This window comes from Actinoplanes sp. NPDC021490 (genome assembly GCF_055562135.1).
This window is the reverse complement of the sequence record NZ_JBVHFW010000014.1, coordinates 139350-193411: the sequence shown is the minus strand read 5'-3', so window position 1 is coordinate 193411 and position 54062 is coordinate 139350. Positions and strand designations below refer to the sequence as shown.

The window sequence follows — 54062 nt, the reverse complement described above, 5'->3', positions numbered from 1 at the left end:
GCGCGCACCGGGTCGTGGCGGTCGGGCACGCGCACATCGACTCGGCCTGGCTCTGGCCCACCCGCGAGACGATCCGCAAGTGCGCCCGTACGTTTTCGAACGTGCTCGCCCTGATGGACGAGTATCCCGATTTCGTCTTCGCGTGTTCGAGCGCGCAGCAGTACGCGTGGATGAAGGAGCACTATCCGGCGCTGTTCGAGCGCATCCGGGCCCGCGTCGCCGAGGGCCGGTTCGTGCCGGTGGGCGGCATGTGGGTCGAGTCGGACACCAACATGCCCGGTGGCGAGGCCCTGGTCCGGCAGTTCGTGCACGGCAAGGGCTTCTTCGCCCGCGAGTTCGGCGCCGAACCGGACGAGGTGTGGCTGCCCGACTCGTTCGGCTACACCGCCGCGCTGCCGCAGATCGCCCGGGCGGCCGGGTCGCACTCGTTCCTCACCCAGAAGATCTCGTGGAGCGAGACCAACCGGATGCCGCATCACACGTTCTGGTGGGAGGGCATCGACGGCAGCCGCGTTTTCACGCACTTCCCGCCGGTCGACACGTACAACTCCGACCTGTCCGGGGCCGAGCTGGCCCGGGCGCAGCGGCAGTACGCCGAGAACGGTTTGAGCGACGTTTCGCTGGTGCCGTTCGGGTTCGGCGACGGCGGCGGCGGCCCGACCCGCGAGATGCTCGAGGCAGCTGCCCGCACCCGCGATCTGGAGGGCTCGCCGAAGGTCTCGCTGGGCACGCCGCGGGAGTTCTTCGCCGACGCGCTGGCCGCGCATCCGTCCCCGGCCACCTGGTCCGGCGAGATGTATCTGGAGCTGCACCGGGGCACGTACACGACGCAGGCCCGCACCAAGCAGGGCAACCGCCGCAGCGAGCATCTGCTGCGCGAGGCCGAGCTGTGGTGGGCCACCGCGGCCCGGCGCGGGCTGGGCGCCTACCCGTACGAGGAACTGGACGCGGCCTGGCGCACGGTGCTGCTGCAGCAGTTCCACGACATCCTGCCCGGCTCGTCGATCGCCTGGGTGCATCAGGAGGCCGAGCGCAACTACGCGGTCGTCGGGGTCGCGCTGACCACGCTGATCCACCAGGCGCAGCTGCTGCTGGCCGGGCCGGGCGACCGCGACGTCGTCTTCAACGCCGCTCCGGTCGCGGCCGCGGGGGTGCCGCCTCTCGCCGCGGCCGTGGCGCCGGCGCCCGGCTGGGTGGCGCCGGTCGCCTCCCCGGAAGGCTGGGTGCTCGACAACGGCGTTGTACGGGCGGTCTTCGACCACGCCGGCCTGCTGGTGTCCCTCCGGTCGGAGGGTCGCGAGATCATCGCGGACGGGCAGGCGGCGGCGCTGCTGCAGGTGTTCCGCGACATCCCGAACCGGTGGGACGCCTGGGATCTCGACGCCCACTACCAGCGGCACGTCACCGAGTTGCGCGACGCCGACGCGGTCGACGCCGGCCCGCACTCGCTGGTCGTCCGCCGGTCCTACCGGGACTCGGGCTTCGTGCAGACGTTCCGGCTGGCCGAGGGCGCGACCCGGCTCGACATCGAGACCCGCGCCGACTGGCATGAGCGGCAGAAGCTGCTCAAGCTGGCCTTCCCGCTGGCCGTGCACGCCGACCGGGCCACCTCGGAGATCCAGTTCGGGCACGTGCACCGGCCCACCCACGCCAACACCTCGTGGGACAGCGCGCGCTTCGAGACGGTGGCGCACCGCTGGGTCCACGTGGGCGAGCCCGGCTTCGGGGTGGTCGTGGCCAACGACTCCACATACGGGCACGACATCACCCGCCGCTGGACCTCCTCCGGCGCGACCTACACCCAGGTGCGGCAGTCGTTGCTGCGGGCGCCGCGCTATCCCGACCCGCACGCCGACCAGGGCACCCACGTGCTGCGGTCGGCGCTCGGGCCGGCGCCCACCGTGCTCGAGGCGCTCGCGAGCGGCTATCAGATCAACCTTCCCGCCCGTACGGTCCCCGGCGGCTCCGCGGTGCCCCCGCTGATCACGGTGGACACGCCGTCGGTGGTCGTCGAGGCGGTCAAGCTGGCCGAGGACCGCTCGGGCGACCTGATCGTGCGCCTCTACGAGGCCCGCGGCGGCCGGGCGACGACCCGGGTCCAGGTGTCCGAGCCGTACGCCCGGGCCTGGACGACCGACCTCCTGGAACGGCCGCCGTCCGACCCCGCGGTGCAGAACTCCTCGTGGTCCGGCCCCGAGCCGATCGAGATCTCGTTCCGCCCGTTCGAGATCGTGACGCTGCGGGTGGCTCAGTAGCGCTGCGAGCCGGTGCCGAACAACGGCGACACCGGGTGCGCGCGGCCGTCGACGGTGGCGCCGGCGAAGGCCAGCATCGGGGCCAGGTCGCGGTTGTTGGCCGCCGGGAAGTTGAGGGTGGGAGTGGACACCGCGTCCAGTTGCCCGGTCAGGTCGGCGGGCAGCCGGACGTCGATCGCGTCGAGGTTGGCCCGGAGCTGGTCGAGGCGGCGGGCGCCGATCAGGATCGAGGTGACGCCGGGACGTCCGCCGAGCCAGGAGAGGGCGGCCGCGGCCGGAGTCACCCCCGCCGCCGCGGCGACCTCGTCCAGCGCGTCGATCACGGCATAGTCCGAATCGGACGGGCCGCCGACCATGGGAGCACGCCGGGTGTCGACCTCCTGCCGGTTCTTCCTCGAATACTTGCCCGACAGGAAACCGCTGCGCAGCGGGCTCCACGGCAGCACCCCGAGACCGTGCTCGGCCGCCATCGGCAGCAGTTCGCCCTCGGCCGTACGCTCGAGCAGCGAATACTCCGCCTGCAGGCCGATCGCGGGCGTCCAGCCCCGGAAGTGGGCGACGACCTGGGCCTCGGCCGCCTTCCAGGCGGGCAGGTCGGACAACCCGACGTACCGGATCTTGCCCGCCGTGACCAGGTCGTCCAGTGCGCGCAGGGTTTCCTCGACCGGCACGCCGCGGTCCCAGTTGTGCACCCAGAAGATGTCGAGGTAGTCGGTGCCCAGCCGCCGCAGCGACTCCTCGGCCTGCGCCGCGACCGCCTTGCGCCCGGCGCCGCCGCCGTTGGGGTCGCCCGGGAACAGGTTGCCGAAGAACTTGGTGCCGAGCACGATCCGGTCGCGCAGCCCCGGCCGCGCGGCCAGATAGTCACCGATGATCTTCTCGGAGTGGCCGTTGGTGTAGATGTTCGCGGTGTCGATGGAGTTGCCGCCACGCTCCAGATACTCGGTGATCATGGCTTCGGACTCGGCGACCGGGGCGCCCCAGCCGTTGTCCTCGCCGAAGGTCATGGCGCCGAGCGTGTACGGGCTGATCCGCAGGCCGGACCGGCCCAGCGTGACGAAATGATCGAGTGGCATGCCCAAGAGTCCACACCCGTACGGCTCCCGGCCGTGAGTCGGATCCTGGCGCGCGGTTGCCTGATCCTGCCAAAATGCGTACGTGCTCGATGAGGTGCGTGGCCTGGTGTCCCGGCACGCCGGCGGTCCGCTCCCGCCCGGGGTCAGCCTGCTGGAGTCGAACGAGCCCACCGAGCCGATGCCCGCCCTCTACGAGCCGTTCTTCGCCCTGGTCGTGCGGGGCGCGAAGCGTACGGTGCTCGGCGACCGGGTCTTCGACTACGCGAGCGGCGAATACCTGATCGCCTCGGTCGAGCTGCCGGTGCTGGGCCACGTGACCCGGGCGCCCTACCAGGTGTTCGGTCTGCGGCTGCGCCGTTCCCTGGTGGCCGAGCTGCTGCTCGACCTGCCGTCCGGGGTCCCCGCGCCCGGCATGGCGGCCGGGGTGGCCGGCCCCGAGCTGATCGACGCGGTCGCGCGGCTGCTGCGGCTGCTGGACCGCCCGGCCGACCTGCGCGTGCTCTGGCCCGGCCTGGAACGCGAGATCGTCTGGCGGCTGCTCACCGGCGACCAGGCCGCGGTGGTCCGGCAGCTGGGCCGGCCCGGCAGCAACGCCGCGCAGGTCGGCCGGGCCGTCCGCTGGATCCGCGAGCACCACGCCGACCTGTTCCGCATCGAGGACGTGGCCCGTGCGGCCGGCATGAGCGTGACCTCCCTGCACCGCCACTTCCGCGCGGTCACCACGATGACGCCGTTGCAGTACCAGAAGCAGATCCGCCTGCAGGAGGCCCGGGCCCGGCTGATGGCCGAGCCCGGCGACGTGGCCGCGGTGGGGTTCGCCGTGGGCTACGAGAGCGCGTCGCAGTTCAGCCGCGAGTATCGCCGCCTGTTCGGCCTGCCCCCGGGCCAGGACGCGGCCCGCCTGGCGTCGGCCTCCGCGGTCGGCTAGCTCGGCTCCCGCTGGAGCGACGGCGAGCTGTTCGAGCGCGGCCTGGACCAACTGCTGGCCGGCTGAAGCACGTTTTCGCCTCTATCAGTATTTAATATCGACTACCTTGAATGTGCATGCCCGGGACGAGTGGCCGGTGTCGCCCGTCGCCTAATTTGCGGGAATGGTCAACGAAGCACTCGCGCAGGAACTGATCGACATGACCGAGGAGGACCGGCGGCTGCAGCCCGGCGCGCTGGGTGAGGACCTCGGCGCCCAGCTGGCCCACCGCCGTGCCACCGTCCGCAACGGTGACCGTCTCGCCGAGATCCTCGATGAACACGGGTGGCCGACCGCGGAACTCGTCGGCCCGGAGGCGGCCCGGCGGGCGTGGCTCGTGGCGCAGCACGCCGACCGGCAACTGTCGCTGCAGCGGCGGGCGCTGGCCCTGATGACCGAGGCGGTGGACGCGGGACAGGCCGACGCCGCGCAGCTGGCCATGCTGCACGATCGCCTGCTGGTCAACGAGGGCCGGCTCCAGATCTACGGAACGCAGATCGCCGGGGTCGTCGACGGCGCTCCCGTCCCGTGGCCGTGCGAGAACCCGGAGCAGATGGATCAGCGACGTGCGGAGGTCGGCCTGGACCCGTACGCCGTCCACGTCGCCCGGCACGCACCGGCCTGATCGCTCCGGGGCACGGTCAGCCCGCGAGGAGGACGAAGATCAGGGCGAGCGCCGCGGGCAAGGCCTGGACGTACAGGATGCGCTTGCTCGCGGTGGCCGCGCCATAGATGCCGGCGATCGCGACGCAGACGAGGAAGAAGATTTTGGCCGAGGTCAAGTCGGCGATCAGGCCCCAGATCAGGCCCGAGGCCAGGAAGCCGTTGTAGAGACCCTGATTGGCGGCCAGGGTGCGTGTCTGCTCGGCGAACGACGGGGTCAGGCCGAAGGCCGCGCGGCCCCGCGGGGTGGTCCAGAGGAACATCTCGAGGACCAGGATGTAGACGTGGATGAGCGCGACCAGCGTCACCAGGATGTTCGCCACCACGATCATGGCGGAGCGTACACGGGGGTTGACAGTGGCTACCGTCACAGCGGATAACTAACGTACCAGTCCGTACATTAGCTATCCGGGAGTCATATCCATGCGCTGCGGCCTGATCGGCGCCGGCATCGGCACCTCCCTGTCCCCGGCGCTGCACGAGGCCGAGGGGCGCAGTCAGGGTCTCGACCTCACCTACGAACTGTTCGACACCGCCGACGCGGAAAGCCTGAAAGCCCTGCTCGACCAGGCCGAGAACGCCGGGTTCGCCGGCCTTAACATCACTCATCCGTTCAAGCAGCGGGTGATCGGACTGCTCGATCCGGACGGCCTGTCCGCGCAGGCCCGGGCGATCGGCGCGGTCAACACCGTGGTCTTCAGCGGCGGCCGGCGGCTGGGTCACAACACCGACGCGTACGGCTTCACCGAGGCCTACAAGAGCGGGATGTCCGGCCGGGTCGTCCAGCTCGGAGCGGGTGGCGCCGGCGCCGCGACCGCCTATGCCCAGCTCGAGATGGACACCATCGAGCACCTCACCGTGGTCGACCCCGACAAGAGCCGCCGGGACAAGCTGCTCAAACCCGGCACCCAGCCGGGCAAGCTCACCGTCGCCTCGCCGCACCAGCTCGCGGAAGCCATCAGAACCGCCGACGGCCTGGTCAACGCCACCCCCGTCGGCATGCGGCAACACCCCGGAATGCCGCTTCCCGCCGAGATGCTCCACCCCGGCCTGTGGGTCGTCGACATCGTCTACATGCCCGTCGAGACGCCGCTGCTCCGGGAGGCCCGCGACCGGGGCCTGCGGACGACCGGCGGCACGGCGATGTGCGCCTACCAGGCCGCGGCCGCCTTCGAACTGCTCACCGGGCACACCCCCGACACCGCCCGCATGCTGCGCCACCTCGATGCCGTCCTCGCCCGAAAGGGAGCCCCCCATGCATCCGTCCCCGACCACCGAGAAGACCGCTGAACTTCCCGAACCCCTGTCCCTGCGCCGGATGATCGGCCCCGGCGTGGTCGCCGTGGGCATCGGCATGGCCGCCGGCGAGATCATCCTGTGGCCCTACCTGACCGCGATCGGCGGTCTCGGCCTGCTGTGGCTGGCCTTCTGCACGCTCGCCGTCCAGTTCGTCATCAACATGGAGATCGAGCGCTACACCCTGGCCACCGGGCAGACCGTCGTGGCCGGCTTCTCCCGCTGGTGGAAGGGCTGGGGCATCATCATCTGCCTGGCCGGGGCCTTCCAGTACGTCTGGCCGGGCTGGGCCACGAGCGGTTCGACCGTCCTGACGTACCTGTTCGGCGGGGGTGACCCGGTCTGGATCACCGTCATCGGTCTGGTGCTCGTCGGCGCGCTGCTGTCGGTGTCCAAGGTGGTCTACACGACTGTCGAGCGGGTCGAGTGGGTCAAGGTCGGGCTGACCGTCTTCTTCCTGGCCGTCGTGGTCGTCTTCGTCATCTCGCTCACCACCTGGGGCGACGCCGCCAAGGCCACGGTCACCGAGTTCGGGCGGATCCCGGCGGGCATCACGTTCACGCTGATCCTGAGCGCGATCGGGGCGGCCGGCGCGGGCGGCGTACACAATCTGGTCCTGAGCAACTGGATCCGCGACAAGCGCTACGGCATGGGCGCGCACGTGCCGCGTCTGGTCTCGCCGATCACCGGTCAGGAGGAGGCCGCGGGCACGGACCGCTACACGTTCACCACCGACGAGGCCAACATGGCCCGCTGGCGGGTGTGGTGGAAGCGGGCCAACCTCGAGCACCTGGTCACGTTCGTGGCCGTCTGCTTCGTGACGATCAGCATCATGTGCCTGCTGGCGTACGAGACGCTGTTCGGCCGTGACGACGTCAAGAACGACACCTCGTTCCTGCGCATCGAGGCCGGCATCCTCTCCGACCTGGTCGGCGACTGGCTCAAGGTGCTGTTCCTGGCGGTCGCCGCGGTGTCGTTGTGGGCGGCGGCGATGGGCCTGCTCGACATCATCGGCCGCGTCGCCTCCGACTTCCTGCGCCGCAACTACCTGCAGACCTCGGCCCGCTGGACCGAGCCCCGGCTCTATCTGACCGTGGTGTGGGCCGAGATCGTGCTGGGCTCGGCGATCCTGCTGGCCGGCTTCACCCAGCCGCTGGGCCTGCTGATCGTGTCGACCTGCGCGGCCTCGGTGGTGACGCTGCTCTATTCGACCCTGCTGATCCGCCTCAACATCCGCGACCTTCCCACCCCCGTACGGCTGCGGGGCTGGCGCCTCGGCGGCATGCTCGTGGCCATCGGGTTCTACGGCTTCTTCGCCGTCGCCATGGTCGTCACGCAGCTGCAGCGACTGTGACCGTGAACGTCTCCTCCAGCGCGGCCGCGCTCATCGGCCGCCCGAACAGGTAACCCTGCGCGAACCGGTAGCCTGCCTCGTGCAGGCGGGCTGCCTGCGCCGGGGTCTCCACGCCCTCGGCGACGGCCTCGATGCCCAGGTCGTCGGTAAAGACGATCATGTTGCGGGTCACCGCGTCGGCCGTCCGCCCGGCGCGGTCGCCGCTGACGAACGACTTGTCGACCTTGAGGACGTCGACCGGGCAGTCGAGCAGCAGGCTGAGCGACGAGTGACCGGTGCCGAAGTCGTCCAGGGCGATGCGCAGACCCAGCGCCTTGAGCCGGTGCAGCTGGTCGAAGGCGGTGCCGGCGGCCAGCACGGCGGTCTCGGTCACCTCGAGCATCAGGCTCTCCGGGGCCAGGCCGCTGTCGCGCAGCACGCCCGCCACGAAGTCGACGAAGTGCGGGTCGGCCAGCTGCCGGGCCGAGACGTTGACGCTGATCCGGCGCGGCGCCCGGTCGCCCAGGCGGTTCCGCCAGTCCACGGCCTGCCGCACGGCCTCCTGCAGGACCCACCGGCCGAGCTCGGCGATCAGCCCGTTGTTCTCGGCGAGCGGGATGAAGGCGTCCGGTCCCAGCAGGCCACGGTCGGGGTGCTGCCAGCGCAGCAGCACCTCGGCCCCGGTCGGCGTGCCCCCGGGCAGCGAGACGATCGGCTGATACAGGGCCACGAGCTGGTTTCCCCGTACGGCGTCCCGCAGCTCGGCGGACAGTCGCGCGGCCTCGTCGGCGGCCCGGTCCATGGCCGCGTCGAACCAGTGCCACCGGTTGCCGCCCGCCGTCTTGGCCGCGTACATCGCGACATCCGCGCGCCGCAGCAGCTCGGCCGGGTCGTCGCCGGGCCGGGTGGTCGTGACGCCGACGCTGGCCGCGGAGAGCACCGTCTGGCCGTTCAGGTCGTACGGGGCGTTGACCGCCTCGATCAGCCGGTCCAGCAGCCGCTCGGCGTCGGCGGTTCCGGGGATCACCACGGTGAACTCGTCGCCGCCGAGCCGCGCGACGAAGGCCTGCTCGCCGGTCACCTCGGTCAGCCTGCGGCCGGCGGCCACGATGAGCTGGTCGCCGACGTGATGCCCGAGACGGTCGTTGACGGTCTTGAAATCGTCCAGGTCGATCATGGCTACGTGGAAGCCGGCCGGGCGGGTGCTCAGGTGCTGCTCGAGGTGGGCCCGGTTGGCCAGGCCGGTGAGGCTGTCGTGGGTGGCCTGGTGGCGCAACTGGTCCTGATAGCGGCCGAGCTTGTCGAAAAGCTGCTGGTTGTCGCGCACGGCCAGCACCTGGCGCACGACGACCAGGGCGGTCAGGGTCACGGCGACGATCTGCATGGTGGTCGTCTCGGCCGGGTCGGACGTGCCGGTCGAGAGCAGCAGGGTGTCGGTGACGGCCACGGCGGCGTACGGGAGCCAGCTGATCCGGTGCGAGGGCCGGCGCACGGGCGGAGTGCGCACGCCGTTGTGCCACTGCCGGGCGGCGGCGAGATTGATCGTCAGCGCCGCCACCGGCACTGCCATGATGCTGGTCGACAGGTAGGGCCGGTCGGCCAGGAACGGTGAGAAGCCGCCCAGGGCCGCGGCGACCGCGCAGCCGGCCGCGAGGACGCGGATCGCCTGCCGGTCGAGCCGCCCGGCGCCGGCGAAGCCGACCTTGACGAAGGTGGCCACCCCCACGAACGCCGCCAGCATGATGGCCAGCATCGGGCCCACGGATCCGGTCTGCGCGGTCCACTGCTCGTGGTTGCGCAGGGCCAGGTGCCACACGAGCGCGCCCACGGTGACCAGCACCATGCAGGCGTCCAGCCCGAAACGGATCCAGTCGGCCCGGCTGCGCTGCCACGACGGCAGGCGCAGCAACGCCCACATGACCGTGGCCAGCACGGCCAGATAGAGCGCGACGGTGACGGGGGAGAGCAGCTGCGAGGGTTCCGGGCCGCCGACCGCGTCGACCGTGTTGCCGATGGTGCCGCCGGTGAAGAAAACCGAGGCGATCGTCAGGTGCCGCCAGAAGCGCCGGGTGCCCGCGTCGAGCCGGGGGTCACGGGCCGCACGGGCGGCCACGGCGGCGGCCAGCAGGGCGCTCACCGGCAACGGCAGCCAGCCGATCACCGGGTACGCCCACACGTGCGCCAGCCCGGCGATCACCCACGCGAAGCTGAGCACGACGAGCGCCGCGCCCGCGAGTTCCGGTCCGTGCGATCGCCACCACCGAGACATCTTCTGGCCAACTCCGTCCTTGTCTTCAAGCTCCCTTCGGCTTCCGGCGCCGCGAGTTGAGAAAGGCGAGCCCTCGATATCCGGACAAAGGGGCGGATTGGCGGCTCCGCTATTGTCGACGCCATGGAACGGGTACGGGATGCCGAGCGCACCCGAGCCGAGATCATCGAGGTGGCGACCTCCGAGTTCGCCGATCAGGGGTACGCGGGAGCCCGCGTCGACGAGATCGCGGCCAAGACGCGCACCACCAAGCGCATGATCTATTACTACTTCGGGGGCAAAGAGGGGCTCTATCTCGCCGTCCTCGAGCAGGCGTACCAGCACATCCGGGCGCTGGAGCAGAAACTCGACGTCGAGCATCTCGAGCCGGTCGAGGCGCTGCGCAAGCTGGCCGAGCTCACCTTCGACCACCACGAGCAACACCAGGATTTCGTACGGCTGGTAGCGATCGAAAACATCCACTACGCCCAGCACCTGATCAAGTCCGGCGCCCGCGAGGGCCTGGCCTCGACCGCGCTGGACGTGCTGACCCGCATCATGGAGCGCGGCGTCAAAGCCGGCCTGTTCCGCGACGACGTCGACGCCCTCGACATCCACATGATCATCAGCTCGTTCTGCATCTTCCGCGGCGCCAACCGCTACACGTTCCGCGCCATCTTCGACCGCGACCTGCTCGACCCTCAGCTGCGCGACCACCAGCGCCAGATGATCGGCGACCTGGTCGTGGCCCACGTGACGGCCGCGCCCACCCGCCGGCCGTAGCGCCCCGGCTGCCATACTCCAGCGCTATGTCAGCCTTCGACGATCTCTTCGGCCGTCACGTCCTCACGGCCATGGCCAGGCAGTTCGCCCTAGCCGAGGTGATCGGCGAGCGCCCTTGGTCGGTCGACCTGAACGCCGGCGCGGTGACGTTCGGATCCGACCTGCGCTTCCCGATCCAGCTCCTCGGCAGCGAAAGCCACAGCGACGGCACCTGGCTGTGGGCCTGGGCCAACCACGCGAGCAACCTGCCGCCCGAACTGACCCACTTGTGCACCTGGATGCGCGACTACGGCCAGAACGCGGGCCTCCCCGAACTGACCGACCGCACATTCGGCCTCGACCGGGCCGACGGCCACCGCCTCGCGCTGATCGCCTCCGGCCTGACCGGCCGCCCGTACTACCGGGGCCCGTACGAGGGCGGTGCCCTGTTCTTCCACCTCGAGGGCATGCCGCCACAGGAAATCCAGCCCGAACGCGCCCTGACGGTGATCAGCCAGACCATTTCCGCGTTCCCGTTCGACCACCGCCCGGCCGTGACCGCCTTCTTCGAGCAGCAGGGCTGGCCTTTCGAGGCCGGCGTGGCTCACCACCCTTCCGGCGCCACTCTGACCGTCGAGTTCGACCGCGAGGGCCGCATAGCCCACCTGAACGGCACGATCCCCCCACGCCCCTGAGATCGCCGTTGGCCGCCATGCACCCACTGAGCGAGCCCGATCTTCCGCTTCCCGCCGGCGGGTGACCGCGCGAGCGTGTGCCTGGGCCCATGCTGGGTGCGGCGGTCCCCGTTCGGATTTGCGGCGCAAGCGTGCGCTTGCTTCGGGCGTCGCGTTTACGGGCCGAGCGTGTGCTTGCTTCCCGCGTCGCGTCCACGGGGTGAGCGTGTGCTTGCTTCGGGCGTCGCGTTTACGGGCCGAGCGTGTGCTTGCTTCGCGCATGGCGTCTACGGGGTGAGCGTGCGCTTGGTCCGCGCGTCGCGTCTACGGGGCGAGCGTGCGCTCGACCGTTTCGCGGAGCAACGCCCGGCGGCGATCGTGGTCGGCGGCGGGTTCGTCGACCGACGCTGCGTAGGCGTGGCTGGTCGGTGACCAGGCAGCGGCTATGGCCACCACCAGTGTGAGCAGGTCGGCCGGGTCGCCGGAACGCACCAGCCCCTTCTCCTGAGCGCGGGCCACCGACTCCAGCTTCGGGGTCAGATCGGTGTCGTCGAAGATCAGACCCACCGGACGCTGCTCGAGCCGCATCCACCCCATCAGCCGGGCAAACAGCGGTTGCCGCAGATTCTCGTCGTACATGGCGACGGCCCACCCGGCCAGGTCATCGGCGTCGAATCCGACCGCACTCGCCCCGCGCCGCCGCAGATCGTCCAGGACCGCGTCGAGCAGCCCTTCCTTGCTGCCGAAATACCCGTACAGCTGCGCCTTGTTGGTGCGCGCGGCCGCGGTGATCCGGTCGATCCGCGCCCCCGCGATGCCGAACTCCGCGAACTCCTCCGCGGCCGCGTCAAGAATGCGGCGAACGGTCGCGGCCCCCTTGGCCGTAGTCGGAAGCTCGGGCATGAGCTCACTATACAAACAGACGAGTTCGTTTGCTTTCCCGCCACGTCGAGACTAGCGTTCGCTAGACAGACCGAATAGTTTGTTTGGAGAGCGCCATGACCACCACGTACGCCTGGCAGAGCACCGGCAACTCGACCGCCCTGCAACGGGCCGCGATCGAACGCCGCGACCTCCGCCCCGACGACCTAGCCGTACGCGTCGACTTCTGCGGTGTCTGTCACAGCGACCTGCACGCGCTCCACGGCATGACCGGCAAGCCCACCGACGGCCTCGTGCCCGGCCACGAGTTCACCGGCACGGTCACCGCCGCCGGTCCGGAGGCGACCGGCTTCGCCGTGGGCGACCGCGTCGCCGTCGGCACGGTGGTCGACTCGTGCGGAGCGTGCCCGATGTGCCAGGCCGGCCAGGAGAACTTCTGCCTCCAGGGCCCGACCACCACCTACGGCGGCACCGACCGAGTCGACGGCACCACAACGCTCGGCGCCTACAGCCGCTCCTACGTCGTACGCGCCAAGTTCGCCTACCTCCTCCCGGCAACCCTCGACCCGGCCGCCGCCGCGCCGCTGATGTGCGCCGGCATCACCATGTGGGAGCCGCTGCGCGCCGCGGGCGTAGGCCCCGGCAGCCGCGTCGCCGTCGCCGGCTTGGGCGGCCTGGGCCACCTCGGAGTAAAACTGGCCTCCGCCCTCGGCGCTTCAGTCACCGTCCTGAGCCGAACCTCCGCCAAGGCCGACGACGCCCGCAAACTAGGCGCCACCGACTTCCTGCTCACCACCGACGACGAAAAGATGAAACAGGCCACCGGCTCGTTCAACCTGATCCTCGACACCATCGCCGCCCCGCACGACTTCTCGCCGTTGCTCCGCCTGCTCACTCTCGAAGGCACGCTGAGCGTCCTCGGCGCCCCCTTGGAAACCCCCGTACGCATCCTCGACCTCACCTTCGGCCGCAAAAACCTCACTTCATCAGGCACCGGCGGCACCAAGCAGACAGCCGAACTGCTCGCCTTCGCCGCCGAACACAACATCACCGCCGACATCGAACTGCTGCCCTCCACCCAGGTCGAGGAAGCCCTGACCCGCCTCGAGAAAGGCGACGTCCGCTACCGCTTCGTGCTCGACCTCTCCGACCTCGACTGATCGGCCAGACACGGAACCGGCCACGCATCCGTTGCCGTCCGCCGCCAAAGGCCCCGCCTCGCCAGACCCACTCCTGTTGTGCTCGAGCAGCTGCCCGCCGCCTCGCTGCGCCTGGCCCTGCCCACCGACGGATAAATCAGCACCGAGAGCGCAGTAGCCGGCTCGGGCGGAGCTGCAGGGGCAGCCGCCTGCATGCTCCGCTCGGTGCCGATTCCGCGAACTGTTGCCCGCCTGCCTGCTCGGTCCGCTGCCCCGGCGTTTCTCGGCCCTGCGCGCGGCTTGTCGGTCGGCGTGCCGATCGGCGTGCAGTCGGCGTGCCGGTCCTGCCCGTCCGTGGCGTGCGATTACCTGCCCGGTGAATCCCGATCCTGCTGGCCTCCCGTTCGTCGGTCCTGCGCCTGCCTTGGGGACGAGTGCCAGCCCGTTCCGCTTGTCGGGTCCCGCGCGCTGCCCGTCTGTCGTGCGCGGCATCCGCTTGTGGGGTCCTGCGCGCGGCTTGTCGGTCGTGCGCGGCATCCGCTTGTGGGGTCCTGCGCGCGGCTTGTCGGTCGTGCGTGGCATCTGCTTGTGGGGTCCCGCGCGGGTTGTCTGTCGTGCGTGGCACCCGCTTGTCGGGTCCCGCGCGCAGGCTGTGCGCGGCACCCTGCTTGTCGAGTCCTGCGCGCGGCTGTCTGTCGTGCGCGGCACCCGCTTGTGGAGTCCCGCGCAGCTTCTGTCGTGCGCGGCCTTGGCCTCGCGCCGGCTTGGCGTCAACGCGGGAACTGCCGGACCCATAGGCCAGGCGTCCGTCCGGCTGGGCCTTCGGGCCACCGCCGCGCTGTGCGCGCGGCCGTAGCGCCTCACACAGGTCCTCCCTCGGCGATCGAGGCCTAGCCGGTGTTCCGTCGACGATGATGCGCCGCACCACACGGGCACGATTTCTGGTGGCCGCCCGCGATGACCCTGCCCGCAGCTGCGCTCGGTAAAGACCTGGGTGCGTGATCATCCGGGCTTCCTCGTCGGCCCGGCTCGGTTGGTCCGCGCGTGGTAGCTGCCTCGCTGTCCTTCCTGTTCGTCGGTCGTGCGCGGCCGGGCGGTCCCTGGCGTTACGACTGGCCGGCTGCCCGCGGGTGGCGTTGCCCACGCCGCCCGCCTGGCCATGCCTCTATGGGAGAGGCGTGCCAATTCCTTGGAGCTGGTCGGACCCGGTCATGTGAGGGCTCCGGCGGCCGTGAGCTCGCGGCTTGCCAGCATCGGGAGGAGCAGGGCGGTGGGGGAGTCGGGCGGTGTGGTGTAGACGATCAAGTGCTGGTCGGGATCGTGCGGGGCGATGATGTGCTCGATGTCGAAGTGCAGGCGGCCCAGGTCGGGGTGCAGGATATGTTTCGTCGCCGAGGTGTAGTCGCCGACCTGTTGGTCCTGCCACCACTGGTCGATCTTGGGGTCGCTGCGCCGGAGGACGTCGATCTCGGCCAGCAGGCGCCCGTCGTGCGGGTGGGAGCCCGCTTCGCGTCGCATGCCGGCCACGGCGGCTCGGGCGAAGACCTCCCAATTGACGATGCGCTCCCGGGCCAGCGGGTCGCGGAAGAGATAGCGGACAAACGACTCGCCGACGGCGAACTCGCGGCCGAGCACGGCCGGCAGCAGGGCGCTGCGGGCCAGGACGGCGCTGCGCCGGCCCAGCAGCAGCACCGGCAGGTGAGCAAGCGCCGTCATCACCCGGAGCAGGCCCGGATCGGCGCGCTGGCGGGACGCGGAACCGTCTCGACCGCGAGCGGGCCGGGCGGGGGCGGCGAGGTCGCGGAGGTGGGCGCTCTCGATATCGTCGAGCTGCAGCGCGCGGGACAGCGCGGCCAGCACCTCGGGCGAGATGTTGGCCTGGCGGCCCTGCTCGATGCGCGTGTAGTAGTCGACGCTCAGGCCGGCGAGCATGGCCAGTTCCTCACGCCGCAGACCGGGTACGCGGCGCGGGCCGGGGAACGGTTGGACTCCCGCTTGAGTGGGCTGGAGGCGGTCGCGGCGGGAACGCAGGAACTCGGCGAAGGCGATGCGGTTGGCGGGCATGCGTCAGATATAGCGCGGTGGCGCGGCGGCAGGGTGGTCATGTCATGACCTGGTTGGCCGCTCCGTTCGGTCGTACAAATGTGCCCATGACTGATGCGACAGCAATCGTGACCGGTGCGACCAGCGGAATCGGGGAGGCGATCGCCCGCCGGCTGGCGGGCCGGGGCTATCACGTGGTGGTGGCCGGGCGTGATCGGAGCAGGGGCGACTCCATCGTGTCGGGCATCCGATCCGACGGCGGCAAGGCCGATTTCGTGCCCGCCGACCTGGACGCCTCCTATCCGGAGTTGCGCTCGTTTGCGGCTGCGGCCACTGAGACGCTGGGCGGCCGGGTCGACGTGCTGGTCAACAACGCCGGCATCTATCCGGTCAGCGAGACCGCCGCGCTGCCCGACTCCGACCTCGATGCGATGCTCGCCGTCAACGTCCGCGCCCCGCACGTGCTGGTGGGCGAGCTCGCGCCCGCCATGGTGGCCCGCGGCGAGGGGGTCATCGTCACGATCGGCTCGTGGATGGCGTCCGTGGGCAGCGCCTTCGGCGCTATGTACACGGCGACGAAGGCGGCCGACGAGCAGTTGACCCGATCGTGGGCGGCCGAGTTCGGGCCGAAAGGCATACGGGTCAATGCGGTTGCTCCCGGGGTGACGGCGACGCCCGGGAATGCGCATGCCCGTGAGGTCACGGAGTGGATGGCCGCGTCGACGCCGGCGAAGGTTCCGGTGCGGCCGGATGACATCGCGAACGCGGTTGCGTTCCTGGTCTCCGACGAGGCACGCATGATCCACGGCACCACGCTCTACGTTGACGGGGGGATCACCACGACACGGATCGCAGAAGGGTAGGACGCTTTCGGTATGCCCGAAAAAGATCGATGACCATCTTTGTATGGCTAGGGTCAGGGCCAGGAATCCCCCCGAACCCCCGCAGGAGGGCATCGATGCTTCTTCGACGGTTGGCGGCCGCGTTCATCGCGGTCGTCGCGCTCGCCGGCGTGCAGGTCGCCGGCGCCAACCCGGCACAGGCCGCGCCACGAGTGCTCTACTACGACGCCAGCCAGGCCCAGGAATTCGTATCCGTTGTCAACCAGGGTGCGCAGATCTGGAACAGCCGGGCTACGAACGTGCGGCTCGAGCCGGTGCCGGCCGGGCGCACGCCGAACATCCGGATCTACGCCGACAACGACTGGCCGCGCGCGCAGACGACCTCGCTCGGCAACGGGCGTGTCTGGATGGGCCGGCAGGCGGTCAACCAGGGCTACTACCCGCCGCGGATCGCCGCTCACGAGCTCGGGCACATCCTGGGGCTGCCCGACCGGCGCACGGGCTTGTGCACCGACCTGATGTCGGGCAGCAGCGCGCCGGTCTCGTGCACGAACTCGTATCCGAACTCGCGGGAGCTGGCCACGGTTGACGCCAACTTCCGTTCGTCGGCCGCGGTGACCCCGCGGACGTACGTGTGGCAGCCCGCTCTCGCCGGAGTGGCGGGCTAGACGGGGGCCGTGATGCCGGCGGGCGCAGCACGGGCCCGCCGGCATGACGGTGAACCGTGGCGAGCTGGGCGGCGCGGCGGTAGGGGCAGGCCGGGCGGCGCGGCGGTAGGGCAGGCCGGGCGGCGCGGCGGTACAGGCAGGCCGGGCGACGCGGCGGTACAGGCAGGCCGGGCGACGCGGCGGTAGGGCAGGCCGGACGTCGAGGCAGGCGGGCCTGGATGGGCGGCGGCTGGCTGTTGACGACTGGGCGGATGGCCGTGTTGGTCCGCCGGGGCTGGTCTCGCTCAGTGACGGGCGGAAAATGCCGATGATGGGGTATGCGCGGCCTGCGGAATTGGTGGCGTCCGGCAGTTGTGCCCCTGGGGGTGTGGCTGCTGCTTGTCGTCCTGGGCACCGGCGTTCTGCTCTGGCAGCAGGACAACAGCCGGGACTCTGTTGCGCAGCGGTTCGATACGGGTGTGGGCACGCTGGGCGACTTCATGGGCGGCGTGGCTGCCGAGGCGCTCGGGCGGGAACTCGTTCAGGCGCAGGCCTCGCTGGCCGACCCGGTCGTTGAGGCCAAGGACTTCCAGCGCGCGGTGGCCGGCTTCGGCTATCCGGTGGCTGTTCTCCTCGACGCGCGGGGGCGGGTTCTGCATATCGCCCCGTCCAGTCCCGAAATGGTCGGCACCGACCTCGCCGGCCGGTACACCCATTTGCGGGAGGCGCTTCAGGGGCGCCCGGCTGTGTCTGGCGTGGTGGACTCGGTCGCGGAGGAGACCCCGGTTGTCGCCTTCGCCGTGCCGTTCGACACCAGCCAGGGGCGCCGCGTTTTCTCGGGGGCCGTGCCGATCCGGTCCAGCCCGTTGGCCTCGTACTTCACGAGCGCGCTGTCGTTGACCGGGGCGCGGGTGCAACTGGTCGACACGAGCGGCAACATCGTGGCCGCGACCACGGCGTTCACGAGCGCCGGGCCTACGCTGGCCGGCGAGGACCCGCCGCTGGCCGACGCCCTGCTGCAGGAGCCGAGCGGCCGCTACCGCACCGGTGGCAAGTGGTGGCGGTACGCGTCGGTCGCCGTCGACGGCACCCCGTGGCGGCTGTCGGCAACCGTGAGCGAGGACGTGCTGTTCAGTTCGCTGCGCAACACCGAGATCGCCGGCCGGGCCGCGCTCGGCGGGGCCGCGGTGGTCGGCCTGGCCGTGGTGGCGGCGGCCGGCCGGGCCCGGGCCAACCGCCGTGAGCTGCTGCTCAGCGAGCGCCGCTTCCGCAAGGTGTTCGACGGCTCGCGCATCGGCATGGTGGTCGCCGACGTCCAGGGCCGCTGCCTGCGGATCAACCCGGCCGGCTGTCAGATCTTCGGCCGTTCCGAGGAGGACCTGATCGGGCGCCGGCTGGCCGAGTTCAGCCACCCCGACGACGCGGCCGTCTTCGAGGCGCCCATGCGGGACTGCCTGGCCGGGCGCATCGACGGCTTCGACCTCGACAAACGCTATCTGCGCGCCGACGGCGAAGTGGTCGAGGCCTCGGTCACCGCCGCCGTCCTGCGCGACGAGGAGGAACGCCCGCTCTATTTCGCGACGCAGATCATCGACGTCACCGAGCGCAACACCCTCGAACGGGAGCGCGAACGCGACCAGGCCGAACTGGCCCAGCGGGCCGAGCAGTTGCAGGACGCGAACACGCACCTGGCCGACGTGATGGCCATGCTCAGCCACGATGTGCGCCAGCCGCTGGCCAAGATCGTTGGATTGGGCGGGCTGGTCGTGGAGGAGTGGGCCGGTCTGCCTGACCACACGAAGGTCAACTACGTGCAGCGGATGACGGCGGCCGGGCACCGGGCGAACGACCTGGTCACCGACATCCTCATGCTGGCCCAGCTCGACGCCGGGGCGATGGTGGCCCGGCCCGTACGCATCGATCTGTCGCACGTCGTCCGCGAGGCCGTCGCCGCGCATCACGTCAGCTCGGGCGTCCCGATCTCGGTCATTGCCCCCGACGAGACCACCGGCCTGGCCGATCCCGGTCAGCTGCAGCTCATCCTGGGCAACCTGATGACCAACGCCACCAAGTACGGCCGGCCCCCGATCGCGGTGACCGTCACCAACGCGGGCGAGCAGGTCGCGATCCGCGTCGCCGACCACGGTGAGGGCGTGCCCGCCGAGTTCGTGCCGCACCTGTTCGACCGGTTCGCCCGGGCCGGTTCCGGGGTGGCCACCACGACCGCCGGCACGGGCCTGGGCCTCTATCTGGTGCGCCAGCTCGCGCAGGCCGGCGGTCTCGACGTCTCGTACGAGCCGAACCAGCCGCACGGCGCGGTGTTCATTCTGACCGTCCCGCGCGCCTCCCCGACGTCCCGCATGTGGGATTCCGAAACGGTCGGAGCGGCCTGACCCGCAGCGCGGCTAGAGCGGACGCAACCCCGGTTGCCCGTCGACGATCGCGAACGATTTGAGCGTACGGGCGGCGGCGTTCTTGCGGGTGACGGCGTCGAGCCCGCGGAAGTCGGCCCGGATGCGGTCGCGGCCGATCGTCGTCCGGGTGTAGCCGCGCCGGTCGGAGTAGAACTTGAGGTGCGGATTCTCGCCTCCGAGAGGATCGCGGTGGCCGCCGTGCCGTCGCCCCGGGACGTGATCGAGGTGCAGACCAGTTCGGTGCCGATCGTGCGCGAACGTGGGTCGTCGTAGTCGGCCTTGAGGTCGCCGGCCCAGGCCGAGTGGATGTCGCCGGTCAGCACCACCGGGTGGGCCTTCCGCTCGGTCCAGCCGCGCTGCAGACGGTCGCGGGACGCCTGATAGCCGTCCCAGTAGTCCATGCTTCCGGCGCCCCGGGCATCGTGGCGCTGGGCGAAGAACACCTGCTGGCCGAGCACATCCCAGGTGGTCTCGTGTTGGGCGAGCCCGTCGAGCAGCCACTTCTCCTGGGCCGCGCCGACCATGCTGCGCCGGGGCAGGCCGGCGTCGGGGCAGGCTTTCCAGACGCCGCCGCAGACCTGAGGATCGCGGAACTGGCGGGTGTCGAGCATGTGGAAGGTGGCCAGCCGTCCCCACCGGATGCGCCGGTAGACGGGCAGACTGGTGCCGGACGGAGCCGCGCTCGGACGCAGCGGCAGATGCTCGTAGTAGGCGCGGTAAGCGGCGGCGCGCCGGGCGGACCACTGCGCGGGGGTGAGCGGCGGCAGGTTGTCGAGCCGATGCCCGCCCGCATAGTCGTTCTCGACGTCGTGGTCGTCCGGCACGACCAGCCACGGCGCGGCGGCGTGGGCGGCCTGCAGGTCGGGGTCCACCTTGTACTGCCCGTACCGGCGCCGATAATCCGCCAGCGTCAAAACCTCCGGACCGAGGTGCTGCCGTACGCGTTCCGGGCTGGGCGCCCCCTCGTAGATGTAGTCGCCGAGGTGCAGGATCAGCCCCGGCTCGTCCTCGGCCATGCGCCTGTACGCGGTGAAGTAGCCATGCTCGAAGTTCGCGCACGAGGCGAACAGCATGCGGAGCCCGGAACCGAAGGACCCGGCCGCGGGAGCCGTGCGGGTGCGGCCGAGCGGGGAGATGTGCCCGCGCGTCCGGAACCGGTAGAAGTATTCGGCGTCCGGGGCGAGCCCTCCGGCGACGACGTGCACCGAGTGGGCGTCCGTGTGGCGAGCGGTCACGGTCCCGTACGCGAGAAGCTTGGCGAACGAATCGCTCGCGGACACCTGCCAGTCGACGGCCACATCGGCCCGTGACATGCCGCCCTGCCCGTCCTCGGCCAGCGGCGCGGGGGCCAGACGGGTCCACAGCACCACGCTGTCGTGGGCCGGCTCACCGGAGGCGACGCCGAGCGTGAACGGGTAGGCGGAGGCCGGCGGCGCGACCACCGCGCCGAGACTGCCCAGGACGAAGGTGCGGCGGCTGACCTTGCTCACCAGGCCAGACAACTACGGCTGCCGGCCGGGCGGAGCGGGATGCGCGTCTCTCCCTCGAACGAGGCCGGGCCGGGCCGGGCTCCGGTACGGCATGCTGGCACCTCCAGCACTCGCCGCTCGCTCAGGTGAAAGGCCGCTGATGCACATTCTCGCGATCGACCAGGGCACGTCCGGAACCAAGGCCGTCGTGACCGACGGGGACGGCGGGATTCTGGCGACGGCCGAGGAACCGCTGCACCCGGTGTATCTGGACGGCGGTGGGGTCGAGCAGGACCCGCGGGAACTGCTCGGCTCGGTGCTCAGCGCCGGGCGCCGGGCCGCCGTCGAGGCCGGGGTGCCGCTGGCCGCGGTCGCCCTGGCCAACCAGGGGGAGACCGTGCTCGCGTGGGACCGGCGTACGGGGGAACCGCTCGGACCGGCGATCGTCTGGCAGGACCGGCGGGCCGAGCCGGTGTGCGAGGAACGGTCGGGTTCGTCCGCGCGGGTCGCCGAGCTGACCGGGCTGATCCTCGACCCGTACTTCTCGGCGCCGAAGATGCGCTGGCTGCGCGAGCACCGCACCACCGAGGGCGTGGTCACCACCACCGACACCTGGCTCGTGCACCAGTTGTGCGGCGCGTTCGTCACCGACGCGTCCACCGCGAGCCGGTCGTTGCTGCTCGACCTCGACGCTGTGAGCTGGAGCGGGGAACTGCTCGACCTGTTCGGGCTGGCCGGGGAGGACCTGCCCGAGATCGTGGCCGGCGATGCCGTCGTCGGGACGACGAGCGCGTTCGGCGGGCAGCTGCCAGTCACCGGGCTCATCGTCGACCAGCAGGCGGCGCTGCTCGCCGAGAACTGTCTCGACGCGGGCGCGGCCAAATGCACGTACGGGACCGGGGCTTTTCTTCTGGCCCAGCTCGGCCCGGCGGCGGCCCGGTCGAAGGTGGGCCTGTCCACCTCGGTTGCCTGGCGGCTGCGCGGCGAGACCGCGTACTGCGTGGACGGTCAGGTCTACACGGCCGGGTCGGCCGTGCGCTGGCTGTGCGACCTCGGCCTGCTCACCGGGGCCGGCCAGCTCGACACGGTCGCCGCGGCCGACGCCGGCGGGGTGTTCTGCGTGCCCGCGCTGGCCGGCCTGGCCGCGCCCTGGTGGGACTCGTCGGCCGGCGCGTCGCTCACCGGCATGACGCTCAGCACCGGCCGCGGGCACCTCGTCCGGGCGGTCCTCGACGGCATCGCCGCCCAGGTCGCGGCGCTGATCGCGCTGACCGGCGACGATCTCGGCACCCCGCTGACCCGGCTCCGCGCCGACGGCGGCCTCACCCGCTCCCGGGTGCTCATGCAGGCTCAGGCCGACCTCGCGCAGCTGCCCGTGGACGTCTATCCTTCCCCGCACGCGACCGCCCTCGGCGCCGCCGCGTGCGCCCGCCTGGCCCTCGACCCGGCCGTGCCGATCGCCGACGTGGTGGGCGGATGGCGGCCGGCCGCCACCTACGAGCCGGTCTGGTCGGCCGACCGGGCCGCGGACCACCTCGGACGATGGCGCAACGCCGTCCGCGCCACCCTCTCGTCGTGAACCTGCGACCGGTCAACGGGCCAGGGGAGTCTCGCTTTCCACCCGGGACAGCTTCTGCGGATTGCGCACGTAGTAGAGGGCCGCGATCCGGCCGTCCTCGACCCGGGCGGCCAGCACGCCGTCCAGTTCGCCGCCGAGGCTGACGACCAGGGCGGGACTGCCGTTGACGGTGGCCGGCTCGACGGTGAGCTGGTCACCGGTCCGGCCGTAGCCGCCGCGCATCAGCCGGGCCACCCGGTCGGCGGTCGTGATCGGCCTGGGCACGGCCTGCTTGAGGCCGCCGCCGTCGGCGATCAGCACGACGTCGGGGGCCAGCACGTCGAGCAGGCCCTGCAGGTCGCCGGTCTCGAGCGCGCGGCGGAACGACTCCAGGGCGGCGCGGGTCTCGGCGGCGGTGACGGCCTCGCGCGGGCGGCGGGCGTCCACGTGCTTGCGGGCGCGGTGCGCGATCTGGCGTACGGCGGAGGGGGTCTTGCCGACGGCCGCGGCGATCTCGTCATAGCCGACATCGAACGCCTCACGCAGGACGAACACCGCGCGCTCGGTCGGCGACAGCGTCTCGAGCACCAGCATGAGAGCCAGGGACACACTCTCGGCCAGCTCGACGTCCTCGGCCACGTCGGGCGCCGTGAGCAGCGGTTCGGGCAACCACGATCCCACGTACGCCTCCCGCCGGCGCTTCATCGTGCGCAGCCGGTTCAGCGACTGCCGGGTCGTGATGCGCACCAGAAAAGCACGATTTTCCCGTACGGCGGGCAGATCGACCTTGATCCACTGCAGCCAGGTCTCCTGCAGCACGTCCTCGGCGTCGGCGGCCGACCCGAGCATCTCGTAGGCCACGGTGAACAGCAGGTTCCGGTGCTCGACGAAGGCGCCGGTGTGCGCGTCGCTCATGCCGCTGGACCCGGAGCCGGCCGGGCGATGGTCATGGGGTCCTCCTTTTGCCGGGTACGACCTCAAGTCACCGCCGGGGCCGCCGGTGTGACACAGGTGGGCCCGCTGACTCCACGAGGAGAACACGACAATGAGGAACGCCGCCACGAGCGCCCGCTGAAGGGCGGTGGTGGCCGGCAACCGCGCGAAGCCGCCGACCGGGACCTCAACCTGACAGTCCGGGCCGGCGGCTGCCTCGACAACGATCCCGAGGTGCATCGGGTCCTGGTCGAGAAGGGGGTGCGCTGCGTTACGGGTTGACCACCCGGCCCCCGAGGCTCACGACCAGCCGGCCGTCCGATGCGAACGACCAGGTGAGCGCGCCGCTCATGGTCGAGCATCGGGAACCGTTCGTTCCGCTCCAGAACTGGTTCGAGCTGTCGCTGTTGCCGACGATCTTGTCGTTCGAGCCGCTCGCGAAACGACACGACGTGTTGCTGCGGAACACCGACGTGCCGCCGTCGAACGAGAAGTTCCGCTCGGTGTTGTCGATGCTCACATTGTTGGAAATGGTCATCGTGCCCAGGTTCCGGTTGTACGTGAACCCGTGCTTGCCGTTCTTGTAGGCGATGTTGCGGCGGATCGTGTGGTTGACGCCGATGTCCTCGCCGCCCAGCTTGAAACCGTTGCGGTCACCGTTGCCGGCCTGTCCGCCGTTCGACAGCGTGCCGTTGTTGTAGGCGAGCGAATCCTCGATCGTGACCGGACCGATCGGGCCGGTGTCGGTCTTCGTGTACAGATCCCAGCCGTCGTCGATGTTGTTGTGCGACACCGCGTACCGGAACGTGTTGCCGCTGCCGACCGTCAGCTTGGCCGCGAAACCGTCCGCGTCCTCGCCGTCCGAATCGGCGTTGTCGTGCGACTCCGCGCTCAGCACGAGATTGTTCGCCGGCCATTGAGCCTGCGGCGTGTCCGAGGCGGCGCGCGAGATCTGCAAGCCGCTGTCCCGGTTGAAACGCGTGATCGTACGCTCGAAAATGTTGTTGCTGCCGCCCACGAAGATGCCGTTGTCGCCGGCCCGTTCGACCACGATGCCGTACAGGTGCCAATAGTTTCCGTTCACGGCGAGCCCGCGATTGGCCGGGTCCTCGGTCTGAGCGGCAAAGTTCAGAATCGGCACTTCCCCCGCGTACGCGGTGAGCTTCTTCCGGGCGTTCGAAGTTCCGTTGTTGCCGGCCGCGATCGTGACCGTCTGCGCGAACGAATAGGTTCCGCCGCGCAGATAGATGGTGCCGCCCGCCGCGACGCGGGTGATCGCGCTAGCCAGCGTCGTCGGATTGGCCAGTGTGCCGTCGGCCGAGGCGCTGCCGTTGGGAGCGACGTAGAGGGCGCCGCTTGTGGGCGGAGGCGTGGTGGGCGGCGGGGTCGTCGGTGGCGGAGTGGTCGGTGGCGGGGTGGTGGCCGGGGGAGTCGTCGGCGGCGTGGTGGCGGGCGGGGTGGTGGGCGTCGTGCCGCCCGCATCGTCCACGATCACGTCGTCGAAGCGGCCCGAGGCGGATTCGGTGAGCAGCCCGATCCGCCCGGCCGCGATCGACGCGTCGGTGGCCGAGCCGACGCTCGCCCCGTTGACCGTTCCGCTGATCGTGCTCCCGCTGACGTTGAGCCGCAGCGTGTACCAGGTGCTGGTCGAGATCGACTGGCTGAGGCTGCCGAGCACCTTGATCGTGCTGCCGCTCATCGCCTCCAGCTGCACCCGGTTGGCGCCGGTCAGCGACAGCCGGTACATCCGGGTCGCCCCGGCGGCGCGGGCGGTCAGCGCGACCACGCCGGCGGTGGAACCGAACGAGGTCGCCTTGACGCGGGCCTGCACCGAATAGTTCGTCCAGCTGGTGTCGCCCGCGAACTGGCGGGCCCGCTCGCTGCCGTTGTCGGACTGCTGCAGCGCCTGCGATCCGTCGGAAACGACCGACCAGGTGCCGCCCGACTTCGACCAGCCGCTGGTGCCCGACTCGAAGTCGGCCGAGAAGACGGTGGCCGCCTCGGCGGTGGTCACGGAGACGACCAGACCGGCCGTGACCAGTCCGGTCAGGCCGGCCGCGAGCAGGCCGCGGCGGGCACGTGGGGAGGGTGGCATGGATTGTTCTCCTTGACGCAAAATGGACGACGCCATTGCGGTCCGGACGCGATGACGGCAAAAGAGGGGCCGCTATTTGCAGTCGTCCAGGACGGTGGACCGAACTGAAGAATTGCACCGCCCATATACGCCGGTCAATAAATTCCATTTGCAGGTTTGTTGCAGCCGCGCGGAATTGATCTCTTACCGCCCGCAAGTGGCCGCTCCTCGGCAGGTTCGCAGTCGCCGCAGGGTGGCGCTCAGTTCCGCGATCCGGGCCGGTGCGAACCGTTCGGCCGTGTTGGTCAGCTCGTGCGGATCGGTGGTCCGGTCGTAGTACTCCCGGCCGCCGTTCTCGTGCTCGACATAGGTGAAGGCCGGCCAGTGCAGCGCGGCGTTGGCCGGCGTCTGCTTGTCGGGGTCGTCCGCGGCCTGGCCGGGACCGTGGTGCTCGATCAGCCCGAGTCGTCCGCGCGCCCGTCGCCCAGCAGCGGGACCAGGCTGCGGCCGTCGACGTCCGGGCCGGCGTCACCCCGCCGAGCTCCTCGAACGTGGGTCGCAGGTCGATGTTCTGCACCACGGCGTCCACGGTTGCTCCCGCGCGGACGTCCGGCCCGGCCACCACCAGCTGCACGTGGACGTCGTGGTCGAAGGCGGTCTGCTTGCCCGCGGTCAGCCGGTGTTCGGCCAGATGGAAGCCGTTGTCCGAGCAGAAGACGACAACCGTCCGGCGTGTGCCGGAGATTGCCGAGCATCCGGTCGATCGACAGCACCGACTGGGCCCGCTTGCGGTAGGCCTGATCGAGCGCGGTGCGCTTCCTGCCGGTTCAGCGGTGCCCGCGCGGCCAGCCAGGCCGGGGCGTCGCCCGGCTCGGATCCGGGTCCCGCGCACGCGCCCGCGGTGATGCCGGCCAGCAAAACGACGGAGCCGAGCACCGTCCCGGCGCGGGACAGGGAAATCTCCATCGGCCGGACGGTAGGCAGCGGTGGACAAGTGGGGATCAGGGCCGCGTACGAGGAACGTGAAAGGGGCGCGAGCGACGACGCCGGCGTGGCGGATTCGGTGGCCAAGGGTGGAGGCCACCGCACGACGGCGCCGTCGCAGCGCGGAATTGCCGGTCGGCGTCCGGCGGGGACGACGTCGACAAGCCGGGGCCTTTGCGGGGCCCGGGTCGGCGGAGTTCGAGGTCCGTCGATGAAATCCATCCTGTTGCGGTCGCCTCGCGATGTCAACAAGTTCCGGAAGGTTACGGAAACTCTTCGGTGTGGGTGGGGGGCTTTTCGCTGCTCAGAGCCGTTCAGCCCCTCGGGGATTTGTTTCGGGACCAACACTCGTACGGGATAATGGGCGTGAATTTGCCGAAAGTTCCGGGAAACAGTCGGACGTTTGGAGGCGGCCCTCGGAGCCCGTCGCGGCCCCGATAGGATCGCGTCACCATGTTCGGAGTGCCGCTGCTGGAACAGCATGTCCGTCCCGACTTCCGCAAGGCGGTGGTGTTCGGGCTGATCGCGCTGGCCGCGCTGATCGTCGGGAGTCAGGCCGGCGACATCAAGTCGATGGCCTTGCGTGATCGGCTGGTGGCTTATGGATGCGCGATCGTGGTCGCGGTGGCCGGCATTCTGGCCAGCCGCACAGCCGCGCGTGAGGTGCACAGGATCGTGCAGGCCCGAGCGGGCGTCTCGGCCGCCACGCCGCTCCGTCTGCTCGTTCTGCTCGGTGGCTATCTGATCGCCGTGTTCGCGGTGTGCGACCTGCTCGGCGTCGGGCTGGAACATCTGCTCGTCGGCGGCGCGGTCACCGGGGTCATTCTCGGTCTGGCCGCTCAGCCGGTTCTGAGCAATCTGTTCGCGGGGCTCGTGCTGCTGTTCTCGCGACCGTACATTCCGGGGCAGCAGGTGCGCGTTCTGTCCGGCGCGATCGGCGGGCCGCATTACGGCACCATCATTTCGGCCGGTCTGCTCTACACGGTTCTCGACACGGCCGAGGGGCCGCTCAACATTCCGAATTCGGCCCTGCTCGCCTCGGCGGTCGGCCCCTCTGACGGCGAGCCCGACGATCAGCCGGCTGACCCCGGCGATCCCGTGCCACCCGATCAGAACGCGGCCGCGCTGGCCACCGCCACGGCGATCGCGGAGACGGCCGACGACTCGAACCGCAAGAACAACGAGGAATGACCGGCGGCCCGGTTGATCGCACCGGTCATGCTTGATCTGTGCGACTGATACTGAACGTCCTCTGGTTCATCTTCGGCAGCGGTTTCGTTCTCGCGATCGGCTACGGCCTGGCCGCCCTCATCTGCTTCGCGCTTATCGTGACCATCCCGTTCGGGATCGCCTCGCTGCGGCTCGCGGTCTATTCGTTGTGGCCGTTCGGGCGCACGGTCGTCAGCCGCCCCGGCATCAACGTGGCCTCGGGCGCCGGCAACATCATCTGGGTGATCGTGGCCGGCTGGTGGCTCGCCCTCACGCACATCGTGGCCGGCATCGCGCAATGCGTGACCATCATCGGCATCCCGTTCGGCATCGCGAACTTCAAACTGGTCCCGGTCGCCTTCTGGCCCCTGGGGCGAGAAATCGTCGACCTCACCGATTAGTTATGTCCGCGCGTCCGGTCTGACCGGCATGCGAAACGTTGTGCTCTACACCCTGATGTCGCTGGACGGCGTGGCCGAGAGCCCCGACCACTTCGTGTTCGAATTCGACGCCGACATGCACGCCAACCTCGGCGAGGTGATCGGTCGCCAGGACGCCGTGCTGCTCGGCCGGGGACAGTACGACGAATGGGCGCCCTACTGGCCGGAGTCGGACATGCAGCCGTTCGCCGGCTTCATCAACAGCGTTCCCAAGTACGTGTTCACATCGTCGCCGCTGTCCGTCGAGTGGACAGCTTCGCGCATCGTGTCGTCGCTCGATGTTGTCCGAACGCTCAAGTCGCAGCCGGGCGGCGACATCGGCGTGCACGGAAGCGTTGCCCTCGCGCGCTCGCTCCTGGCCGCCGGGCTCGTCGACCGGATCAGCCTGGTCGTGTATCCGGTCGTCGCAGGCAGCGGGCGCAAGCTGTTCGAAGAGGGCGCGCTGACCAAACTGCAGCTGCTGCGCTCACGGTCGACCTCGTCGGGTGGGCTGCTCCTCGACTACGAGGTGCAGCGGTAGCGGCCGCATCCGGGGCCGGGCCCGGCACAACTCGACATAGAAACTCTTCGTGAAAGCCGCCGTCGAGCGGCGCCACGAGGTTTGCCCGGCCTCGCCGGTTCTGCGGGCACCGCGCGGCGGAAGGCGGTGACCATCAGCACCCGGACGGCGGGCTGGACGCCGCGGCTCCGGCCCAGGGCGCTGGCCGGATGCGCGTTGCTGTTCGTGTACGCGGGCCAGGCCAACCGGCAGGTCCAGCTCTTCTGGTCCAAGCCGACAGCGGCGCAGCGTCACCGGCGGGCGGCCTCGCCGTGCGCGTGCTGGGTGGCTCGGCGCCGCCTGGTCCTGACTGTCACGTCATGCGCGGACCTCTTCGAGCGCCAGGATCACGTCGGGGGTGGCCATGCCGCTCTCGCGCGGCGCGCCCAGCCCTTCGGCCCCGGCCGCGAAGACGTCGTCGTCGGGCTCATTCGGGCGCGTCGGCCGCTGGTGGTGGGTAGCGGTAGGCTCGGGCGGTGTTCTCGCCCTGGGGTCCGTCGCTGCGCGAACTGACCGTTCAGGCGTTGTCGTCGGTTGAGCGCGGCTACGACCTGCTGGCGCCGAAGTTCGACCACACCCCGTTCCGGACGCCGGAGGGCATCCTCGAGGCCACGGCCGAGGCGCTGGCCGAGCTGGGGCCGTTCGAGTCCGGGCTGGACGTGTGCTGCGGCACCGGCGCGGGTCTCATGGTCCTGCGCGCGGTCTGCCGAGGGCCGATCACCGGTGTCGACTTCAGCGCGGGAATGCTCGCTCAGGCACGAAACGCGCATCCGGAAGCCACCTTGGTGCGCGCGGATGTGCGCGCTCTGCCGTTCGACCAGGGCTTCGACCTGGCCGTCAGCTTCGGCGCGCTCGGACACTTCCTGCCCGCCGAACGCCCGGCGTTGTTCGAAGGTGTTCACCGCGCCCTGCGTCCCGGCGGGCTGTTCGCCATCGCGATCGGCGAACCCCCACCGATGACCTCGATCGCGCATTGGGTCCTGCTCGGTTTTGACGGAGTCATGCGCGTGCGCAACGCCGTCTGGCGGCCACCGTTCGTCATGTACTACCGGACGACGCCCATCCGAGCGCTCGAAAAGGACCTTGCCGCCGCCGGCTTCACCGTCGACACCGAGGCCTTGGCCGCAATGGGCCGCCGCCGCGACGGCACACCGCGTTGCTGGCTCATCCTGGCTCGCCGCGCTCAGTAGCGCGGTCGGCGGGCGTCGGTGGCGCCGCTATGGCACGTGGCGTTGCGGTTGATGCTCGCGTGCCGCGCTCGGTAGCGCGGTCAGCGGGCGTCGGTGGTGCCGTGGCGGCACACCGCGTTGCTGGCAGACCCTCGCCTGCCGCGCTCAGTAGCAGCGAGCGTCGGCGGAGGAGGGCGACCATCGCCCCGGTGACCTGGGCGGCCGCCGTGGCCCTGGGCCTACGTGGCCAGCTTGCCGGCCGCGTGCCGGGCGGCCGTGTAGCCGAAGCTCAAACCCTGGCCGATAGTGGCTCCCGGGCCGGGATACACGCGGCCGAAGGCGTTCCCGGCCGCGTTTCCGGTGGCGTACAGGCCCTCGATCGCGCTGCCGTCGGCGCGCAAGGCCCGTCCGAGGCCGTCGGCGCGGATTCCGCCGCAGGTGCCGAGGTCGCCGGGAACGACCTGGACGGCGTAGAACGGGGCCTGGTCGAGCGGGCCCAGGCACGGGTTGGGCCGGATGGTCGGGTCGCCGTAGTAGCGGTCGTAGGCGCTGTCGCCCCGGTGGAAGTCGTCGTCCCGGCCGGCCTCGGCCTGCGCGTTGAAGCGTTCGACGGTGGCCGGCAGCTCGGTCAGGCCCAGCTGCCTGGACAGGTCCTCCAGCGTTCCGGCCTTCGCCGCCACGCCGGCGTCGTACCAAGCCTGGGGGAGGGGCTGCCGGGGGAAGACGCCGCCGCCGAAGACGTACCGGTTGCGGTAGCGCTGGTCGAAGACCATCCACACCGGCAACTGCTGCTGGATCAGGATCTGGCCCGCGGTCATGTAGTTGACGGCCTCGTTCATGAAACGGCGGCCCTGCTGGTCGACGATGATCTGGCCGGGCAGCGAGCGTTCGGCCAGCAGCGGACCGGGCATCGGTCCCGGCGCCGGCACGGCCGGGAACCACCATGCCTCGTTCATGAAGGCTAGGTCGGCGCCGGCCGCTTGGGCGATCGGGAGCACGTCGCCGGTGTTCTCGGGGTTGCCCAGGCTCCACTCGGTGTCGAGCTGACCGGACTGGTGCTGGTGCCGCAGCGCCCGGTTGCGGTCGAAACCGCCGGCCGACAGCAGAACACCACGCGATGCCCGTACGGTGATGTCTTCTCCGTCTCTGGTGACCACGACACCGGTGACCCGGCCGTTCTCGATCACGAGATCCTTCAGCGGGGACTCGAACCACACCGGGATCTTGGCCGCGCGCACGCCGGCGAACAGGCCCGCGGCCAGGGCGCCGCCGCCGGCCACGTATTCGCGGCGGATCGCCAGGCCGCCCAGACCCAGGCCGAGCAGGTGGACGCCGGTGACGATGCCGCGCGGGTGGCGGGCCACGAGATTCAGCCACTTGTACGTGCGGCCGGAAACGGGCATCGGGAAGGGCGCGTCCAGAGCGGGCGGGCGCAGGCGTGCGCGGTCGGCGCCCAGCCGGCGTACGTCGAAAGGTTTCGGCTCCATCGCGCGGCCGGTCGCCGAACCGCCGGGCAGCTCGGGGAAGTAGTCGGCGTAGCCGGTCATCCACTGGAACCGCAGCGGGGTGCGGCGCCGCAGGAGGTCGACGGCCGCCGGACCGTGCGTGAGGTGCGTCTGCCAGCGCTCCTCGGGGGTCTCGCCGGCGGTCACATTGCGCAGGTATTCACGAGCGCGCGACGCGGAGTCGGCCACGCCGGCCTCGCGCAGCAACGCGTTGCCGGGCACCCAGAAACCGCCACCGGAGAGTGCGGTCGAGCCGCCGAAGTAGCGCGATTTCTCGACGATCAGCACGGACATCCCGGCCTCGGCGGCGGCGAGCGCCGCCAGCATGCCCGTTCCGGAGCCCACCACCACGAAGTCCACGTCCATGGCACGACGCTAGGCTCCTCACCCGCAAAAGGCAACGGCCTGTTGCCATTGAGAGAATGGGGGCATGACTCAGCCCGTACGGCGTACGCGTGGTCTGCAGCAAGGTCCGCGCAGTGTTCAGGTGGTCGAAAGTGTGCGCGCGGCGACACTGTCCGAACTTGCGCGCGTCGGGTTCGGCGGACTGACGATTGACGGCGTCGCCAAGGCGGCCGGTGTCAATCGCACGACCATCTACCGCCGTTGGCCGACGAAGGCCGCGCTGCTCGCCGCGGTCGTCGAGCCGCTGCTGGCGGAGTACGACACCGACCCGGACACCGGTTCGCTGCGCGGTGACCTGCTCGCGCTCGTGCTGGCCATCCGCGACAATTCGGCCCGGCCCGAGGGGCGCGCGATGATCGAAGCTGTCCGGGCCGGCGGCGCGGGTGAACTGACCGAGCTCATGTCGTCGTCGGCTGCGCGCGCGATCGCCCCGTTCCGGCGGGTGCTCGAACGCGCAAACGTGCAAGACGCGCAACTGATCGCTCATCTGGCGTTCTACGGCGTCGTGCTGTGGGACCAGACCCACCAGGGCGCCGCGACCGACGAGGACTGCGCGAAGTTGCTCGATCTGCTGCTGCCCGCCGGCGAACGCTAGGGGGCCGCCGGGAAAAGTCGCTCGACCGCCGCCACGATCGCCGCGCGCCGGTCGGACAGGAAAGTGTCGTGCCGCTCGGCGGGCACCTGCGCCGGCAGCGCGGCCCATGACATGGCGATCTGGTTCACGAAGATCAGGATGTCGATCGGGTCCCAGGCCGGGTCGAGCGTGCCGTCCTTCTGGGCCTGGCGCAGCTTCTCCAGCTTGTATGTCGTGGCGTCGCGGATCGGGTCGTCCCCGGGCGCCGGCTCCATCTGGCCCCACGTCATCAGCCGGTACCGCTCGGGATGACTCGTGAAGTAGTCGTGGATGCGTCCCGCGTACTCGGGAAGGTCGGTCGGATCCATCCGCGTCGCCTCGGCCACCGCGCTCAGTTCCTGCCGCAGGATGTGCCGATAGAGGGCTTCCTTGCTGCGGAAGTACGCGTAGATGCGCTCCTTGCTCGTTCGCGCACTTTTGGCGATGCGCTCGATGCGCGCCCCGGCCACCCCGTACTGCGAGAACTCAGCCGTGGCCGCGGCGAGGATGCGGTCACCGGTGGAGTCCATGGTCACAAGCCTAGCCAGGTGGCAGTGGCCGTTCTTGCGCGGTACGGTCAAACCGAACCGTTTGGTTTGGTCCGCGACCATGCGGAGCAAGCACGGAAATATGTCGGAGTAAGTACAGAGGAGATTGTCGTGCAGCAGAGGACGCTAGGACAGCAGGGCCTGACCGTCTCCGAGCTCGGCTACGGCGCCATGGGTTTGCACCTCGCCTACGGCCCGAGTGACGAGCAGCAGGGCATCGCCGCGATCCGCAGGGCCCACGAGCTCGGCGTCACGTTCTTCGACACCGCCGAGCTGTACGGGTGGGGCGAGAACGAGAAGGCCGTCGGCCGCGCCGTCGCCGGTTTCCGCGACGAGATCGTCATCGCCACCAAGTTCGGCTTCACCCGCGACTTCGGGTTCGACAGCCGGCCCGGCCACATCCGCGAGGTCGTCGACAACAGCCTGCGCTACCTCGGGGTCGACACGATCGACGTGCTGTATCAGCACCGGGTCGACCCGACGGTGCCGATCGAGGACGTCGCCGGCACCGTCAAGGAGTTCATCGACGCCGGCAAGGTGAAGTATTTCGGGCTGAGCGAGGCCGGGGCGGAGACCATCCGCAAGGCGCACGCCGTGCAGCCGGTCTCGGTCCTCCAGACCGAGTATTCGCTGTTCGAACGTGACGTCGAACAGCTCTTCCCGACGCTCGACGAGCTCGGCATCGGCTTCGTCGCCTACTCGCCGCTGGGCCGGGGCTTCCTCACCGGCGCGGCCAAGCCCGCCGAGCAGTACGACGAGACCGACCTACGCCGCACCGACCCCCGCTGGCAACCCGGCAACTTCGAGAAGAACCTGGAAGCCGTACGCCACCTGACCGAACTCGCCGCCACCAAGGGCGCGACGGTCTCCCAGCTGGCCCTGGCCTGGCTGCTCACCCGCGGCGACCACGTCGTGCCCATCCCCGGCACCCGCAGCATCGCCCGCGTCGACGAGAACTTCGCCGCCGCCGACCTGAAGCTCACCCCGGACGACCTCGCGGCCATCGACGAGATCCTACCGACCGGCGGCTTCGGCGAACGCTACGCCGGCGGCCGCACCCCCACCTGGGTCTGAGCCCCATGGCGGGCGGCCCGCCCGAATCCGCGGCCGGGCCGCCCGTCATTCCGCGGTCGGACCAATCACCCACCCCGCGACCCGCGAAACGCGCCAACCTGTTGCCCTTCGCCCGTCGTTGGAAGTCTCAGCAGGTCGCGGCATGTTGTGGCCCACGAAACCGCAAGTAGACAGTCCCGCGCCCGAGGTGCCGTCGATCTCGGCGGCCGATGTAGAGGCCGCGCGGGCCGCCATGGCGTGCGCCGGGCCTGCCCCCCGATCGGCGCCGAGTAGCGCGGTCTGACCGCATGTTTGTCCTACGAAGAGGAAGCTCCCGCCTAACAGGGGAGCACCCGGATGGCTGAGATCGGTCAGCGCATCCGCGATGTCCGTATCGGCGCTTCAGCTCAGCGCTCAGTTAGCCGAGCGCGTCGGCGTTCCCCGGACCTGGTTCAGGCCGGAGCGTCAACGCCTGAATCGCGGCGCCGTCGGCCCGGGGACGTGGTTTCAGGCTGGTCGTCTAGGCACGGGATTGCGATGCCGTTTGCCCGGGGGGCGTGGTCTCAGGCTGGAGGTCTGGGTCCGGGGTCGTGAGGCCGTTTGCCCGGGGGCGTGGTTTCGAGCTGGAGGTCTAGGTCCGGGACCGTGACGCCGTCTGACCGGGACGTGGTTTCGAGCTGGAGGTCTACCCCCGGGGTCACGACCCGTCTGCCCGGGACGTGGTTTCAGGCCGGAGGGTCAACGGCCGAGTCACGGCGCTGTCCGGGATTGCCGCGCCCCGATGCCCAACTGGCGTTGCTGGCGCCGAGATGGGTGCGCCACCGGATGTTCCGCGCGCGGTGGTTGGCGAACTGCTCAACGCGCGCCGGGCGACGACGTTGCGTGCGTTGAACCGCCGGCTTGGGACCGCGCGAGCCGTTGTGCGAGGGGCCTCATGGCCGTAACCCGCGCACTCGGCACGGGCGTCCGCCAGGGGCCGGATGGCAAGGACTGATGGCGGCGACGCCATCGAGCTGGCGCTGGCCGGGCGTCGGGCCTCCGCCTGCCGGCCGGTCGGGCGGGAGGCGCGAGCCATGGATGTGCTGGTCAGGTTGGCGGCCGCCTCTTACTTGCGGTTGTAGAGACGCATTGTCAGGGTGCCGAAGATGGCGACCAAGGCGGCGCTCGCGATCAGGGTCCACGTGATCTCGGGCATGTCGGGGGAGCCGGCCATGATGGAGCGGATTGCTGAGACCAGGTGGGAGACCGGGTTGACGTTGACGAAGGCCTGCAGCCAGCCGGGCATGGTGGAGGGGTCGACGAAGACGTTGCTGAGGAATGTGAGCGGGAACAGGACCAGCATGCTTACGCCCATTACCGACTTCTCGGATCTCAGGAACAGGCCGAACATCGTCCAGATCCAGGAGAACGCGAACGAGAAGACGACTAGCAGGGCGATGCCGCCTAGGACGCCGGGCACGCCGCCGCCGGGACGGAAGCCCAGGATCAGGCCCACGATCATGATGGTCGTGGCGGCCAGAATGTAGCGCAGCACGTCGCCGAAGATCATGCCGACCAGGGCGGCCGGGCGCCACACCGGCAGCGTGCGGAAGCGGTCGAAGACGCCCTTCTCGATGTCGGTGTTCAGGCCCACGCCGGTGTACATCGTGATCATTACGACGCTGGTGACCATGATGCCGGGCAGGAAGAACTGCAGATATTCGCGCGTCGAGCCGGCCAGCGCGCCGCCGAACAGGTACGTGAACATCAGCGTCATGATGATCGGGAACGCGGTCACGTCGAACAGCTGCTCGGGCACGTGCTTGATCTTGAGGATGGCCCGCCAGCCGAACGTGAGCGACGCCGACAGGGCGCTCGGGCGTTTGGGCCGGTCGGCCCGCGCCAGCACGGCGCCCAGCGTTTCGCTCGACGGCGCGTAGGCGGCAACCGTCTCGGTGTCCGTCGTGGTGCTCATGCCGCCACCTTCCGATCGGTCAGGGCCAGGAAGACCTCGTCGAGGCTGGGCTGCCCCAGCGAGAAGTCGTCGACCACGATGCCCGCGGCGGCCAGCTGCCCCAGCGCCCGCGACGCCAGCTCGGCCGCACCGCGCTCGGACCCACCGGCCTCGGCCCGCGCGCTCAGCGCCACCGGGTCGGGCTCCTGCTGAACGGCCGTGCCCAGCACCTCGGCGAGGATCCGCTCGGCGGCCGGGCGCTGAGCCGCGTCACGCAGCCGCACGTGGATCGTGCCCGCGCCGATCGACGACTTGAGCTGCCCAGGCGTGCCCTCGGCGATCACCCGGCCGTGGTCGATCACCGCGATCCGGCCGGCCAGCTGGTCGGCCTCGTCGAGATATTGGGTCGTGAGCAGCACCGTCGTGCCGTTCGCGACCACGATCCGCACGATGTCCCACACCTGGTTGCGGCTGCGCGGGTCGAGCCCGGTCGTCGGCTCGTCGAGGAACAGCAGATCGGGTGTGTTGAGGATGCTGGCGCCGATGTCGATGCGCCGCCGCATGCCGCCCGAGTATTTCTTGACCTGCCGGTCGGCCGCCTCGGTCAGCCCGAATGCGGCCAGCAGCTGATCGGCCCGCAGCCGCGCCTGCGCCCGGGAATGACCGAGTAGCCGGGCCAGCAGGACCAGGTTTTCCGCGCCGGTCAGATCCTCGTCGACCGACGCGTACTGCCCGGTGAGACTGACCCGGCTGCGCACCGCGTCGGCCTCGCGCACCACGTCGTGCCCGAACACCCGCGCCGCCCCGCCGTCGGGACGCAGCAGCGTGGCCAGCATGCGGACCACCGTGGTCTTGCCCGCCCCGTTCGGCCCGAGCAGGCCGTAGACCGTGCCCGGCGGAACCGTCAGATCGACCCCGTCGACGGCTCGGTTGTCTCCGAACGTCTTGACGAGCCCGGCTGTCTCGATGGCCGGTGCGTTCATGGTCAGTCCCTCCGTTGGGCTTGAATGACATCTTGGCGGAGGGGTATGACAGTTTCCCGGAAGCGGTTAGGTTGCGACCATGTGTGTCGACAGAGTGACCCGCCGTTCCCTGCTCCTCGGCGCGGCGGCGACGGCAGGCGCGGCGGCGACGGCCACCGCGGCAGCCACGGCCACCGCGGTGGCCACACCGGCCCCCGCCCAGGCGGCGCGGCGACGATCCGGCCTGCAGGACCTCACCCATGTGGTGACGCCGTCGTTCCCGGCCTTCGAACCGGGCGAGGAGCCGTCCCGCCGCACGGTCACCTCGATCCCGGCCGACGGCTACTACATGCAGGAATGGACGATCCTCGAGCACTTCGGGACGCACGTGGACGCACCGGCCCACTTCACCGCCGGGGGGCGTACGTCGGAGGAACTGGCTCTGGAGGAACTGATCACGCCCGCCGTGGTCATCGACATCGCGCGCCGGGCGGCCCGGGAGCCCGACACCGCGGTGACCGTGGCCGACCTGGTGGCGTACGAGCGCAGGTACGACCGGATCCCCAAGAACGCCTCGGTGCTGCTGTTCAGCGGATGGGCGGCCAAGGCCGGCGACGTGGCGGCCTATCGGGGCACGGACAGCCAGGGCACCCTGCACTTCCCGGGATTCAGCGTGGACGCGTGCGAGTGGCTGCTCGCCAAACGCAAGATCCGCTGCCTCGGGGTGGACACGCTGAGTATCGATCCCGGCATCTCCGAGGGCTTCGAGACGCATCTGGCCCTGACCGGCGCCGACCGGTACGGGGTGGAGAACCTCGCCGGCCTCGGTGGCGTCCCGCGGCACGGGGCCACGCTGACCGTCGGGCTCGTTCCCTACCAGGACGGATCGGGAGGGCAGGCCCGGGTCTTCGCGACCTGGTGAGTGGCGCTCGGAGGGCAGAGTATTCGGTGTCCCCGGGAAGTTTCATGAAGATCCTTCGAACCCGGGGACAGACTTCCGACGTACAGTGCGATCGGGAGCACTGCTCGACTAGGAGGTCGATCGGGATGAGCACCGAGGACAAGCGCAGGGAGTTCGACGACATCGTCGCCCGCCTGACCACGGATTACCCCACCCTGTCCCGCGCACCCTGGCCCCGCTGGCCCCGGCCGGTGCTCATCACCGTGCTCGTGACCGCGGGGATCGTCTGGGGCCTGCTCTCGGTGGCGATGGTCGCCTGGGGAGCGCGCGGCGTCCTGCTTGCCTGCGCGGTCGTCACCGTCGCGGCGGTGGCCGCGATACTCGACGCCCGAAAATCCTAGGCCTCAGCGGAAGGGCCCGGTCACGCAGTACGTGATGCCGCCGGAGGACGCTCCGGAGGTTCCGCGCTGTGACGAGAAATAGAGCCGGTTCCCGGCCGGTGTGAAGGCCGGGCCGGTGATCTCGGACGAGCCCTGCCCGCTGATCCGCAGGAACACCGAGATCTTGTCGTCCGGCGTGATCAGGCAGATCTCCATGTTCCCGCCGTCCTCGGCCACGTAGAGATCGCCCGACGCCGTCCCGGTGACGTTGTCGACGCCGGTCAGCGGGGCCGTGCCCGAAGCGACCAGGCTGTCGTCGTACGCCAGCTCGTAGGTGCCGGCGGCCAGGTTGACCTGCCACACGCGGTTGTCGCCCTTGGTGGTGAACCAGACCGTGTTGCCGGCGTAGTGGCAGCCCTCGCCGCCGTTGAACGACTTGGCGCCGGCCACCTGATAGCGGGTCTGGGTCGGCGAGCCGTCCGGGTCGGGCACGTCGGCCCAGGTGAACGAGCCCGAGGTGGCGGTGCCGGCCCGGAACACCTGCAGCGTGCCCGCGGACAGGTTGCCCCAGGTGGCCGGGATGTAGCGGTAGAACTTGCCGTCGGTCTCGTCCTCGGTCAGATAGATGACCTGGCGTACGGGGTCGGCCGCGGCCGCCTCGTGCTTGAACCGGCCCATCGCCGGCCGCGCCACCGCCGATCCGCCCAGCGGGTACGTCTCCCACACCCGGCCCAGGCTGACCTCCTCGCACGACAGCCAGGTGTTCCAGGGCGTCTTGCCGCCCGCGCAGTTCTGGTTGGTGCCGCTGAGGATCCTCGACGCCCCGGTGACCTGCCCGCTCGCGTTGAACACGATCCGCGACGCCCCGCCGCCCGCGCTCGACGACACCTCCGAGTTCGACACGTAGATCCAGCCGCTGCCGTCCGGGATGACCGCGCCGCCGTCGGGGGCGTCGTGCCACACGTACGACGTTCCCGGCACCGTCTGCCGCGAGCGAGCCACCACCTGGCTGGTGAACCCGGCCGGCAGCCGGAGGCCGTTGGCGTCGGCGGCCTGCAGAGCCCCGTACGGGCCGGTGGCGTTCTGCGCGGGCGCCGCGTACGCGGCCGGCCAGGCGGTGAACGGCAGCGCGAGCCCACCGGCCCCGGCAACGGTGGCACGCAGCAGGGTGCGACGATCCATGGAAATCTCCCTCATCGGCAGCGGTCCTGACAGGCTGCGGGCCGCCCCTGACCGCCGGGTGAACGCCGCGCGGCCAGTTATCGACGACCATCGAAGTCTTACTGTTCATTCTCATGCGCGTACGCCGGTACACCACCGTCTCGGAGCGGCTGGCCGCCCTCGACGACACCCGCCTCCTGACGTTGCTGGGCGAGGGCCGGGCCCCGGCCACCGGGATCGGCGGCAGCACCACCCGGATCGCCGTCGACGGGGTGCCGGTGTTCGTCAAGCGGGTGCCGCTGACCGACCTCGAGCGGGAGCCCGGCCACCTCGGCTCGACGGCCAATCTGTTCGGTCTGCCCGCGTTCTACCAGTACGGAATCGGCTCGGCCGGGTTCGGCGCGTGGCGGGAGCTCGCGGCGCACACCATGACCACCGAGTGGGTGCTGGACGGGCGGTACGGCGGTTTCCCACTCCTCTACCACTGGCGCGTGCTGCCCCAGAGGCCCGTCCCGGGTGAGGTGGAGCGGTGGGCCGAGCAATGGGACGGCGACGACGCGATCCGGGGCCGGCTCCGGGCGATCGACGCCGCCTCGGCCGCCGTGGTGCTGTTCGTGGAACACGTCCCGTACACGGTGGACACCTGGCTGAGCGCGCACCCGGGCGAGGCGGCGTACGCGATGGTCGACCGCGAACTGCGCGAGGGCACGGAGTTTCTGCGCGCTCAGGGGTTCGCGCATTTCGACGCGCACTTCCGCAACCTGCTGACCGACGGGCAGCGCCTCTACTTCGCCGATTTCGGCCTGGCCACCAGCACCCGGTTCGATCTGGACCCGGCCGAGACCGGCTTCCTGCACCGGCATCGGCAGTACGACCGCGCCTACACCGCGGCCCACCTCACGCAGTGGCTGGTCAGTTCGCTGCTGGGCGTCTCCTGGGGGGAGGCCCGCGACCACCTGCGGTCCGGCGCGGATCCGGCCGCCCTCGGACTGCCCGCGGCGGCCGCCGGCATCGTGGCCCGGCACCTGCCGGTGGCCCGGATCATGGCCACCTTCAACGAGAAGCTCGAGAACGTCAGCAAGCGGACGCCGTTCCCGGCCGGCGAGCTCGACGAGGCGCTCCGAATAGGGGCCTAGTCGTCCCCGCCGTGGTTCGCGTGCTCGCTGGCGCGGGGGACGCCGCCGGAGCACGTGATCTTCAGGTCGACGTGCCGGTCGTCGCTCTCGAAGCGAACCTCGGCCTCGTCGTCCGGGCCCTGATCGACGTCGCGCACCTCGTAGCCCGGCTTCGGCGACCAGCTCTCCAGGAACGCCTGATTGCCCGCGCAACCGGCGATCACGACCCCGCCCGAGCTGGGGAAGCTGGTCAGCTTGGGCGGCCGGGCAGAGGGCGGCCGCATGGCCGGCGCGGAAGCGGACGACGGTGCCGGGGACGACGGTGCCGGGGACGGCGTTGCCGCGGCGAGCGCGCGCGACACGTCCTGCTCGCTGAGCACGCCCCCGGCCGTGCCGGTCAGGCTGTCGCCGACCAGGCGGATGCCGCCCAGCCCGGCGACGGTGGCGACGAGGGCGGCGGCCAGCCAGCCGGCGCCGGCCACGAGCGAACGGGGTGCCTGCATGGACAGCAACTATGCCGGACCGGGGGCTAAGACTGTCTCCGGACCAGGCTAAGAGACGGTTAAGGGCGCAGGTCGCGGCGCCCGGGCCGACTACGCTTCGGCCAATGGCCCGGCTGCTGCTGATCGAGGATGACGCGACCATCCGTACGCCCCTGATGCGGGCCCTCAAGGAGCGCGGCCACGCCGTCGCCTCCGTCGCGACCGCCATGGAGGGCGTGCAGTCCGCGCTCACCGACCGGCCCGACCTGGTCGTCCTTGATCTGGGGCTGCCCGACCTCGACGGCCGCGAGGTGCTGCGGATGCTGCGTGCGGTCAGCCAGGTGCCGGTGATCGTGGCCACCGCCCGCGACGACGAGACCGAGATCGTCCGGGTGCTCGACGCGGGCGCCGACGACTACGTGGTCAAGCCGTTCACCGCGGCCCAGATGGAGTCGCGGATCCGGGCCGTGCTGCGCCGCGGCGCCACCCCGCAGGCCGATCCCACCATCACCGTCGGCGAGCTGGTCATCGACCCGGCGGGGCGGCAGGTGCGGCTGGCCGGGCGGAACGTCGAGCTCACGCCGCGCGAGTTCGACCTGCTGCACCATCTGGCCACCCGGGCCGGGCAGGTGGTGACCAAGCGCGAGCTGCTGACCGAGGTCTGGCAGATCCCGTACGGCGGAGCCGACAAGACGGTCGACGTGCACCTGTCGTGGCTGCGCCGCAAGCTGGGCGAAAGCGCCACCGCGCCCCGCTACCTGCACACCGTACGGGGAGTCGGGGTTCGCCTGGGCACGCCGGAACCGCAGTCGTGAGGGCTCAGCTCCGCCTGCTCGTGCTGGCCACCACGAGCCTCATGATGATCGCCTTCCTGGTGCCTCTGGCCTTCCTCGTACGCCAGGTCGCGCAGGACCGGGCGACCGTGCGCGCGACCGCCGACCTCCAGAGCATCATCACCGACGTCGGCCGGGCCGGGCCGGACGAGCTGCGCCTGACCGTCGAGCAACTGGCCGTCACGTCGGGCCGCCCGATCACCGTCTATCTGCCCGACCGGACCGTGCTCGGCACCCGGCAGGCGGCCACCCCGGCCGTCGAGCTGGCCCGGCTGCGCGGCCGCAGCCTGACCGTCGAGTCCGGCGGCGGCCGCGAGATCGTCATGTCGGTGCAGGGCCGCGAAGGCACGGCGGTCATCCGTACGGTGGTGTCACCGGCCGAGGGCGGCGCCGGCGTCACCCGCTCCTGGATCGTGCTGTCCGCCCTGGGCGCGCTGCTGGTCGCGCTGGGTGTCGTGGTCGCCGACCGGCTGGCCCGGACGATCACCCGCCCGATCACGAACCTGTCCGCAGTCTCGCACCGGCTGGCCGGCGCCGAGCTGACCGCCCGCGCCGCCCCGGAGGGCCCGGCCGAGGTGCGCGAGGTGGCCGGCGCCCTCAACCACCTGGCCGGCCGCATCCAGGAGCTGCTGCGGGCAGAACGCGAGCAGGTCGCCGACCTGTCGCACCGGCTGCGCACCCCGCTGACCGCGCTGCGCCTCGAGGCCGAGGGCCTGCGCGACGAAGACGAGAGCGCCCGCCTCAGCGCCGCCGCCGACGCCCTCGAACGCGCGGTGAGCGGCCTGATCCAGCAGGCCCGCCGCCGCACCGACCCGGAGACGGCCGAGCCCGCCCGGTGCGACGCGGCCGAGGTGGTGGCCGACCGGTCGGCGTTCTGGGCGGTGCTGGCCGAGGACACCGGCCGCGAGATGTCGGTCGACCTGGTGCCCGGCCCGCAGCCGGTCGCGGTCTCGGCCGACGAGCTGGCCGCCGCGGTCGACGCCCTGCTCGGCAACGTCTTCGCCCACACCCCCGACGAGACCCCTTTCTCCGTACGCCTGGAGGTCGTGCCGGCCGGGGTCCGGCTCACGATCGCCGACCGCGGCCCCGGCATGCCCGCCGGTCTCGTGCGCCGGGGGGTCAGCGGCGGCGACTCGACCGGCCTGGGACTCGACATCGCCCGGAGGGCGGCCCAGACCGCCGGGGGACAGTTCGAGATCCGCGGCGACGAGGGCGGCTCGGTGGTGACGATGCTCTTAACCCGGCCTTAGCGATCATGCAGCGCGCCGCTATCCAAGAAAGCGGGATGGTTCCTCCAGTCAGCCACAACAACCAGGAGGAAACACCATGAAGCGCTCGTACGCCATCGCCGCCGCCGTCGGTGCGGCCGCTGTTCTGGGCATCACCGGCACGGCCCTGGCCGCCGGCGGGAACGACGCGAGCCCGTCGCCGTCGCCGTCGGCCAGTCCGTCCTCGGAGGTGCTTCGCGGCGACGGCAGCGTCGACGACAACAGCAGCGCGTCGCCGTCGCCCTTCGAGACCGTCGAGCCGGGCTCGGTCACCCCGGCCCCGCGCACGAGCAGCCCGTCGGCCACCACGGGCCTGGGCAGCGCGGCCGGCAACGCCGCCACCTCGATCTCGATCGCGCAGGCCAAGGCGAAGGCCCTGTCGGTCGTCGGCGGGGGCCGGGTGACCAAGGTGGAGGCGGAGACCGAGCACGGCCGGGCCATCTGGGAGGTCGAGGTGATCTACAACGGCGTCGAGCACGACCTCGACATCGACCGGCGGACCGGCGCCGTCACCGACCACGACAGCGACCGCGCCGACGACCGGGGCCGGAGCGGGGACGACGACCGCAGCGGCCGGCACGGTGGCGGCGACGACCGCAGTGGCCGGCACGGCGGCGACGACGACTGAGGGAACGGCCGGTGTGCCGGTCCGGTCGGAGGGGGCCGGATCGGCGAACGAACAAGCGCGGCGGGTGGCTGGGTCCGGGGGCGGGCCCGGCCACCGTTCGTTCGCGGGTGGCGCCGGGCCGCCAATGTCAAGCCCCTCATGATCTTGCAATCGGGCCGCGGCCAAGTAAGGCTTACCTAACGCCGTGTATCGGCGGGCGCCATCGTCGTACCCGAAAGGTCGTGCCTCATGACCGAGTTCGCCGCCCGGATCCGCCGTGCCACCATGGCCGAGCACCGCGAGGCCGAGACCCGCGGCTTCATCTCCCGGCTGATGGCCGGGGAGGTCCCGCAGCCGGGGTACGCCGAGCTGACCGCCCAGTACCTGCACATCTACCGCGAGCTGGAGGCGGCCGCGGCCCGGATGCGCACCGACGAGGTCGCCGCCGGGTTCGCCGATCCGCTGCTCGACCGGGTGCCCTCGCTCGAGGCCGACGTGCAGTATCTGGGCTCGGCCGGCGTGCGCCCGCTGGAGTCCACCCGGCGCTACGTGGCCCGGCTGCGCGAGCACTGCCACGACTCGGCCGTCCACTTCATCGCCCACCACTACGTGCGCTACCTGGGCGACCTCAGCGGCGGCCTGATGGTCGGGCGGTCGGTGGCCCAGACCTACGGGCTCGGGCCGGGCGGCGTCGCGTTCTACTCGTTCCTCGACATCCCGGACAGCAAGGCCTACAAGCGCGCCTACCGTACGCGGCTCGACTCGCTGCCCGCCGTGTTCGGGCCGGCCGAGCTGGACGCGCTCGTGGCCGAGTCCCAGCTCGCGTTCAAGCTCAACGCCGCCCTCTTCACCGAGATGGGCCTCCGATTCTCCGAGGTCGCCCCCGCGGCATAACTTGGGACCATGGTTATCCCGTACGCCCCCCTTCCCGGAACGGACGGCCCGGCCGGAGAGTCGTACGCGGTGGCCCTGGTCCGTGGGGGAGACCGCGAACAGGTGACCGCGGTGCTCCGCCGGCTCCGGTTCAGCGGCTGGGTCGGCGCGCCGGACAACGGCTGGCTGCCGATCGTCACCCGGACGGGCACGGTCGCAGCCGGCCGGCGGGGCATTGTCGAGGTCGGCGCCGAACTGCCGGGCACCGTCCTGGTCGTCCGGGTTCTCACCGACCGGCAGCTGGCCCTGGTGGCCTGGTCGGACGGCGAGGAACTGGCCCGCTATGTCAGCGACCCGTCCCGCGAGCCGGGCGCCGAGGACGACGTGCTCGACGACCCGCTCGGGGTGGGGGACGCCGCCGGGTTCGCCGCGGCCGCCGGGCACCCGGAACACGCGGGCGACCTGGCCGGGCTGCTGGACGAGCGGCTCGACCCCGACTCGGTCAACGAATCCGAGCGGCTGTCCCGGGTGCTGCGCCTGCTCGGCCTGCCGACCTGGCTGGTCGCGGCGGCCACGCTGCCCCGCGACATCCCCACCGGCCCGCGGGCGCGTGATCTGACCCGGCTCGGGTTCGGGCTTCCCGGCGTACGGGGGAAGGCTCTTGATCGGTTTGTGCGGCCCGTGCGTCGCCGGCGCCCGCCTCCACCGGTGATCGCCGACCCGCCGACCGGTGGCGGCATGGACCCCTGGCTGCTCTAGAAGACCTGGGGCAGTTTCCAGGTCGCGTCGGCGCCGGTGACCTTGTCGATGCCCGGGCCCAGGGTGGGCTGCACGATCGCCTTCTTGATCACCCAGTTGGTGGCGAGCAGCTGGTAGCCCTCCTTGGTCGCGTACCGGGCGCCGACCCAGTTCTTCGCGCCCACGCTGCGCATCTTCGTCAGCTTGTACGCCTTGGCGAACTCGCTCATCTTCTTGAGGAACGCGGCCACCTTGCGCAGCAGGTTGGCCAGTTTCATGCCGACCGTGGCCGCGCGCGTGCCCGCCACCGCGGCCTCGATGCCACCGGCCGCCGCCCCGGCCGCCAGCGACGCCCCCGCGGTGATGAACGACGAGGCCAGGGCCACGATGATGGTGACGATCAGCCACGCGATGAGCTCGCGGACGATCTGCTCGACCAGCTCCTGAGCCTGTTGCGCCGCCTCGGCCGAGCCGTCCAGCAGCTCGGCGGTCCCCCGGAAGTGCCCGGCGATCTCGGCGAACGACTGGTTGACCTCGGTCAGCTCCTGGTTGAAGGCGGCCGCGGCGTCACCCTCCCAGTACGACAACAGGTCCGTACGGGCGGACAGCTCGGCCTCGGCGTGCGCCTCCAGCTGGTCCGCGGCGTTGCGCCACGCCTCCGCCTTGGCGCGGAGCTGGTCGGGGTCGCCGGTGACCTGGTCGAGCGGGTTGGACAGGAACCCGACGATCGGCTTGATCACCGAGTAGGCCTCGCCGGCCGGGCCCAGCCACTGCTCGATGCGGTCGGCGCCGCTCGGGGCCCGGGTCACTTGTTGCTCCCGTTGACCCGGGTGGCGGCGGCCTGGTCGGTGCGCTCGTAGTCCTCGCGCAGCTCGCGGAACGCCTGGCTCAGGTCGGAGAACGCGTCGGCGCCGTTGCGAAGCGTCTCCAGCCCGTCGGTGGTGCGCTGCTCGTAGACCTCGGCGCAGTCGCGGGAATCGGGGAGCAGCCCGAAACTGTCCTCGGTGACGTCGGCGTCGACCAAGAACCGCCGGGTCGACTCGAAGGACCCGCTCAGGTCGTCCATCGCCGCCGCGTACCGGCTCAGGGCGTCCAGATAGACCGATACCGGTTGTCCCACGCGCTTTCTCCCCCTGGTTACTGCGGCTGTTTCACTGCGGCGCCCCGATCGCCTCGACCACCGCCTCGGCCAGGCTGGGCGGGGCGCAGACCAGCATGCATCCCGACCCGTCACGGAAACCGGCCAGCAGTCTGCCCCGCCGGAGCGCGCCCGCCGGGGCCGAGACGGCACCCAGGATAGCGACCCTGTCCACCGTGTACCGCTCCCGTGCGATCTGATCGGACGGACCGAACCACTTGCCGAGCCCGCCGGACGCGCGGGGCACCACGTCGATCTCCACGATCAGCAGCCGCCGGTCGGTGACCGCGACGGTGGGGGAGGTGATCCGGCCGATCGCCTCGTGCAGCCGCCGGCCCTGCGTGCCCGGTGCGCCGATCACCGCGCGGCCCCAGACCGCCTGCTGGACGGCGTTGCCGGGCGCCGAGCCGAGTCCCACTAGGATGGTCGGGTCCAGCAGGTTCAGCAGCTCGTCGCGCGCCGAGACCTCCTCGGTCGTGCCCGGATCCTGCACCACGGGCGAGGCCGCGAGCAGCCGTTCGGAATCCTGCAGGAGGCCGTCGAACGCGGGCGCGACCTTCGTGGTGTAGTCCTTCACCGCCATCGCACCAGGATGGCACGTCCCCCGGGAGGCATCGATGCCGGAGATCCGCGATTTCACCGACCTTGCGGCGTACGCGCAGGAGCAGCTGGAGCGAATCTCCCGGATGCAGAACGACATGGACGGCGCCGAGGGGCAGGGCGTCTCCCCGCAGCGGTACGCCCGGGCGCGCACCGGGCCGGGCGGCCGGGTCCTCGAGCTGCGCCTCGACCCGGACGCGTCGTCGCTGCCGGTCGCCGACCTGGCCGACGAGATCGTGGCGGCCGTCAACGCCGCCCAGGCCGACTACGCCACGCAGACCAGCGAGATCATGGCGCCGCTGCTCGAGCCGCGGCCGAGTGACACCTTCGACGACGGCATCCGGCGGCTGGACGCCCTGACCGACGACCTCGACCGCCTGATGCAGCGCCGCGAGCTGCGGTAGGACAAGCCCTAGCTGTCGACCAGGCGGGGGATCGCCGAGAAGGTCAGGTTCGGGTCGTAGCGTCGTTTGAGCGCCTGCAGCCGTTCGAGGTTGGGGCCGAACGAGTCGCGGGCCCGCGGGTCCTCGTCCGGGCCGAGCAGGTTGGGATAGCCGCCGGGCAGCGCCAGCGGCTCCAGCGACTCGGCGACCCGGACGGCCCAGGCGCGGTGCTCGTCGGGGGAGTCGTCCGGCGCCCACGACGCGATGATCTCGACCGGGTGATGCGGGGCGCGCTGGGCGAAGGCGGTGGCGGCCGGATCGACCCGGGCCGCGGCGCCGTGGAAATGGTTGAGGATCAGCGCCGAACAGCGTCCGAGGCCGGACGCCGCCTCGGTCAGGGCGTCCGCCGCGGCCGGGGACACCGTGGACAGCGAGCGGCTGCGCAGCAGATAGTGGTTGCCCTCGACGATTGAGGCGTCGAACATGCGCAGCGCCCCCGCGTACGGCATCGGCATGATCTGATCGACGACCGGGTGGCCGAGCGTGCGCAGCCGGGCGATCACCCGTTCCCCGGCGCCCAGGTCGGATCCGCTCCAGAACGGGCAGAGGAACGCCATCGGCCCCTGCGGCCCCGGCAGGAACCCGGTCATGACGGTCAGGTCGTCCCGGTCCTCGGCGACGATCTCGGCGTAGCCGTTGAGCACGGCCCGGCCCTCGGCGGCCGGGAACATCAGGATGCCGGCGAGCACGGCCGGCAACTCGTGCAGCCGGTAGCGCAGCGCGGTCACCACCCCGAAGTTGGCCCCGCCGCCGCGCAGCGCCCACCACAGGTCGGTGTCGTCGTCCGGCCCCGCGACCACGGTCGAGCCGTCGGCCAGCACGACGTCGGCGCCGAGCAGGTTGTCGGCGGCCAGGCCATATCGCCCGATCAACGACCCGTAGCCCCCGGCCGTGGTCAGCCCGGCCAGGCCGACCCCGCCGACCACACCGGTGGCCGCGACCATCCCGTACGGGGTGATCGCGCCGACCAGATCGTCGGTGAGCGCGCCGCCCTGCACGGTGGCCGTGTGCTTCGCGGCGTCGACGGTGACCGCCCGCATGCCGGTCAGATCGAGGACGATCCCGCCGTTTGTGAGGGCGCGGCCGGCCCAGTCGTGGCCGCCGGCCCGTACGGAGAGAGGAACCCCGTTGTCCACGGCGATCCGGACCACGTCGCGCACTTCGCCGGCGTCGGCACACCGGGCGATCATGGCCGGTTGCGTGGTCACGGCCGAGTTCCAGACCCGGCGGGCCTCGGGGAAGCCGACCTCGCCCTCGGATATGAGCCGTTCACCGAGCCGGTCTCGCAGCGCCTTCTCCGCATCCGCAACGCTCATGGCGCCTCCCGGGCCGCAGTGGACGGTCGCCCGAACCGTAGTGCGCGCTCCCCAAGACCACCGTCACAAAGACGACTCTCCCCTGCCGGGGCATCAACCAACCCAGCCTCCTAGGATGCCTTAGGCGGTGTGCTGTGGTGCGGATCGTGCGCGATCATGAAGGTCGCGCTTGAGGAGGGTGTTCGTGCTGGAGACGCCGTACGTGGCCGTTGATGTTGAAGTGCTCGACCGCAACCTGGCCGGGATGGCGGCCGCGGCTCGGGAGCGTGGACTGGCTCTGCGGCCGCACGCCAAGACGCACAAGTGTCTCGAGATCGCGCGGCGGCAGATCGAGCATGGGGCGGCCGGGCTGACCGTCGCGACGGTCAGCGAGGCCGAAGTGTTCGCGGCCGGCGGCATCGAAGACCTGTTCCTCGCGTACCCGATCTGGCCGTCGCCGGGCCGCGCCGGGCGTCTGCGGGCTCTGGCCGAGCGGGTCGCGCTGCGGGTGGGGATCGACTCGGTGGAGAGCGCCGAAGCGCTGACCCGGGCCGTTGGTCCGCTCGACGTGCTGGTCGAGCTGGACAGCGGGCATCATCGCAGCGGTGTGCAGCCCGCCGACGCCCTCAAGCTGGCCGAGGCGGCCGAGCGGGCCGGGCATCGGGTGCGCGGCGTCTTCACGTTCCCGGGGCACAGTTACGGTCCCGGGCTGCAGCAGCAGGCGGCCCTGGATGAGGCCAAGGCCCTGGCCGATGCCGGACTGCGGGCCGAGGTGCGCAGCGGCGGCTCGACACCGACGGCGGCGCTGGCCGAGACCGGTCCACTGACCGAGATCCGGCCCGGCGTCTACGTCTTCAACGATGCCCAGCAGGTGGAGCTGGGCACTTGCGGCTGGGACGACGTCGCGCTGACCGTGATGGCGACGGTTGTCAGTCGTACGGGGAAACGGGCGATCGTCGACGCCGGATCGAAGGTGCTCGGCGCCGACCGTCTGGCCTGGGCGACGGGATTCGGACGCCTGCCCGATCACCCGGACGCGCGGATCGTCGCACTCTCCGAGCATCACGCCACCATCGAGTTCCCGGACGAGCCACCCGCCCGTGGCGACGTCCTGCGGGTGGCCCCCAACCACGTCTGCACGACCGTCAACCTGGCCGACGAACTGATCGTCGTCCGCGACGGCGGCGAGGTCGGCCGCTGGCCGGTGGCGGCCCGCGGCGCCAACACCTGAGCGAGCCGCTATAACGTGTCCGGGTGACATCGCCGTACCGCTCCGAGATCCGCCTCCGACTCGACGACCCCGCCGCGCAGCGGGATGTGATCGCCCTGGGGTATCGGCGGGAGGGGATAGCGCGCGGCGCCGGGCCGAACCGGGAGGACATGGTCGTCTGGGCGCGGCTCGAGGACGATCCCGAGGGTCCCGCGCCGCGGGCGCTGCCCGATCTGCCCGGCGGGGAGCTGACCGACGGCGTCATCCGGATCCGGCCGCTGCACCCGGACGATCTGGAGGGCTGGATCGAGCTGCGCAGCCTGCCCGAGGTGGTGGCCAGTTCGGTGCCGCCGGTCGCGCCGCCGCGGGAGGAGATCGAGAGGCTTTTCGCGTACGCGGAAGGTCGTTGGCTGGCCGGCGAGATGGCGGCGATGAGCATTCTGGACGCCCGGAGCGGCCGGTTCGCCGGGCAGATCGCGCTGTACTACTTCCAGCCGCACCAGCGTGAGGGGATGCTCGGTTACGGGGTGCTGCCGGCGTTCCGGGGGCGGGGCTACGCGCGCCGGGCGGTTCAACTCGTGACGAGGTGGGCGTTCAACGAGGCGCGGCTGCTGCGCGTGGTGGCGGGCACCGCGGTCGGCAATCTGGCCTCGCAGAAGACGTTGCAGGCGGCCGGGTTCGAGGTCGAGGGCAAGCAGCTGGGCATCCTGCCCGGCCCCAACGGTGGCCGTGTGGACGCGGTGCTTTATGTCAGACGCCGCCTCTAGGGTGAAACCCATGATTGCTCACCCGGGTGTCCGCTTCGCCGACCACACCGTCACCGTGCCGCTCGACCACCGGGACCCGGGTGGCGAGACGATCGAGGTGTTTGCCCGCGAGGTGGTGGCGGCCGACCGCGCCGGCGCCGATCTGCCGTGGCTGGTGTTTCTGCAGGGCGGTCCGGGTGGCAAGTCGCCGCGGCCGCTGCGGGCGGAAAGCTGGATCGGTCATGCCGTCCGGACACATCGGGTGCTGCTGCTCGACCAGCGGGGCACGGGCCGCAGCACGCCGCTGACGGCGAACTCGGTGGGGGAGCGGCCGGCCAAGGAGCTGGCCGACTATCTGAAGTTGTTCCGCGCCGACAGCATCGTGGCCGACGCCGAGATCCTGCGCGAGCGGCTGGCCGGCGGCGCCAAGTGGGACACGCTGGGGCAGAGCTACGGCGGGTTCGTCACGATGACCTATCTGTCGGCCGCCCCGCAGGGCTTGCGCACCTGTTACGTCACCGGCGGCCTGCCCGGGCTGACCGCGACGGCCGACGAGGTCTACGCGCGGACCTATCCGCGGGTGGCCGCCAAGAACGCCGAGTTCTATCGCGACTTCCCCGAGGATCGCGCGGTCGTGCGGCGAATAGCCGACCACCTCGCCTCGACCGACGTCCGGTTGCCCGACGGCGACCGCCTGACGCCCGAGCGGTTCCGGTTGCTCGGCGACAGCTTCGGCATGAGCTACGGCTACTCGCATGTGCACTGGCTACTCGACGAGGCCTGGCACGGCGATCAGCTGTCGGCCACTTTCCTGTACGACGTGATGGCCCACACCGGTTACGTCGACAAGCCGCTGTACGCCTTGCAGGAGTACTGCTACGGCCAGGGCGCCGTCCCCACCGGCTGGGCCGCCGCCCGCGCGCTGGCTTCCCGGCCCGACTTCGCCGCGAGCGCCGACCCGCTGCTGTTCACCGGCGAGATGATGTTCCCGTGGATGTTCTCGCAGATCGCCGCGCTGCGCCCCTTCGCCGGCGCGGCCGGCATCCTGGCCGAGACCGACGACTGGCCGGCGCTCTACGACGTGGCCCGGCTGGCCTCCAACGAGGTCCCGGTGCTGGCCGCCGTCTACGCCGACGACATGTATGTCGACGCGGGCCTCTCCCTGGAAACCGCGGCGGCGGTCGGCAACGTGCGCACGTGGGTGACCAACGAGCACGAGCACGACGGCCTGCGTTCGTCGGGTGATGTCGTGCTCGGCCACTTGATGGAGATGGCGTCGGGCATGCGCTGACCGGAATTCTGGCCTGTCCGGCTCTGGCCTGTCCGGTTCTGGCCTTGGGCTGGGCTCAGGCTTGCGCTGACCCGGGTAGGACGGCCAGGCCGGATCGGGCCACGATTTCCTGCAGGGCGGCGACGTGGCCCGCGAAGGCGCGCTGGCCGAGCGGGCTCAGCCGGACGGAGGTGCGGGGGCGTTTGCCGATGAACGACTTCTGGATGTCGACGTAGCCGGCGTCCTCGAGGGTGGTGAGCTGTTTCGACAGGGCCGAGTCGGTCAGCCCGACCTGGTCGCGCAGGAACTTGAACTCGGCCCACTCGGTGGCGGTCAGCAGGCTGACGATGGACAGCCGGGTCGGGGCGTGGATCAGCTCGTCGAAGCGGGGCTCGATCGGCCCGGGGGCTGCGGCCGGCTGGTGGCCGCTTGCGGGGGCTGTCACCGGCGGCCGGCCAGCGGGCGCGACAGCATCACACGGCGCAGGTAGGACATCAGGGCCGGGCCGCCGAACGCCAGGCCGGCAGCGACCGGGACGCAGCCGAGGGTGGCCGGGGCGGGCACGCCGAGAGCGTCGAGCGTGAAGCCGAGACCGAGCCCGAGACCGACGAGCACCAGCGTGAACGCGACGATGGCAGCCGCGCCGCGCACGCCGATCAGCGTGGTGCGGACCTGCACCGGCGAGCGGCGCAGCACGGCGACGACGAGCGTGGCCAGGCCCATGGCGTAGGCGACCGAGCCGGTCGCGACGAGCCAGGGGCGGCCGCTTTCGACGGCGGCCACGAACAGCAGTATGAGCAGCCCGATCGACGGCCAGAACCACCCCGGCACGAGGTTGGCGTCGACGACCTGAGCGCGGCGGGCCCGCACCTCGGCCAGGGCGAGTTCGGCGTCGACCGCTGGAATCTCCATTACTTCCCCCTTAGGCATGCACTTGCCTGCCAGGAAAGTATGCACTCCACTTTCCTGGCAGGCAAGTAGTTTCCCAGCCGTCTTAGTGGGGGCTCACCTTCAGCTGGGCGTCGGCCCACGCGGCTTCCCGCAGGGTGGCAAGGATGCGCTCCTGACCCTCCTCGTCCTGCCGGTCGATGAACAGCACGCCGTCGAGATGGTCGGTCTCGTGCTGGATGCACCGGGCGAGCAGGCCCGCCCCGACGATCTGCACCGGGTCGCCGTGCTTGGTCAGGCCCCGGGCGACCACGTTCATGCGGCGCCTGGTGTCCAGGTAGATCCCCGGAATCGACAGGCAGCCCTCCGGGCCGTTCTGCTCGTCGTCGTCGGGAAACTCGAGGCCGGGATTGATCAGGTGGTCGAGGCGGGCGTCGTTGCCGGGCAGGTCCGGGTTGATCGCGAACAGGCGCAGGCTCACCCCGATCTGCGGCGCGGCCAGCCCCGCGCCCCGCGATTGCTCGAGGGTCTGGCTCAGATCGCCGACCAGCTTGTGGAGCTCGGCGTCGAAAACAGTCACCGGCTCGGCGACCCGGCGCAGCACCGGATCGCCGACCTTCCGGATGTCCAACACAGTCATGCCAGGGACGGTACCCGTGTCCAGCCAGTGAGATCCGGCCTCGCGGGCGGCCCGTTTCCGATCAAATGACGCCCTGCCTCCGCCGTTCGATGACAGGTGCCGCATGCCGCACGGGAACGACCACGCGTGGCCCACGCGCGCCGCGGGACCACGCCACCGGGCCGCCGCCGCCCACCGCTGCCCGGCCACGCTCGCCCGCCGCCACGAAACCCGCCTGTCCGCGCGCCGTTCCCCACGCTGCCGCGACGCCGCCTTGCGCCTGTTCCTCCGCGAGCCGGCCCGGTAGCCGACACCCTCGGGGCGCCCTGTTCCGAAACGTGTTGTATCCAGAAACGCGATGTACCCAGAAACGCGATGTATCTGGGAACGCGATGTATCTGGGAACGGCCTGACTCTGGAAACGCGCTGGCTCTGAAAGTGCGAGCGTCGTCGCCTTCTCCGATCTATGCGAATCGCATACAGTTGTCTGCATGGAGCTGGAGTCGGCTGTCAGTGAGTGGCACGAGAGCGTGAACGACGGCGACCCGGGGAGGGCCGCCAAGGCCGTAGGGGATTCAATCGCCGTGCTGGGACCGCGAGGCACGGGTGCGCTCACTCCAGCGCAGTTCGCGGAGTGGGTTCAGCGGTCGGGGATCCGGCTGGTGCCTCGCGACTGGCATCCGGTCGGCAACCGGATCATGGTTGTCGAGCAGGACGCGACCTGGCCCGAAGACCTGGAGCGATCGACGCCGGCCGGGCCGCACAGCGCGACGCCGGCCGGGCCGCAGGACGCGACGCCGGCCGGGCCGCAGGACGCGACGCCGGCCGGGCCGCAGGACGCGACGCCGGCCGGGCCGCAGG

At 71.0% G+C, this 54062-nt stretch carries 51 protein-coding genes and 3 pseudogenes (1 of these 54 only partly in view); 32 read left to right on the top strand and 22 right to left on the bottom strand.

From position 1 onward, the window contains the following. Nucleotides 1-2255 carry the 3' portion of an alpha-mannosidase gene (locus ACZ3I4_RS32185; RefSeq protein ID WP_465385807.1) on the top strand. Its footprint begins 733 nt before the window's first position, so only the last 2255 of its 2988 coding nucleotides appear in the window; its start codon lies off the left edge, out of view; it ends in the stop codon at nt 2253-2255. Here the strand turns inward: ACZ3I4_RS32185 and ACZ3I4_RS32180 are convergent. Further along, nucleotides 2249-3331: an aldo/keto reductase gene (locus ACZ3I4_RS32180; RefSeq protein ID WP_465385806.1), complete on the bottom strand. Its 1083-nt coding sequence runs from the start codon at nt 3329-3331 to the stop codon at nt 2249-2251. The two genes, ACZ3I4_RS32185 and ACZ3I4_RS32180, sit on opposite strands and share 7 nt — an antisense overlap. 82 nt (nt 3332-3413) lie before the next feature. On the opposite strand from ACZ3I4_RS32180, the gene ACZ3I4_RS32175 reads away from it, so the two are divergent. Continuing rightward, a complete protein-coding gene (locus ACZ3I4_RS32175) occupies nt 3414-4259 on the top strand; it encodes an AraC family transcriptional regulator (protein ID WP_465385805.1) in 846 nt (281 codons plus the stop codon). A gap of 163 nt (nt 4260-4422) precedes the next feature. Next, nucleotides 4423-4923 (top strand): DUF6624 domain-containing protein, encoded by a 501-nt coding sequence (locus ACZ3I4_RS32170; RefSeq protein ID WP_465385804.1) that lies wholly within the window; start codon nt 4423-4425, stop codon nt 4921-4923. A gap of 16 nt (nt 4924-4939) precedes the next feature. Here the strand turns inward: ACZ3I4_RS32170 and ACZ3I4_RS32165 are convergent, their stop codons facing one another. Further along, a complete protein-coding gene (locus tag ACZ3I4_RS32165; RefSeq protein WP_465385803.1) occupies nt 4940-5293 on the bottom strand; it encodes a DUF1304 domain-containing protein in 354 nt (117 codons plus the stop codon). 91 nt (nt 5294-5384) lie between these two features. Here ACZ3I4_RS32165 and ACZ3I4_RS32160 point away from each other — a divergent pair, with 91 nt between their 5' ends. Further along, entirely contained in the window at nt 5385-6251 is an 867-nt protein-coding gene (locus ACZ3I4_RS32160) for a shikimate dehydrogenase (RefSeq protein WP_465385802.1), read from the top strand. After that, nucleotides 6217-7611: an Nramp family divalent metal transporter gene (locus ACZ3I4_RS32155; RefSeq protein WP_465385801.1), complete on the top strand. Its 1395-nt coding sequence runs from the start codon at nt 6217-6219 to the stop codon at nt 7609-7611. The genes ACZ3I4_RS32160 and ACZ3I4_RS32155 overlap by 35 nt, the downstream gene beginning before the upstream one ends. On the opposite strand, the gene ACZ3I4_RS32150 is transcribed toward ACZ3I4_RS32155, so the two are convergent. Beyond that, complete coding sequence (locus tag ACZ3I4_RS32150) at nt 7589-9859, bottom strand: putative bifunctional diguanylate cyclase/phosphodiesterase (RefSeq protein ID WP_465385800.1); 2271 nt, start codon at nt 9857-9859, stop codon at nt 7589-7591. The two genes, ACZ3I4_RS32155 and ACZ3I4_RS32150, sit on opposite strands and share 23 nt — an antisense overlap. A 123-nt stretch (nt 9860-9982) precedes the next feature. On the opposite strand from ACZ3I4_RS32150, the gene ACZ3I4_RS32145 reads away from it, so the two are divergent. Next, the gene (locus tag ACZ3I4_RS32145) at nt 9983-10621 is read left to right on the top strand and encodes a TetR/AcrR family transcriptional regulator (RefSeq protein WP_465385799.1); all 639 of its coding nucleotides are present in this window, start codon (nt 9983-9985) and stop codon (nt 10619-10621) included. Nucleotides 10622-10647: 26 nt separating this feature from the next. Then, on the top strand, nt 10648-11295 hold the full coding sequence (locus ACZ3I4_RS32140; RefSeq protein ID WP_465385798.1) for a DUF6882 domain-containing protein: 648 nt from the start codon (nt 10648-10650) through the stop codon (nt 11293-11295). Nucleotides 11296-11598: 303 nt separating this feature from the next. Here ACZ3I4_RS32140 and ACZ3I4_RS32135 read toward each other — a convergent pair whose 3' ends face one another. Further along, complete coding sequence (locus ACZ3I4_RS32135) at nt 11599-12177, bottom strand: TetR/AcrR family transcriptional regulator (protein WP_465385797.1); 579 nt, start codon at nt 12175-12177, stop codon at nt 11599-11601. A gap of 95 nt (nt 12178-12272) precedes the next feature. Here ACZ3I4_RS32135 and ACZ3I4_RS32130 point away from each other — a divergent pair, with 95 nt between their 5' ends. Further along, nucleotides 12273-13316, top strand: coding sequence for an NAD(P)-dependent alcohol dehydrogenase (locus tag ACZ3I4_RS32130; protein WP_465385796.1), 1044 nt, complete (start codon nt 12273-12275; stop codon nt 13314-13316). Nucleotides 13317-14504: 1188 nt separating this feature from the next. On the opposite strand, the gene ACZ3I4_RS32125 is transcribed toward ACZ3I4_RS32130, so the two are convergent. After that, nucleotides 14505-15359: a helix-turn-helix domain-containing protein gene (locus ACZ3I4_RS32125; protein ID WP_465385795.1), complete on the bottom strand. Its 855-nt coding sequence runs from the start codon at nt 15357-15359 to the stop codon at nt 14505-14507. 86 nt (nt 15360-15445) lie between these two features. Between ACZ3I4_RS32125 and ACZ3I4_RS32120 the strand changes: the two genes are divergently transcribed. The 3 genes from ACZ3I4_RS32120 (at nt 15446) to ACZ3I4_RS32110 (ending at nt 19220) form a co-directional block, all read left to right on the top strand. Continuing rightward, nucleotides 15446-16201 (top strand): SDR family NAD(P)-dependent oxidoreductase, encoded by a 756-nt coding sequence (locus ACZ3I4_RS32120; RefSeq protein ID WP_465385794.1) that lies wholly within the window; start codon nt 15446-15448, stop codon nt 16199-16201. A gap of 95 nt (nt 16202-16296) precedes the next feature. After that, nucleotides 16297-16848 carry a snapalysin family zinc-dependent metalloprotease gene (locus tag ACZ3I4_RS32115; protein WP_465385793.1) on the top strand — a complete coding sequence of 184 codons (552 nt, stop codon included), beginning with the start codon at nt 16297-16299 and terminating at the stop codon, nt 16846-16848. A 317-nt stretch (nt 16849-17165) separates the two neighbouring features. Continuing rightward, a complete protein-coding gene (locus ACZ3I4_RS32110) occupies nt 17166-19220 on the top strand; it encodes a sensor histidine kinase (protein WP_465385792.1) in 2055 nt (684 codons plus the stop codon). Between the two features lie 269 nt (nt 19221-19489). Here the strand turns inward: ACZ3I4_RS32110 and ACZ3I4_RS32105 are convergent. Continuing rightward, a pseudogene (locus ACZ3I4_RS32105) lies at nt 19490-20608 on the bottom strand (alkaline phosphatase D family protein); the annotation flags it as partial. 262 nt (nt 20609-20870) lie between these two features. Here ACZ3I4_RS32105 and ACZ3I4_RS32100 point away from each other — a divergent pair. Next, nucleotides 20871-22289 (top strand): FGGY family carbohydrate kinase, encoded by a 1419-nt coding sequence (locus ACZ3I4_RS32100; RefSeq protein WP_465385791.1) that lies wholly within the window; start codon nt 20871-20873, stop codon nt 22287-22289. A gap of 12 nt (nt 22290-22301) precedes the next feature. On the opposite strand, the gene ACZ3I4_RS32095 is transcribed toward ACZ3I4_RS32100, so the two are convergent. The 3 genes and pseudogenes from ACZ3I4_RS32095 to ACZ3I4_RS32085 form a co-directional block, all read right to left on the bottom strand. Next, a complete protein-coding gene (locus ACZ3I4_RS32095) occupies nt 22302-23183 on the bottom strand; it encodes an RNA polymerase sigma-70 factor (RefSeq protein WP_465385790.1) in 882 nt (293 codons plus the stop codon). 289 nt (nt 23184-23472) lie between these two features. Then, nucleotides 23473-25296 carry a 3-keto-alpha-glucoside-1,2-lyase-like domain-containing protein gene (locus ACZ3I4_RS32090; RefSeq protein ID WP_465385789.1) on the bottom strand — a complete coding sequence of 608 codons (1824 nt, stop codon included), beginning with the start codon at nt 25294-25296 and terminating at the stop codon, nt 23473-23475. A 523-nt stretch (nt 25297-25819) separates the two neighbouring features. Then, nucleotides 25820-26167: pseudogene (locus ACZ3I4_RS32085) on the bottom strand (sulfatase-like hydrolase/transferase); the annotation flags it as partial. Between the two features lie 545 nt (nt 26168-26712). Between ACZ3I4_RS32085 and ACZ3I4_RS32080 the strand changes: the two are divergent. The 4 genes from ACZ3I4_RS32080 (at nt 26713) to ACZ3I4_RS32065 (ending at nt 29636) form a co-directional block, all read left to right on the top strand. After that, nucleotides 26713-27450 carry a mechanosensitive ion channel domain-containing protein gene (locus tag ACZ3I4_RS32080; protein ID WP_465385788.1) on the top strand — a complete coding sequence of 246 codons (738 nt, stop codon included), beginning with the start codon at nt 26713-26715 and terminating at the stop codon, nt 27448-27450. Between the two features lie 38 nt (nt 27451-27488). Continuing rightward, nucleotides 27489-27869 carry a YccF domain-containing protein gene (locus tag ACZ3I4_RS32075; protein WP_465385787.1) on the top strand — a complete coding sequence of 127 codons (381 nt, stop codon included), beginning with the start codon at nt 27489-27491 and terminating at the stop codon, nt 27867-27869. A 28-nt stretch (nt 27870-27897) separates the two neighbouring features. Further along, complete coding sequence (locus ACZ3I4_RS32070; protein WP_465385786.1) at nt 27898-28428, top strand: dihydrofolate reductase family protein; 531 nt, start codon at nt 27898-27900, stop codon at nt 28426-28428. A gap of 494 nt (nt 28429-28922) precedes the next feature. Next, complete coding sequence (locus ACZ3I4_RS32065) at nt 28923-29636, top strand: class I SAM-dependent DNA methyltransferase (RefSeq protein WP_465385785.1); 714 nt, start codon at nt 28923-28925, stop codon at nt 29634-29636. A 218-nt stretch (nt 29637-29854) separates the two neighbouring features. On the opposite strand, the gene ACZ3I4_RS32060 is transcribed toward ACZ3I4_RS32065, so the two are convergent. Then, nucleotides 29855-31486 carry an FAD-dependent oxidoreductase gene (locus ACZ3I4_RS32060; protein ID WP_465385784.1) on the bottom strand — a complete coding sequence of 544 codons (1632 nt, stop codon included), beginning with the start codon at nt 31484-31486 and terminating at the stop codon, nt 29855-29857. Between the two features lie 64 nt (nt 31487-31550). On the opposite strand from ACZ3I4_RS32060, the gene ACZ3I4_RS32055 reads away from it, so the two are divergent. Beyond that, nucleotides 31551-32120 carry a TetR/AcrR family transcriptional regulator gene (locus ACZ3I4_RS32055; RefSeq protein ID WP_465385783.1) on the top strand — a complete coding sequence of 190 codons (570 nt, stop codon included), beginning with the start codon at nt 31551-31553 and terminating at the stop codon, nt 32118-32120. Here ACZ3I4_RS32055 and ACZ3I4_RS32050 read toward each other — a convergent pair. Continuing rightward, nucleotides 32117-32668 (bottom strand): TetR family transcriptional regulator, encoded by a 552-nt coding sequence (locus ACZ3I4_RS32050; protein WP_465385782.1) that lies wholly within the window; start codon nt 32666-32668, stop codon nt 32117-32119. The genes ACZ3I4_RS32055 and ACZ3I4_RS32050 overlap by 4 nt on opposite strands. Before the next feature lie 129 nt (nt 32669-32797). Between ACZ3I4_RS32050 and ACZ3I4_RS32045 the strand changes: the two genes are divergently transcribed. Next, nucleotides 32798-33760, top strand: coding sequence for an aldo/keto reductase (locus ACZ3I4_RS32045; RefSeq protein WP_465385781.1), 963 nt, complete (start codon nt 32798-32800; stop codon nt 33758-33760). A gap of 1084 nt (nt 33761-34844) precedes the next feature. Here the strand turns inward: ACZ3I4_RS32045 and ACZ3I4_RS32040 are convergent. Continuing rightward, a complete protein-coding gene (locus ACZ3I4_RS32040; protein ID WP_465385780.1) occupies nt 34845-35693 on the bottom strand; it encodes an ABC transporter permease in 849 nt (282 codons plus the stop codon). Then, entirely contained in the window at nt 35690-36655 is a 966-nt protein-coding gene (locus ACZ3I4_RS32035; RefSeq protein ID WP_465385779.1) for an ATP-binding cassette domain-containing protein, read from the bottom strand. Before ACZ3I4_RS32035 ends, ACZ3I4_RS32040 begins: the two co-directional genes overlap by 4 nt. A gap of 79 nt (nt 36656-36734) precedes the next feature. Between ACZ3I4_RS32035 and ACZ3I4_RS32030 the strand changes: the two genes are divergently transcribed. Together ACZ3I4_RS32030 and ACZ3I4_RS32025 are read left to right on the top strand one after the other, a co-directional pair. Then, entirely contained in the window at nt 36735-37556 is an 822-nt protein-coding gene (locus ACZ3I4_RS32030; RefSeq protein ID WP_465385778.1) for a cyclase family protein, read from the top strand. A 125-nt stretch (nt 37557-37681) separates the two neighbouring features. Beyond that, a complete protein-coding gene (locus ACZ3I4_RS32025; RefSeq protein ID WP_465385777.1) occupies nt 37682-37936 on the top strand; it encodes a hypothetical protein in 255 nt (84 codons plus the stop codon). 3 nt (nt 37937-37939) lie between these two features. Here the strand turns inward: ACZ3I4_RS32025 and ACZ3I4_RS32020 are convergent, their stop codons facing one another. After that, the gene (locus ACZ3I4_RS32020; RefSeq protein WP_465385776.1) at nt 37940-39097 is read right to left on the bottom strand and encodes an alkaline phosphatase PhoX; all 1158 of its coding nucleotides are present in this window, start codon (nt 39095-39097) and stop codon (nt 37940-37942) included. Nucleotides 39098-39210: 113 nt separating this feature from the next. On the opposite strand from ACZ3I4_RS32020, the gene ACZ3I4_RS32015 reads away from it, so the two are divergent. After that, nucleotides 39211-40212 (top strand): serine/threonine protein phosphatase, encoded by a 1002-nt coding sequence (locus ACZ3I4_RS32015; RefSeq protein WP_465385775.1) that lies wholly within the window; start codon nt 39211-39213, stop codon nt 40210-40212. On the opposite strand, the gene ACZ3I4_RS32010 is transcribed toward ACZ3I4_RS32015, so the two are convergent. After that, on the bottom strand, nt 40209-40694 hold the full coding sequence (locus ACZ3I4_RS32010) for a septum formation initiator (RefSeq protein ID WP_465385774.1): 486 nt from the start codon (nt 40692-40694) through the stop codon (nt 40209-40211). The genes ACZ3I4_RS32015 and ACZ3I4_RS32010 overlap by 4 nt on opposite strands. A 104-nt stretch (nt 40695-40798) precedes the next feature. Between ACZ3I4_RS32010 and ACZ3I4_RS32005 the strand changes: the two genes are divergently transcribed. From ACZ3I4_RS32005 to ACZ3I4_RS31985, 5 genes are all read left to right on the top strand, one after another. Continuing rightward, entirely contained in the window at nt 40799-41488 is a 690-nt protein-coding gene (locus ACZ3I4_RS32005; protein ID WP_465385773.1) for a response regulator transcription factor, read from the top strand. Then, the gene (locus ACZ3I4_RS32000; protein ID WP_465385772.1) at nt 41485-42756 is read left to right on the top strand and encodes a sensor histidine kinase; all 1272 of its coding nucleotides are present in this window, start codon (nt 41485-41487) and stop codon (nt 42754-42756) included. Before ACZ3I4_RS32005 ends, ACZ3I4_RS32000 begins: the two co-directional genes overlap by 4 nt. Nucleotides 42757-42832: 76 nt before the next feature. Further along, on the top strand, nt 42833-43402 hold the full coding sequence (locus tag ACZ3I4_RS31995; RefSeq protein WP_465385771.1) for a PepSY domain-containing protein: 570 nt from the start codon (nt 42833-42835) through the stop codon (nt 43400-43402). A gap of 228 nt (nt 43403-43630) precedes the next feature. After that, nucleotides 43631-44275, top strand: a complete 645-nt coding sequence (locus ACZ3I4_RS31990; protein ID WP_465385770.1) for a biliverdin-producing heme oxygenase — start codon at nt 43631-43633, stop codon at nt 44273-44275. Between the two features lie 9 nt (nt 44276-44284). After that, nucleotides 44285-45013, top strand: coding sequence for a hypothetical protein (locus ACZ3I4_RS31985; protein ID WP_465385769.1), 729 nt, complete (start codon nt 44285-44287; stop codon nt 45011-45013). Here the strand turns inward: ACZ3I4_RS31985 and ACZ3I4_RS31980 are convergent. Genes ACZ3I4_RS31980 through ACZ3I4_RS31970 form a run of 3 tightly spaced genes read right to left on the bottom strand, consistent with a single transcriptional unit; the run spans nt 45010 to nt 46713 of the window. After that, complete coding sequence (locus tag ACZ3I4_RS31980; RefSeq protein WP_465385768.1) at nt 45010-45801, bottom strand: WXG100 family type VII secretion target; 792 nt, start codon at nt 45799-45801, stop codon at nt 45010-45012. The genes ACZ3I4_RS31985 and ACZ3I4_RS31980 overlap by 4 nt on opposite strands. Further along, nucleotides 45798-46112 carry a hypothetical protein gene (locus tag ACZ3I4_RS31975; RefSeq protein ID WP_465385767.1) on the bottom strand — a complete coding sequence of 105 codons (315 nt, stop codon included), beginning with the start codon at nt 46110-46112 and terminating at the stop codon, nt 45798-45800. Before ACZ3I4_RS31975 ends, ACZ3I4_RS31980 begins: the two co-directional genes overlap by 4 nt. Nucleotides 46113-46143: 31 nt before the next feature. Beyond that, nucleotides 46144-46713, bottom strand: coding sequence for a hypothetical protein (locus tag ACZ3I4_RS31970; protein ID WP_465385766.1), 570 nt, complete (start codon nt 46711-46713; stop codon nt 46144-46146). Between the two features lie 34 nt (nt 46714-46747). Between ACZ3I4_RS31970 and ACZ3I4_RS31965 the strand changes: the two genes are divergently transcribed. Next, nucleotides 46748-47134, top strand: a complete 387-nt coding sequence (locus ACZ3I4_RS31965) for a YbaB/EbfC family nucleoid-associated protein (protein ID WP_465385765.1) — start codon at nt 46748-46750, stop codon at nt 47132-47134. Between the two features lie 8 nt (nt 47135-47142). On the opposite strand, the gene ACZ3I4_RS31960 is transcribed toward ACZ3I4_RS31965, so the two are convergent. Next, nucleotides 47143-48489: an FAD-binding oxidoreductase gene (locus ACZ3I4_RS31960; RefSeq protein ID WP_465385764.1), complete on the bottom strand. Its 1347-nt coding sequence runs from the start codon at nt 48487-48489 to the stop codon at nt 47143-47145. Between the two features lie 178 nt (nt 48490-48667). Here ACZ3I4_RS31960 and ACZ3I4_RS31955 point away from each other — a divergent pair, with 178 nt between their 5' ends. The 3 genes from ACZ3I4_RS31955 to ACZ3I4_RS31945 are packed head-to-tail and all read left to right on the top strand — an operon-like array spanning nt 48668 to nt 51715. Further along, the gene (locus ACZ3I4_RS31955) at nt 48668-49699 is read left to right on the top strand and encodes an alanine racemase (protein ID WP_465385897.1); all 1032 of its coding nucleotides are present in this window, start codon (nt 48668-48670) and stop codon (nt 49697-49699) included. Nucleotides 49700-49722: 23 nt separating this feature from the next. Then, complete coding sequence (locus tag ACZ3I4_RS31950; RefSeq protein ID WP_465385763.1) at nt 49723-50445, top strand: GNAT family N-acetyltransferase; 723 nt, start codon at nt 49723-49725, stop codon at nt 50443-50445. Between the two features lie 10 nt (nt 50446-50455). Further along, a complete protein-coding gene (locus ACZ3I4_RS31945) occupies nt 50456-51715 on the top strand; it encodes an alpha/beta fold hydrolase (RefSeq protein ID WP_465385762.1) in 1260 nt (419 codons plus the stop codon). A 55-nt stretch (nt 51716-51770) separates the two neighbouring features. Here the strand turns inward: ACZ3I4_RS31945 and ACZ3I4_RS31940 are convergent, their stop codons facing one another. The 3 genes from ACZ3I4_RS31940 to def all read right to left on the bottom strand — a co-directional run bounded on the left by ACZ3I4_RS31940 (nt 51771) and on the right by def (nt 53222). Further along, a complete protein-coding gene (locus ACZ3I4_RS31940) occupies nt 51771-52139 on the bottom strand; it encodes a winged helix-turn-helix domain-containing protein (protein ID WP_465385761.1) in 369 nt (122 codons plus the stop codon). Next, on the bottom strand, nt 52136-52606 hold the full coding sequence (locus ACZ3I4_RS31935; protein ID WP_465385760.1) for a hypothetical protein: 471 nt from the start codon (nt 52604-52606) through the stop codon (nt 52136-52138). The genes ACZ3I4_RS31940 and ACZ3I4_RS31935 overlap by 4 nt, the downstream gene beginning before the upstream one ends. 82 nt (nt 52607-52688) lie before the next feature. Then, entirely contained in the window at nt 52689-53222 is a 534-nt protein-coding gene (gene def, locus ACZ3I4_RS31930) for a peptide deformylase (RefSeq protein WP_465385759.1), read from the bottom strand. A 103-nt stretch (nt 53223-53325) separates the two neighbouring features. On the opposite strand from def, the gene ACZ3I4_RS31925 reads away from it, so the two are divergent. Continuing rightward, a complete protein-coding gene (locus tag ACZ3I4_RS31925; RefSeq protein WP_465385758.1) occupies nt 53326-53508 on the top strand; it encodes a hypothetical protein in 183 nt (60 codons plus the stop codon). A 184-nt stretch (nt 53509-53692) separates the two neighbouring features. Continuing rightward, nucleotides 53693-54062, top strand: a pseudogene (locus tag ACZ3I4_RS31920) (hypothetical protein); the annotation flags it as partial.

What these genes read in the sequence shown, in the direction of transcription:
- ACZ3I4_RS32010 (WP_465385774.1), bottom strand. Translation starts at nt 40,694, where the DNA reads ATGCAGGCACCCCGTTCGCTCGTGGCCGGCGCCGGCTGGCTGGCCGCC.
- ACZ3I4_RS32145 (WP_465385799.1), top strand. Translation starts at nt 9,983, where the DNA reads ATGGAACGGGTACGGGATGCCGAGCGCACCCGAGCCGAGATCATCGAG.
- ACZ3I4_RS32060 (WP_465385784.1), bottom strand. Translation starts at nt 31,486, where the DNA reads ATGGACGTGGACTTCGTGGTGGTGGGCTCCGGAACGGGCATGCTGGCG.
- ACZ3I4_RS32055 (WP_465385783.1), top strand. Translation starts at nt 31,551, where the DNA reads ATGACTCAGCCCGTACGGCGTACGCGTGGTCTGCAGCAAGGTCCGCGC.
- ACZ3I4_RS31970 (WP_465385766.1), bottom strand. Translation starts at nt 46,713, where the DNA reads ATGGCGGTGAAGGACTACACCACGAAGGTCGCGCCCGCGTTCGACGGC.
- ACZ3I4_RS32030 (WP_465385778.1), top strand. Translation starts at nt 36,735, where the DNA reads ATGTGTGTCGACAGAGTGACCCGCCGTTCCCTGCTCCTCGGCGCGGCG.
- ACZ3I4_RS32160 (WP_465385802.1), top strand. Translation starts at nt 5,385, where the DNA reads ATGCGCTGCGGCCTGATCGGCGCCGGCATCGGCACCTCCCTGTCCCCG.
- ACZ3I4_RS32165 (WP_465385803.1), bottom strand. Translation starts at nt 5,293, where the DNA reads ATGATCGTGGTGGCGAACATCCTGGTGACGCTGGTCGCGCTCATCCAC.
- ACZ3I4_RS32110 (WP_465385792.1), top strand. Translation starts at nt 17,166, where the DNA reads ATGCGCGGCCTGCGGAATTGGTGGCGTCCGGCAGTTGTGCCCCTGGGG.
- ACZ3I4_RS31985 (WP_465385769.1), top strand. Translation starts at nt 44,285, where the DNA reads ATGGTTATCCCGTACGCCCCCCTTCCCGGAACGGACGGCCCGGCCGGA.
- ACZ3I4_RS32100 (WP_465385791.1), top strand. Translation starts at nt 20,871, where the DNA reads ATGCACATTCTCGCGATCGACCAGGGCACGTCCGGAACCAAGGCCGTC.
- ACZ3I4_RS32080 (WP_465385788.1), top strand. Translation starts at nt 26,713, where the DNA reads ATGTTCGGAGTGCCGCTGCTGGAACAGCATGTCCGTCCCGACTTCCGC.
- ACZ3I4_RS32115 (WP_465385793.1), top strand. Translation starts at nt 16,297, where the DNA reads ATGCTTCTTCGACGGTTGGCGGCCGCGTTCATCGCGGTCGTCGCGCTC.
- ACZ3I4_RS32170 (WP_465385804.1), top strand. Translation starts at nt 4,423, where the DNA reads ATGGTCAACGAAGCACTCGCGCAGGAACTGATCGACATGACCGAGGAG.
- ACZ3I4_RS31945 (WP_465385762.1), top strand. Translation starts at nt 50,456, where the DNA reads ATGATTGCTCACCCGGGTGTCCGCTTCGCCGACCACACCGTCACCGTG.
- ACZ3I4_RS31925 (WP_465385758.1), top strand. Translation starts at nt 53,326, where the DNA reads ATGCCGCACGGGAACGACCACGCGTGGCCCACGCGCGCCGCGGGACCA.
- ACZ3I4_RS32040 (WP_465385780.1), bottom strand. Translation starts at nt 35,693, where the DNA reads ATGAGCACCACGACGGACACCGAGACGGTTGCCGCCTACGCGCCGTCG.
- ACZ3I4_RS32020 (WP_465385776.1), bottom strand. Translation starts at nt 39,097, where the DNA reads ATGGATCGTCGCACCCTGCTGCGTGCCACCGTTGCCGGGGCCGGTGGG.
- ACZ3I4_RS32135 (WP_465385797.1), bottom strand. Translation starts at nt 12,177, where the DNA reads ATGCCCGAGCTTCCGACTACGGCCAAGGGGGCCGCGACCGTTCGCCGC.
- ACZ3I4_RS32155 (WP_465385801.1), top strand. Translation starts at nt 6,217, where the DNA reads ATGCATCCGTCCCCGACCACCGAGAAGACCGCTGAACTTCCCGAACCC.
- ACZ3I4_RS32025 (WP_465385777.1), top strand. Translation starts at nt 37,682, where the DNA reads ATGAGCACCGAGGACAAGCGCAGGGAGTTCGACGACATCGTCGCCCGC.
- ACZ3I4_RS32050 (WP_465385782.1), bottom strand. Translation starts at nt 32,668, where the DNA reads ATGGACTCCACCGGTGACCGCATCCTCGCCGCGGCCACGGCTGAGTTC.
- ACZ3I4_RS32005 (WP_465385773.1), top strand. Translation starts at nt 40,799, where the DNA reads ATGGCCCGGCTGCTGCTGATCGAGGATGACGCGACCATCCGTACGCCC.
- ACZ3I4_RS32035 (WP_465385779.1), bottom strand. Translation starts at nt 36,655, where the DNA reads ATGAACGCACCGGCCATCGAGACAGCCGGGCTCGTCAAGACGTTCGGA.
- ACZ3I4_RS31965 (WP_465385765.1), top strand. Translation starts at nt 46,748, where the DNA reads ATGCCGGAGATCCGCGATTTCACCGACCTTGCGGCGTACGCGCAGGAG.
- ACZ3I4_RS32150 (WP_465385800.1), bottom strand. Translation starts at nt 9,859, where the DNA reads ATGTCTCGGTGGTGGCGATCGCACGGACCGGAACTCGCGGGCGCGGCG.
- ACZ3I4_RS31990 (WP_465385770.1), top strand. Translation starts at nt 43,631, where the DNA reads ATGACCGAGTTCGCCGCCCGGATCCGCCGTGCCACCATGGCCGAGCAC.
- def (WP_465385759.1), bottom strand. Translation starts at nt 53,222, where the DNA reads ATGACTGTGTTGGACATCCGGAAGGTCGGCGATCCGGTGCTGCGCCGG.
- ACZ3I4_RS31995 (WP_465385771.1), top strand. Translation starts at nt 42,833, where the DNA reads ATGAAGCGCTCGTACGCCATCGCCGCCGCCGTCGGTGCGGCCGCTGTT.
- ACZ3I4_RS32180 (WP_465385806.1), bottom strand. Translation starts at nt 3,331, where the DNA reads ATGCCACTCGATCATTTCGTCACGCTGGGCCGGTCCGGCCTGCGGATC.
- ACZ3I4_RS31960 (WP_465385764.1), bottom strand. Translation starts at nt 48,489, where the DNA reads ATGAGCGTTGCGGATGCGGAGAAGGCGCTGCGAGACCGGCTCGGTGAA.
- ACZ3I4_RS31935 (WP_465385760.1), bottom strand. Translation starts at nt 52,606, where the DNA reads ATGGAGATTCCAGCGGTCGACGCCGAACTCGCCCTGGCCGAGGTGCGG.
- ACZ3I4_RS32120 (WP_465385794.1), top strand. Translation starts at nt 15,446, where the DNA reads ATGACTGATGCGACAGCAATCGTGACCGGTGCGACCAGCGGAATCGGG.
- ACZ3I4_RS32125 (WP_465385795.1), bottom strand. Translation starts at nt 15,359, where the DNA reads ATGCCCGCCAACCGCATCGCCTTCGCCGAGTTCCTGCGTTCCCGCCGC.
- ACZ3I4_RS32130 (WP_465385796.1), top strand. Translation starts at nt 12,273, where the DNA reads ATGACCACCACGTACGCCTGGCAGAGCACCGGCAACTCGACCGCCCTG.
- ACZ3I4_RS32140 (WP_465385798.1), top strand. Translation starts at nt 10,648, where the DNA reads ATGTCAGCCTTCGACGATCTCTTCGGCCGTCACGTCCTCACGGCCATG.
- ACZ3I4_RS32070 (WP_465385786.1), top strand. Translation starts at nt 27,898, where the DNA reads ATGCGAAACGTTGTGCTCTACACCCTGATGTCGCTGGACGGCGTGGCC.
- ACZ3I4_RS32095 (WP_465385790.1), bottom strand. Translation starts at nt 23,183, where the DNA reads ATGAGCGACGCGCACACCGGCGCCTTCGTCGAGCACCGGAACCTGCTG.
- ACZ3I4_RS32015 (WP_465385775.1), top strand. Translation starts at nt 39,211, where the DNA reads ATGCGCGTACGCCGGTACACCACCGTCTCGGAGCGGCTGGCCGCCCTC.
- ACZ3I4_RS32090 (WP_465385789.1), bottom strand. Translation starts at nt 25,296, where the DNA reads ATGCCACCCTCCCCACGTGCCCGCCGCGGCCTGCTCGCGGCCGGCCTG.